The sequence below is a fragment of the Exiguobacterium sp. SH31 genome (assembly GCF_001816105.1).
GTDB classification, from domain to species: domain Bacteria; phylum Bacillota; class Bacilli; order Exiguobacteriales; family Exiguobacteriaceae; genus Exiguobacterium; species Exiguobacterium aurantiacum_A.
In genome coordinates this window covers 1-57,671 of the sequence record NZ_LYTG01000107.1, presented here as the reverse complement: position 1 = coordinate 57,671, position 57,671 = coordinate 1, and the positions used below count along the sequence as shown (strand labels likewise).

The following is a 57,671-nucleotide window of genomic DNA, read 5'->3' as shown; positions in this document are numbered from 1 at the left end:
CGCTGCCGCGAACATGGCCGCGAGAAGCGCAAGCGGCAAGTGAATGAACATCGGCAAGTCAAAATTGATCCCGACATAAACCGCTGCCACCCACCCGATCAAGACTTGACCTTCGACCCCGATGTTGAACAGTCCGGTCCGGAACGCGAACGCGACGGCCAAACCTGAGAAAATGAGCGGTGCTGCCGCACGGAGCGTCTCACCGATCGCATACGGGCTGCCGACCATGCCGCTGAAAAGTGATGAGAACCCTTGGATCGGGTTGTAACCACCGATGAGCATGACGATCGCACCGACAAGTAATCCCATCAAGATCGACAAAAGCGGGATGAGAAGTCGATTATATGCTAGCTTGTTCATACTGTTTCTTCCCCTCTCTTACCGCCGGCCATCAAGAAGCCAAGCTCTTGCTCGGTCGTTTCTTTCGGATCGCGAATTCCGACGATCTTTCCTTCGTATAAAACGGCGATCCGGTCGGAGACGTGAAGGATTTCTTCAAGCTCGAACGAGATGAGCAGGACGGCGCGTCCTTTCTCCCGTTCTTTAATGAGTTGCTCGTGAATGAATTCGATGGCTCCGACATCGAGCCCCCGCGTCGGTTGCGCGGCGATCAACAAGTCTGGTGATCGGTCGACTTCCCGGGCGATGATCGCTTTCTGTTGGTTACCGCCCGATAGAGCACGGGCTGGCACGTCGATCGACGGAGTTCGGACGTCAAACTTCTCAATTAACGATTTTGCTTTATCAGCGACGGCTTTATAGTTCATCAAACCACGCTTTGAGAACGGCTCTTTATAGTATGTTTGGAGCACCATATTGTCACGAATCGAATAGTCGAGGACAAGGCCGTGTTTGTGTCGGTCTTGCGGGATGTGCCCGACGCCGGACTCTGTCACTTTACGCGGCGTGAAACCGGTCACGTCTTTCCCGTTCAATAAGATTTTGCCTGCTTCAGGCTTTTTCAGACCTGAAAGCGCTTCAATTAATTCAGTCTGACCATTCCCGTCAATCCCGGCGATACCGAGAATCTCTCCAGAACGAATTTGTAAATCTAGGCCCTCGACGACTTTCAGTCCACGGCTGTCTTTGACGACGAGCTGTTGAACGTCGAGCACGACTTGCTGTGGATCTGCCTTGGAATATTCCGCATCAAAGTTTACTTCACGCCCGACCATCATCTCGGCTAGACTATCTTCATTCACGGTCTCGTCGACTTCGACGGTACCGATATAGCGTCCGCGACGAATGACTGTACAACGATCGGCGACTTGCATGATTTCTTTTAATTTATGCGTGATCAAGATGATCGATTTGCCTTCTTCAATGAGACGCTTCATGATTTGAATGAGTTCTTGGATTTCTTGCGGCGTCAAAACAGCGGTCGGCTCATCAAAAATCAAGATTTCAGCCCCACGGTAAAGCGTTTTTAAAATTTCGACGCGTTGTTGCATCCCAACCGAAATATCCTCGATTTTGGCATCAGGATCGATGCGAAGACCGTATTGCTCCGAGATATCCATTACTTTTTTACGAGCCGTCGCCCGGTCGACCGTCAATCCACTTCTCGGTTCAGACCCGAGAATGATGTTCTCGGTCACCGTAAACTTCTCGACGAGCATGAAGTGTTGGTGTACCATACCGATTCCGAGATCATTGGCGATGTTCGGATTTTCAATATTCACTTTCTCCCCGCGCACTCGAATCTCTCCACCTTCTGGCTGGTAGAGACCGAACAAGACGTTCATTAGCGTTGATTTCCCGGCACCGTTCTCGCCAAGCAGCGCATGAATCTCGCCTTTGCGAAGTTGGAGGGTGATATTGTCGTTGGCTACGAACGTTCCGAACTCTTTGCGAATATTGAGCATTTCAATTACATATTCCAAGAAAGTCCACCCCTAACTTTAAGTAAAGGGAGACCGCGTGGGTCCCCCCTAACTTAATGAATTATTTTACTGTTTTCATGAACTCTTCGAACTCAGCATCAGTCGCTGGAGCCGTGATGTCGCCGTCGATCAACTGCGTGCGGTATTCCTCAACTTTTGTGAGGACGTCAGCTGCAACGTTTTCGCTTGATGTTTCAGCGATACCAACACCATCATCTTTCAATGAGAACTCAACGATTTCGCCTGCTGGGAACTTATCTTCCATCGCAAGTTTCGATACTTCGTAAGTTGCCGTATCAACACGTTTGACCATTGAAGTAAGCGTTACGTTTTCAGGAAGTCCTTCTTCGTACTGGTCACGGTCGACGCCGATGACCCATACGTCTTCGCCGTTCTTCTTACGGTTTTTCGCTTCTGTGAAGACGCCGACACCCGTTCCGCCTGCTGCGTGATAGATGATGTCAGAGCCTGCTCCGTACATCCCTGAAGAGATCGCCGTTCCTTTTTCAGCCGAGTTGAAGTCTTCAGCATACTTGACGTCAATTGTTGCGTCTGGATTGACGGCCATGACGCCCGCTTTATATCCATTTTCGAACTTTTTGATCAAGTCTGACTCGACGCCGCCGATGAAACCGACTTTGTCCGTTGTCGTTGTGAGACCTGCGACGACACCGACGAGGAACGAACCTTCTTGTTCTTTAAACGTGATCGACGCGACGTTCGGTGCGTCCACGACCATGTCGACGAGCGCGAAGTTGTTGTCTGGGAACTGCTCGGCAACTTTCTGAATATCTTCACCCATCAAGAAACCGATACCGTAGATCAAGTTGAAGTTATCGCGCGCCAATTGCTGCAAGTTTGGCTGATAGTCCGCTTGTTTCGAAGATTGAAGATATTTGTAGCCTTCGTTTTCAGTCAAGTTGTTGTCTTCTCCGAACTTTTTAAGACCTTCCCAAGCTGATTGGTTGAACGATTTGTCGTCAACGCCGCCAGTATCGGTTACCATCGCGACTTTGAAGTCGCTGCCTTCTCCGCCTTCGCCGTTTGAAGAAGTATCCTCGTTGTCATCCCCACCGCATGCTGCGAGTACTGTTGAGAGCGTGAGACCTGCTGCTAAAGCTGAAAGAATTGTTTTTTTCTTGTTCATCATCGTCGTGTTTCCCCTTTCGGATCATAACAATTAAGGTTGTCATGTCATCAGTCGTCTTTACACCGGTATAAGAAAGCGCTTTCACGCAATTACCCAAAAATAACCATTTCCGCCTTACAAGAACTTGCTTAGACGCGTTTGCGAACGACGTGGAAGTCGAAGCGGTCCGCTCGGAAAAAGTTTGCCGAATCGAGCAACGGTAAATCGCTCTCATCGTAATGCAGTTGTTTTAAAGCGAGTAACGGTTGGTCCGTTTGAAGTTGGGTCGAGATCTCTGAACTCACACTCGGTTCGATGTGCGTGATCGCATACGCGACCCGACGTCCTACCTCTTTTTCGAGCGCATCGAATAACGACTTTCCTTCTGTCAACGCTTCAGGATTAGAGACGAGATGGGCTGGAATTTTATCCACACAGTAAACGACCGGTGTTTCATCTGCATAACGAATCCGGACAATCCGATAAATCGGTGAGTTCGGTTCAATTTTCAGACGCTCGGCTTCTCTCTCTGTCGCTAACACTTTTTCGGCCACCAATACTTTTGTTCCTGGTGTCATCTTGGCGCGCATGATCATGTCCGTGACACTGAACAGTTCCTCGATCCCAGAAGTGAATGGGGGTTTTGAACTGATGAATGTACCGACACCATGTTTCCGCACGACAAATTTCTCGTCTTCGAGAATGCGAAGCGCTTCTCGGAGCGTCGCTCGACTGACTCCTAGTTGCTTCGACAACTCGAATTCTGAAGGAAGTTTCTCTCCTTCACGATAGACACCATCGTCGATATCCTGCTTGATTTTCTCAATCACGCGAAGATAGAGCAAGCGATGATCGAGCTTGATCGACATGGGCCTCACCACCTTTACCTATTTCTTACCAGTGCTCAGACATCTGACGTATGAATGTCCTTGCCAATTCTAAGTATAGGGATTCCGTAAAAAGAACGCAATACTTTTTTGTTCGGAATCAAGGAAATGTTTTAAAGCCAAGGGATTATGTATACCACTTAGTCTATATTACCTGTTCTACGAGTGTTTGAAAAGAAATCGTAAAATGAAAACGGTATTAAAAAATGAAAGCGTTTCAACGTTTTCAGTAGTATGTCTCAATAGGTCATATAGTCCAGATGTGCTATATAACTTCTACTGTACATGTTTATCCGACGCGAGGTAACTGAATTGACGATACTTTTAAAAATAAACAAAAAACGAACTATTTCGAACGCATTCGTCCTTATAGTTCGTTTTTCACATTATGCATCTTGTTGGTTAATGAGTACTTTCCGTGGCTTCGATCCTTCCGAAGGACCGACATACCCTGCTTGTTCGAGCGAATCAATCAAGCGGGCCGCCCGGTTATAACCGATTCGGAATCTTCGTTGAATCATCGAAGTCGACGCCGTTTCTTGCGTCAAGATGAATTGGACGACTTCTTCGAATAACGAGTCGTCCGAGTCGATCGTCGTCACTTCTTCTTCTTTTGGCATCATCGCCTCGACGTACTGGGCCCGCTGCTGGGCGATGACATGGTTGACGACCGTCTCGACTTCCTGATCGGATACGAACGCCCCTTGGACGCGTACCGGCTTGTTCATTCCGTTCGCAAGCATGAGCATATCACCTCGACCGAGCAGCTTCTCAGCCCCCCCGCCGTCGAGGATCGTTCTTGAATCGGTCGCTGACGAGACCGCGAACGCGATCCGTGATGGGATGTTCGCTTTAATGACACCCGTGATGACGTCGACGGATGGACGTTGCGTGGCGAGCACCATATGGATACCGGCCGCTCGTGCCATCTGGGCGAGCCGCATAATCGCGTCCTCGACGTCGTTTGAGGCGACCATCATCAAGTCGGCCAACTCATCCACGATGACGACGATGAACGGGAGCCGTTTAGCGTCTTCGTCCTCTGACTTGTCGACGAGGTCGTTGTAGCCCTCGATGTTACGGACACCGTAGCGGCTAAACAGCTCGTAGCGGCGCTCCATCTCGGCAACGACTTGCTTGAGCGCTTGAGCCGCTTTTTTCGGATCCGTCACGACCGGCGTCAATAAATGCGGGACGCCGTTGTAGACGTTCAACTCGACCATCTTCGGGTCGATCATCATGAGGCGGACTTGATCTGGCCGCGTCCGCATCAAAATAGACACGATCATCCCATTGATACAGACCGACTTCCCAGAGCCGGTCGACCCTGCGACGAGTAGATGAGGCATCTTGTTCAACGCGATCGTGACCGTCTCACCGCTAATACTGCGACCGAGCGCGACGAGGAGCGGTGCCTCATCGCGTTTGACAGGCTCCGCTTCTAACACCTCACGCAGACAGACCGGCGCGACTTCTTGGTTCGGGACTTCGATGCCGATGGCCGCCTTCCCTGGGATCGGTGCTTCGATGCGAATGTCTTTGGCGGCAAGCGCGAGTGCGAGATCATCACTCAATGAGGTGATCCGGCTCACTTTGACGCCGATGTCCGGTTGCAGCTCGTACTTCGTGACAGTCGGACCGAGATGGATTTTGAGCACTTTCACCCCGACGCCGAACGACTTGAGCGTTTGGACGAGTTTCGTTGCGTTCGCCTTCAATCGTGCGTTCTCTCCTGACAAGTCGGTCACGACCGGTTCACTTAAAATCGTGAACTTCGGCAATTCGTATGTCGCAGACACGTCCTGAGCCGCTGTCATCATCATGTCCTCGGTCGGGATATCTGATACAACCTCGCTCTTCACTGTCTCGTCAGACACTTTCTGACGCTTCTCGGCGTCGATGGTCTCACTAAACCCGACAATCGGAATATCATGCATGACGACGGCGTCCGCCTCGGCCTCCACTTCTTGAGGCTTGGGTGTTGATTCGGACGCGCGTGCGTCGACCCGCTTCTTCTCAGTCGGTTTCGGTTTGGCGGGTGTACGTTCTCGGTCACGCCATTCTTGTTTAATCGCAACGAAACTTTCAAGCAACCGGTTCCCGATTGTCCGCCAAATCGCCGGAGACAGAAGCGAGACACCGACGACGAGGCTGATGATGCCAAGGAAGATAATCCCGAAGTCCGATAGCAAGTATTGGTTCAATCCGTAGAGCGCCCCGTTGACCACTCCCCGTTCCGCTCCCCACACCATATCCCCGAACAATAGGAAGGACACGAACAGCAGGAAGATGCCGGCTCGTTGGATCGGACGGAAATCGTTCAAGAATACAAGCAAGATGAATGTGACGATCAAATATGTGAGTGCACCCCAGCCCCCAAACAGCGTCGTCGCAAACGTCGCTGTCTGAGTCCCGACCCAGCCGAACTCGAACAGCGAAAAGATGAACGCGATCATCGACAAGATAAAGCCGGCCCAACCATATGTACGGAGTGGGATTGGCTGTTTCCGCTTACGATTCCTCGTCGTCGGTCGCGGCTTACGCTTCACCGGGGTCTTTCTCGTTTTTTGTGCCAACTTCTACTCCTCCTAAAAAAAGAGGCAAAAGTCAGATGACTTTTGCCTCGATCTCAATTCTTTAAATTTCCATGATGATCGGCAAGATCATCGGACGACGTTTCGTCTGTTCAAACAAGAAGACGCTGAGCCGCTCGCGGATATTTGATTTCAATTCGGTCCAATCACTTCCAGCTTCGAGACTCTTCTCAATCTGTTTCGTGACAATCCGGTTCGCTTCTGAGATCATCACTTCTGATTCGCGCATATAGACAAATCCACGCGAGATGAGTTCAGGGCCTGAAATCAACTTCTTCTGTTTACGGTTCAACGTGACGACACAGAGGACGACACCATCTTGCGACAAGAGGCGACGGTCGCGGAGAACGATATTCCCGACGTCCCCGACACCGATTCCATCGATCAAGACGTTGCCGGCAGGAACTTTACGGCTCATCCGGGCTTTACGGCCCGTGAACTCGACGACGTCACCTTTCTCGACGATAAAGATGTTGCTCGAATTGATCCCGACCTGTTGGGCGAGTTTCGAGTGGGCCATCTGCATCCGGTACTCCCCGTGAATCGGGAGGAAGTATTTCGGCTTGACGAGGTTGAGCATGAGCTTGAGCTCTTCAGCCGAACCGTGACCGGATACGTGCACTTTACGCTGGTTATAGATGACGTTCGCACCAGAACGGAATAAGAGATCGATCGTTTTCGAGACCGATTTTTCGTTACCCGGAATTGGCGTCGCCGCGATCACCACGGTATCATTCAAGCGAATATTCACTTGTTTGTGGGCGTTACGCGCCATGCGCGTCAAAGCCGCCATCGGCTCACCTTGTGAACCGGTCGTCAAGATGACGACTTTATCGTCCGGCAAACGGTTCACTTGCGAGAGCTCGACGAGCGTCTTCGGCTTGAAACGAAGGTAGTTCAGACGTTGTGCGACTTCGACGATGTTGACCATGCTGCGTCCGACGACTGCGACTTTACGGTCGTTCGCCTCGGCTGCAGCAAATACTTGTTGCAAACGATGGACGTTCGAAGCGAACGACGCGACGATCACACGACCCTCGGCTTGATAGATCACATCGTTTAATTCAGCACCGACTAAAGATTCAGACCCTGTTTGGCCTGGTCGTTCTGCGTTTGTTGAATCTGACAATAAACAGAGCACACCGCGCTGACCGATGGCTGCTAACTTGTTAAAGTCAGACTGCTTCCCATCGACCGGCGTGTAGTCGAATTTAAAGTCGCCGGTATGAACGATCGCGCCTTGTGACGTTTGAATGCAGACACCGACACAGTCAGGGATTGAATGGTTGACGCGGAAGAAAGTGATGAAATGATCAGCGATAGTCAATTTCGTTTTAGCGTCAATCAATCTAAGGTCGACTTCTTTCAGTAAGCCCGCCTCTTTTAACTTGAGCTCGATTAAACCGAGCGTCAATTTCGTCCCGTAGACCGGGACATGCTTCAAGTCACGGAGTACGTAGCTGAGTCCGCCGATATGGTCTTCGTGACCATGGGTGATGAAAATAGCGCGTACCCGATCTTTGTTTTCTTTTAAATACGTAATGTCCGGGATGACGATATCAATCCCGAGCATCTCATCGCCTGGAAACATAAGGCCGGCATCGATGACGAAGATGTCGTCGTCTAGTTCCACGACGTACATGTTCTTCCCGATTTCGCCTACGCCACCAAGCGCAAAGACGCTAACGTTCTCTGTCTTCTTCTTTGACACTAACAAAAACCTCCTAGATGATTCATATTCTGTTTCGTCCACTTATCGCTACTGAATATTGTATCGGAAAAAACGCTTATATGCCACCATTTCCGTTCAATCGACTAGAGGTTTCATCACATCCGCGAGCGGCATCGTCGCTTTAGTGTCCGGCCGCTTGCCAGCTGCGAGCTGTCGAACCGATAAGCCGAAGTCCATCTGCAAGTGAGGATAGTCCGGAAAACTTCTCCAGTCCCCACCCCATTCGAAGCCGAGCGCTTTTCCGAGTTCACCGAGTTCTTGCCAGTCGGGTTCCCCCGATTTATTGTGATCCGCGTTCAAATCGTAGTCGGCCCGGTTATCGTGGATGATGACAAAATCGACCGCGAGTCCATAGTTATGATAACTTTGTCCCGCCTTGGCGTTCGTCACGACTTGCCCTGGTTTTGAGCGTCCTTGCGCGTAGAGCGCATTCTGTTCATCGGCCGAACGATAGCCTGACGTCAAGCGGACTTCAAGCCCGAGACATGAATACGCCAGTCTTACGAACGATTCGCCACGATCACGCACATGAGGATGCAAGTTGGCAAACGCCTTGTCACTACGGTCGACAATCGTCTGTTCCGAGCGCGGGCTCCGTTCGCACATCCCGGCTTCGAACGTCGGTTCATCGACCCAAGGCATCGGCCCGGGCCGCGAGAACGTATACGCCAAGAAGATCCCAATCAAAAACGCCGTCATCGCAAACGTCAAAACGCCTGACCATTTCATCTTCTTAACCGTTTACGGAGTCCTTTGACGAGCGGTAATCCTGTCTCGAGGGCAAAGTAGAGCGGGCGGTTCAAGACGAGGTCGAACTCGCCGACTTTCTCGATTTGATCGCTGCCCCAGCCCGATTTAAACGCATACAGGCCCGCATATTCATCGTCCGGCTCCGTACTGCCCGATACACCACCGAAATCATAGCGCTCGGCACCACTTGCCTTGGCAGATTGCATCATCGTCCATTGCATCAGGTGGTTCGGCATGAACTCCCGAAACTCGTTCGAGGAAGCACCGTATAAGTAATACGAACGGCGGCCGGCGAGCGTCAACAAGCCGCCCGATAACACGAGACCATCCGGATAGCTGGCATGAAGCTGTTCGAGTTCCGGCAAGGCCGCTTCAGCTTTCACGAGTTGATCGCGCGTCTGTTTCTGACGATTCGACAAACTGATCCGTTTTTTCTCGACTGTTTCTTTTTCCAAAGACCGTTCGATCTTGTCAAGATCCCGTTTTGCTTTGTCGAGCGTCGCCATTTGTTGATCGAGCGCGAGTTTCGGTTCAAGTTTCGTCAAAAATAAACGAGCGTCATTCGGCTGCAGGCAATCGTATAAGTTCTCGAAGTAATCGAGCCCGCGAATGGCGAAGCCGTCACGCTCACCTGTGACTTTCATCAGTTCGGCGAACGTTTTCAAGCCGTCCCGACCGACTTCAGTACAGACAATCCCTTTACGCTCGGCAAGACGGACGTTATAGCGAAACTTATGATGGAACTTGGCGAAAATATCTTTCTCGCTCGGACGGAGGTCCGTCTCCATCGTGAAACGGGGTTGGGCATAGTCAAAGCCGCCGCCGTACCCTTTATGTGTAAAACCGAGGCTAGACATTTCCGTAAGTAAGCCCGGTACTTCGTCCCGGTCGATGTTCGGATCGATTTTGATGACGATCGCCTTTTTCAGTTTGGCGACGCGTTTCGCTTCCTCGGTCAAGGCACGCAATGATGCCACGTCATCGTAATCGACGACGAAACCGCGCGGTGCGTAACAAAGCGTGAACGGTAGCTTTGGCACTTGTTTGAATAAAAGAAGCGCCACTCCTGTCGTCTCACTATTTGTAGCGACGGCAATCCGCTCAGCGGACCAACCATTTTGTTTTTTGACGTCTGCCCAACTCGAAAGTTGGAGCAAGTCGCCGCGGTCGTGTGCTTTGACGAAATCGTCATGCTCTGTCTCTGTCAAGGTAATCGGTTGTACTGCCATAAATCAAGATTCCTCCGTATTTAAAATTGTCGCCCGGACGATCGCTTCCTCATCGAGCGGGATTTTCTCGTTACCGATGATTTGGTACTTCTCATGTCCTTTACCGGCCAACACGACGATATTATCCGCTTTGGCTAGACGTGCGGCGTAAGACACCGCTTCTTCACGGTCGCCGATTTCAACAAAGTTGTCATGGGTCATCCCGGCGGCAATGCCGCTCGTGATCGAATCATACGCCTCAAAACGTGGATCATCCGTCGTGATGATGACGGTACCGGCATATTTTGAGGCCATCTCGCCCATTGTCGGGCGTTTCGTCACATCGCGATTTCCGCCTGTTCCAATCAAGAAGACGATGTTCTCTTTAGGGACACCGACAAGCGACTTCAAACATTGCTCAATCCCGTCCGGTGTATGGGCATAGTCCGCATAGACGTTATACCCAGGCACGTCGAGTCGTTGCATCCGTCCCTTGGCCGGATGAATCGATTCGAGCGCTTGGATGATCTCAGGTAAACTGTACCCAGCCGCGAGCAGGCAACCCGTCGCAAGCAACAGGTTGTATACGTTGAAACGTCCGATGAACTGGACCGTCACCGGCAGACTGACTCCTTGATAGTTGAGACGGAAACTCGTGTCTGACAGTGTCTGAACGATGTCTGACGCTGTCACATCCGCCATTTCGTCGATGGCGTATGTGATGACACGAGCACCCGTCATCGTCTCGTAAAGCTTGCTGTACGGATCGTCCGCATTCAAGACGGCAACTTTGTCGCGCGACGCCATCTGTCCGAGTTGGGCGAACAGCAAACCTTTGGCCCGCGCATAGTTTTCAAACGTCCCGTGAAAATCGAGATGGTCGTGTGTCAAGTTCGTGAAACCGACGATGTCGAAGTCCGTTCCGATGACACGACCTAGTTCAAGTCCGTGTGATGACACTTCCATCATCACATCGGTCACCCCTTCACCGCGCATGCGAGCCAGCAGCTGCTGAAGCTCAGAACTTTGCGGCGTCGTGTTCTTGCTCGGGACGACCGTATCGTTAATCCGGACCTCGACCGTACCGATCAATCCGGTGCTATGTCCAAGCTTTGATAAAACGTCACGTAAAATCGTCGTCGTCGTCGTTTTTCCGTTCGTCCCCGTGATACCGAACAGACGCATCTGTTCAGACGGATAGTTATAAAATGCCGACGCTAATAAGCCGACCGTACGCGAACTATCGCGCACGAGCAGGTTTGGGACGCTGATGTCGAGCGGGCGCTCACTGACGACCGCGACCGCCCCTTTACTCACCGCTAAGTCCGCATAGTCGTGACCGTCGACGGTGTAGCCTTTAATCGCGACAAACAGCGTTCCTGGTACGACTTCCCGTGAATCGGTCGTGACATGGGTCACGTTGATGCCCTCTATAGTTGGTTGATTAATCAATTGTATATTGGTTGCTAAATCCGTTAAGTTCAAGTCTTTCCCTTCTTTCACCTGTATCCTGTCCAATGTAAAGAATACCTCTTAATCAGTGTAGAGAACTTACAATCTGGTTTCAAGTCAGTCTTCGGACGGAAGAACATATGATTTTGCCGGGACGTGCCCGAGCAGTTCCCGAATCAAGGCGTTGACTTCATCGGTTTCGATGCGGTCGATTTTATTGAGCACTTCGTCCAAATCCTCGACTTCGTCGAGTAAGACGAGGTTACGCCCGTTCCGGTTCATTCGGGCGCTCGTGCTTTCGTTGCCGAGGACGAGTGAACCTTTCAACTGGCGTTTGCCTTTAGCGACTTCTTCTTCGGTTAACCCCTGCGCCTTGAGCGCTTCAAGTTCACGCTCCATGATCGTCTCGACTTGAGTGAGTGTTTCCGGTGACGTCCCGATATAAATCGTGAACGTGCCATGGTCAACGAACGTCGTATAGTACGAATAGATCGAGTAAGCTAACCCTTGCTCTTCACGAATCGATTGAAACAGCCGCGACGACATCGTCGCACCGATCGCGTTGTTTGCCAGCGCCAGGTGCGGGAGCCGGTCGTTCGTTGCCGAAATCGCCTCGAAATTCCAACAAAGGTGCGCCTGCTCCGTCTCTTTATGCTTTTTCAACACATCACTGTATAGAACCGGAATCGTCGATTCTTTCGGTGATTCCCCTGATGGGAGTTCCGCAAACCTCGACGTGACCGCTTCGACCAGCTCGTCGGTCACATGACCGGCGATCGAGACGACGACACGGTTGCCTGTATACATTGATTCGACATAACGCAGCAATTGATCGCGAGAGAAACTGAGCACGCTCGCTTCCGTCCCGAGAATCGGCTTCGCTAATATATCGTCACGGTAGACGGCATAGGCGAGCAACTCATGCACGAGGTCTTCCGGCGTATCTTCGTACATTTTAATCTCTTCTAACACGACCCGTTTCTCTTTTTCAAGCTCAGTCTCATCAAAGACTGAATGGAACAACATATCGGCCAGTGCGTCGAAGGCGATGACAGCATGTTCATCGAGCGTCTTGACGTAGTAGCATGTATGGTCTTTTGAAGTGAAGGCGTTCACACTGCCGCCAAGCTCATCAAAAAATGAAGCGATTTCTTTCGCCGTTTTTGTTGTTGTTCCTTTGAACAACATATGTTCGATCAAGTGGCTGATCCCGATCTCATTGTCTTCCTCGGTCCGTGTCCCGGCTTTGATGAATACACCGGTCGATGTACTGCGGACGTCTGCCATCGGTTCGATCACGATGCGGACGCCATTCTTTAAGGTAATCCATTCCATTTTATCACTCCTATGAAAAAGGCCATCGCACCAGACGATGGCCAAAATAATTAGTTTGTTGGTCTTGACGGACGGCGGTCTCCGTCACGACGCGGAGGACGACTGTCACGTGGCGGACGGCTCTCGCGTTGTGCTTTACGTTTCGCTTCATACGCTTCTCGCTCTTCCGGAGAAAGCCCTTCGACAATCAACGTTTTATGCGAGGCGTTGACGCGGCCTTTATCGTCAATTTCTGTGACTTTGACTTTGATCGTGTCACCGAGCTTGACGACGTCTTCCACGTTGGCGACGCGGTCGAGGCTGAACTCAGAGACGTGGACGAGCGCGTCTTTGCCTTTGAACAACTCGACGAATGCGCCGAACTTCTCGATCCGACGGACTGTCGCGTCGAACACTTCGCCGACTTCGACTTCACGGATGATATCACCGATGAGTGTCATCGCCATGTCGATACCTTCTTGATCGGTCGAGGCGATGAACACCGTACCATCCTGTTCGATATCGATTTTGACACCAGTTTGATCGATGATGCTGTTGATCATCTTACCACCAGGTCCGATGACGTCGCGAATCTTGTCTGGATTGATTTTCATCGTGACAATCTTCGGAGCATACTTCGACAACTGTGGACGCGATGAGTCAAGCGTTTCGAGCATGTGGTTGAGAATGTGGAGGCGGCCTGAACGAGCTTGTTCGAGCGCTTCTTCCAAAATCTCACGCGTGATGCCGGCGATTTTAATGTCCATCTGCAACGCTGTGATCCCGTCTTTCGTTCCAGCGACTTTGAAGTCCATGTCGCCGAGATGATCTTCGAGACCTTGGATGTCAGTGAGTACTGTATAGTGTTCGCCTTCCATGATGAGACCCATCGCGATTCCCGCGACCGGTGCCTTGATCGGAACTCCGGCGTCCATGAGGGCGAGTGTCGAGCCACAGATTGAAGCCTGTGAACTCGAACCGTTCGACTCGAGCACTTCTGAGACGAGACGGATCGTATACGGGAAGTCTGCTTCTTTCGGGATGACCGGGAGAAGCGCACGTTCACCGAGCGCACCGTGGCCGATTTCGCGGCGGCCCGGCGCGCGAACCGGACGAGCTTCACCGACCGAGAACGGCGGGAAATTGTAATGGTGCATGAAACGTTTATTCTCTTCTAAGCCGATGCCGTCGATGATTTGAGCGTCACCGATGACGCCGAGTGTCGCAACCGACATGACTTGCGTCTGCCCTCGTGTGAACAAACCGACACCGTGCGCACGCGGCAACACGCCGACTTCTGAAGCGAGTGGACGGATGACTTCCGGACGACGGCCGTCTGGACGAACTTTATCGACCGTGATCAAGCGGCGGACCTCGTCTTTGACGAACTTGTTCAAAATACCAGATACTTCTTTCAACTTGGCCGGCTCGTCAGCGAGACGCGCTTCATACAACGTGACATACTTCGCGATGACTTCGTTGATCGCTTCGTCACGCGCGTGTTTCTCTTCAACTTGAACGGCAGCGTTAATTTCTGGGCGAGCCGCTTCAAGTTCTTGTGACAATACGTCGTCAAATTTAGAGACCGTGTATTCAAACTTCGGTTTCCCGACCGCTTCGACGATTTCCGTTTGGAACGCGACGAGCTTTTTGATCTCTTCGTGACCGAACAAAATCGACTCGAGCATGACGTCTTCCGGTACTTCGTTCGCGCCTGCTTCGACCATGTTGATCGCAGTTGCCGTTCCGGCGACTTGAAGTTCAAGATCTGTCTTCTCGAGTTGTGCGACCGTCGGGTTGACGACGAACTGTCCGTCCACACGTCCGACCGTCGCTCCAGCGATCGGTCCGTCAAACGGGATGTCCGAGATCGACAAGGCGATCGACGTTCCGAGCATACCAGCCATCTCAGCCGAGCAGTCCGGATCATTCGACATGACGTAAATCATGACTTGGATGTCGTGACGGAATCCGTCTGGGAATAATGGACGGATTGGACGGTCGATGAGACGTGACGTTAAAATCGCATTCTCACCAGGACGACCTTCCCGACGAAGGAAACCTCCTGGGATTTTACCGACCGAGTATAATTTTTCTTCATAGTTGACCGTAAGCGGGAAGAAATCTAAATCCTTTGGTCCTTTTGAAGCTGTGACCGCGGCGAGCACGACCGTGTCCCCGTACCGGACGAGTGCAGAACCGTTCGCCTGCTTCGCGAGTTGACCTACTTCTACAGACAGCGGACGACCGCCCCATTCTGTAGAAAAAACTTGTTTCGTACCTAACATGTACATTCTCCTCTCAAACCTTATCTAGTTTATTATGTAACTCATTCATATGTTTGTCTAATGATTTTCCTCCAAAAAAAGAAGAAACGGACTAGGAACGAATGTCCCAGTCCGTCATTTGGCCCGTTCGGATTAACGACGGAGACCAAGGCGTTGAATCAATTCACGGTAACGTGTTACGTCCTTGTTACGAAGGTACGTGAGCAAGTTACGGCGACGTCCAACCATTTTCAAAAGACCGCGACGTGAGTGGTGGTCTTTCTTATGTGTGCGAAGATGTTCGTTCAAAGTGTTGATTTGTTCAGTCAAAACAGCAACTTGAACTTCCGGTGAACCAGTGTCACCTTGTTTTGTCGCGTATTCCGCGATGATTTCGTTTTTACGTTCTTTTGAGAGTGCCATTGCCTCTCCACCTCCATTTAATAGAAAATTGCCGCGTTGCCGAGCCGTCGTTGGTGAATCGTCCAGCCAAGCGAAGCGGTGTACTTTGCGTACCAAACTAGAATACATGACCCCTACCTCAAAGTCAAGATAGGATTGTCCGAGCCGCCGTCTCATCTTGTTTCAACTGCGCGATCAGCGAATCGAGTCCATCGAACGCCCGTTCATCGCGCAAATAGTGAACCCATTCGATTTCGAGCAATTGTCCGTACAAGTCCTCCGAAAAATCAAATAAATGACTTTCAATCGAGACGTCTCCGGTGTCATAAAACGTCGGCCGACGACCGACGTTCGTCATCGCATCAAACGTCCGGCCGTCTTCTAGGCGGACGCGGGTCGCATAAACGCCGAGCCGTGGCATGACATAAGACGCATCCATCACCATGTTCGCGGTCGGATAGCCGATCGTCCGCCCTCTGGCGTCACCATGGATGACTTCGCCACAGATGACGTAAGGCGCCCCTAACAGCTCACTCGCCAGGTCGACACTGCCTGCGCCAAGAAGTTTGCGGATCCGGGTCGAAGAGACTTTGTCGCCGTCACTCGTCTGTTCGGCGACGACGGACGTCGTGAAGCGTCCTCGGGCGTGGTAGGGCATCGTCTCCATCGTCCCTTCCCCGAATTTCCCGTACGAATAGTCAAATCCGGCCGTCACGTGCACGGCGCCCGCGCCGATCAAATAATCGTCGACGAACTGTTGCGGTGACAGTGATGCCAATTGCTTTGTGAACGTCAAGACGAGACAACGTTCGACACCGAGCGCGGCGATCCGCTGTAATTTTCGTTTGAGCGGCGTGATATAACGGACAGCATCCGCATTGTTCGACAGCACTTGTTTCGGGTGCGGATCGAACGTGACGACGGTCACGGGCACGTCAAGCTGCTCCGCGCGCTGTTTGGCGTGCTCGATCACGGCTTGATGGCCGATGTGAACGCCGTCGAAGAATCCGAGTACCATGACCGAAGGGACAAACTCTGGCGTCTCGGGATGTGTGAGATGTATCGTTTCCATACTTCAAATTCCCCCTTAGTCGATTGTCAACATGACCTCGACTGTTGCGTCTGTCGTTCCGTCAAGCCGTCTATAGAGGGCGAGCGGAATTCCTTCTTCATTATAGACAGTAAACAGTTCAAATTCGAGCGAGACGTCGTTTAAGCGCCCACCGTTGCGAATATACCGTTCCCGGTTGGCCGGAATGTTGATGGAAGGCCAACGTTTGATCACGTCCTCGAGCGGGATGAGGCGTTCAGCGCGTGCCTCGACCGTCTCTAACGTCGCGAGCTCCGCGAGCGTCACGGCGTCCCTTTCATCGAACGTGCCTGACCGTGTGCGACGTAGGTCGCTCATATGGGCCGGGTAACCGAGACCTTCTCCGATTTGGACGGCAAGTGTCCGAATAAACGTGCCTTTTCCGCACTCGACATCGATGCGAAACCGACAGACGCCGTCCTCGAAGACAGGTTCGTTCGTCCGTTCTAACCGATGAATCTTGACGATGCGGCGCGGCCGCTCGACCGTCTGTCCTTTGCGGGCGTATTCGTATAGCTTCTTCCCGTTCACTTTGACGGCCGAAAAATAAGGAGGCACCTGCTCGATGCTTCCGATCAACGTGCCGAGAACGCGGTCGACGTCTTCACCCGTGAACGCATCCGGCGCGACATCTGTTTGCGCGACGACTTCGCCGTGTGCGTCTTCCGTCATCGTCGCCGTCCCGATCGTGACTTCGGCGACGTAGCGCTTGCCCTCATCGGTCAAAAAACGGGACAGTTTCGTCGCACGGCCGAAACAGATCGGCAACACGCCGGTCACTTCCGGGTCGAGCGTGCCGGTATGGCCAACTTTTTTCGTTTGAAACAGTTTACGCAGCTTGAAGACGCAATCGTGGCTCGTCATCCCGCTGTCTTTGTCTAGTATTAAAATCCCTGTCGGTTCCACGTTCATTCCTCCATATCAAAAAAGGGGAGACACAAGTCCCCCCTTCAATTTATTAGTCTTTATTCAAATCACGGATCAACGAATCGATATGGCTACCATATGCGACCGAAGAATCGTATTCGAACGACAATTCCGGCGTCTTACGGAGACGGATCCGGCTACCGATTTCACGGCGAATGAAGGCGCTCGCCTTATCAAGACCTGCCTGCGTCTCAGCCTTCACCTCGGCGACGTCTCCGAGCACCGTGTAATAGGCCGTCGCTTGTTGCAAATCTCCCGTCACGTCTACGCTCGTGATGGTCGCGTTCTTTGTACGTGGGTCGTTGACTTCGCGTAAAAGGATATCTGTGATCTCTTTACGCATCTGTTCAGCAACACGTTGGGCACGAATGTTCATACGTGTTCCCTCCTCACTTTATTTACGTTCGACTTCTTTCATGACGAACGCTTCGATGACGTCCTCCACTTTGATGTCGTCGAACTTCTCTACTTTGATCCCACACTCGTAGCCTGTCGCAACTTCTTTGACATCGTCTTTGAAGCGGCGGAGCGTATCGAGTTTACCTTCGTACACGACGATCCCGTTACGGATGACGCGTACGCCGGCATCACGTGAGATTTTACCTTCAGTGACGTAACAGCCGGCAATCGCACCGACTTTTGAAACTTTGAAGACGTCACGGACTTCGACTTGTCCGATCACTTCTTCAACGAACTCAGGGTCAAGCATCCCTTTCATCGCGCTTTCGATTTCATCGATTGCGTTATAGATGATCCGGTGCAAACGCATTTCAACATGTTCTTGTTCGGCCATTGATCGGGCGTTACCGTCTGGACGGACGTTGAATCCGATGATGATCGCGTTCGCTGCTGAAGCGAGGATGACGTCACCTTCTGTGATCGCACCGACACCTTGGTGCACGATGTTGATCTTGACGCCTGCGACGTCGATTTTGCGGAGTGATCCGGCGAGCGCTTCAGCCGATCCTTGAACGTCTGCTTTGATGATGACGTTCAAGTCTTTGACTTCGCCTTCTTGAATCCGGCTGAACAAGTCTTCAAGACTGACTTTAGCCGATTCACGGCGCTGCGACTCGAGGTAACGTTGGTAACGTTTCTCTCCGATTGCACGTGCTTTTTTCTCGTCTTCGAAGACGATGAACTGGTCACCAGCTTGTGGGACATCGTTCAATCCTGTAATTTCGATTGGCGTCGATGGGCCAACTTCTTTCACACGACGACCGATATCGTTGACCATGGCCCGGACACGTCCGAACGTGCTGCCGACGACGATCGAGTCACCGATACGAAGTGTCCCGTGTTGAACGAGAAGCGTGGCGACCGGACCGCGACCTTTATCGAGCTTCGCTTCGATGACCGAACCGCGAGCTGGCATTTCAGGCGTCGACTTGTACTCTTCGACTTCTGAAACGAGCAAGATCATCTCGAGCAACTCATCGATTCCCTCATCTTTCAAAGCAGAGATCGGCACGAAAATTGTTTCGCCGCCCCACTCTTCCGGTACGAGTCCGAATTCAGTCAACTCTTGTTTGACGCGGTCAGGGTTAGCCCCTTCTTTGTCCATTTTGTTGACGGCAACGATGATTGGGACGTTTGCCGCCTTCGCGTGAGAAATCGCTTCTTCTGTCTGTGGCATGACACCATCATCTGCTGCGACAACGATAATCGCGATATCCGTCACTTCAGCTCCACGGGCACGCATCGTCGTAAAGGCGGCGTGACCTGGTGTGTCGAGGAATGTGATCTTTTTACCGTTGATATCAACTTGGTACGCACCGATATGCTGCGTGATCCCACCCGCTTCGCCAGCGACGACTTTCGTGTTCCGAATCGAGTCGAGCAACGTCGTTTTACCGTGGTCGACGTGACCCATGATTGTGACGACGGCAGGACGCTCAATGAGGTCGTACTCAGAGAAGTCGATTTCTACTTCTTCGAAGTCCGTCTCATCGATGATGACTTCTTTTTCGACTTCGAAACCGAATTCAGTTGCGAGCAATTCGATCGTCTCGTCATCGAGTGTTTGGTTGATCGTCGCCATGACGCCAAGACCCATCAATTTCATGATGATTTCGTTTGGCTTTTTATCCATCTTCGCCGCGAGATCCGATACGCTGAGGACATCCTCGTACTTGATGACGTTGCCCATTTCAGACTCTTGCGCTAAACGAGATGCTTTACGCTGGCTCGTTTTTGAATTTGGATCTGCTTCTAACGGGATTGCCGCTTTTGCAGGCTTCCCTTTAAATTTACCGCCGCGCTTTTTGTTGCGGTTATCGTTACGGTTGTTGCCGAAACGGTTGCCACCACGGTTGCCCGCTTGATTGCTCGGGGCGCTAGAAGTTTGTGGACGGGCTTTCGGTGCTTCTTTTTTCTCAGCTTCTTGTTTCGCAGCAGGCTTCGCTTCAGCCGGCTTCGACTCAGCAGGTTTTTCTTGCTTCTCAGCCGAACGATATTTCTCAGGGTTGAAGACACGGTCGAGTTGCTTGACCGACTCATCATCCAATACAGCCATGTGATTTTTCACTGACTTGTTCATCTTCTCGAGCTGAGTAATGACTTGTTTACTTGTTACATTCTGTTCTTTTGCAAATTCATAGACGCGTTTTCCCAAAGCATCCACCTCCGTTAATAGTTAAGAGAGAAGTTGCTTAAGCTTGTTCGCAAATCCGGATTCTGTCACAGACACGACGACTCGCATGTCTTTACCTAAAGCGGCTCCGATTGTATGTCGGTCGCTCACTTCAATTAATGGAACACCATACGATGTACATTTGTCGGTAATCCGTTTTCTCGTCGACGCTCCCGCGTCTCCGGCAAGAATGACGAGCTTGGCTCGGCCAGCCCGTACATCCTTCAAGACAAACTCTTCTCCCATCGTTACCTTCCTCGCACGTGAGGCGAGGCCTAACAATGATTCCCACTGACTCATGATTCGGCACCTGTGACAGCTTGTTCTAGCTGTTCATAAAGTGTCTCGCTCGTCTTTACTTTCAGATGATGATCAAGCGTTCGTTTTTTCTCTGCTAAACGAATCACATCGACATCTCTTGACAAATACGCGCCACGACCGTTCAGTTTGCCGGTCGTGTCAATGACGACGTCGCCTTCTGGCGTCCGTACGACACGAATCAAATCGTTCTTTGGTAACATCTCTTGAGTGATCACACATTTACGCAAAGGAAGTTTCTTTTGCTTCATGGTCATTCCTCTTCTTTTACCGCGGTTGGTTCGAGCGTCACATCAACCGAGTCAGTCTGTTCAACTTCATTGTGAACAATTTCTGGCGTTGATTCAACTTTTTCGGCATACGTATCGAACAAGTTCATGCTCTCTGCATCCGTCTCACTCTTAATATCAATTTTCCAACCTGTCAACTTGGCGGCGAGGCGCGCGTTTTGACCGCGCTTCCCGATCGCGAGCGACAATTGATAGTCCGGCACGACGACTGTCGTCGACTTGTTCGGTTCATTGACATATACGTCAACGACTTGAGCCGGGCTGAGTGCGTTTTTAACGAACTCTTTTGGATCGTTCGACCAACGGACGATGTCGATCTTCTCACCGTTCAATTCATCGACGATCGTCTGAACACGTTGCCCTTTTGGACCGACACATGCACCGACCGGATCGACGATATCTGAGTGGACCGCGATTTTCGAACGGTCTCCCGCTTCACGCGACACCGACATGACGTCGACCGTCCCGCTCGCGATTTCTGGAACTTCGAGTTCGAACAAACGACGAAGTAGGCCAGGATGTGTCCGCGACACTTGAATCGCCGCGCCAGAACCTTTCGTCGTCGAGTCAACTTTCGTCACGTATACTTTGATGCGTTCATGGATCTTATACGACTCGTTCGGCATCTGTTCGTTCGGCGTCAACACCGCCTCGATGTTGTTCTCTAAACCGATGTACAAGTTGCGCGGGTCAAACCGCTCGACGATCCCTGTCATGATCTCGTCTTCTTTATCGACGAAGTGGTTGTAGATGCGTTCGCGCTCGGCTTCACGCATCTTTTGCGTGACGACTTGTTTGGCCGTCATCGCTGCGACACGACCGAAGTCGCTCGGTGTCACTTCTTCTTTATGGAAGTCCCCTAACTCAAAGTTCGGGTCGATCTCGTGCGCTTCTTCAAGCGAAAGCTGTTGGTCCGGATGCGTCAGGCGTTCAACGACTTCGAGAAGCGCGAACACGCGAATATCACCTGTCACTTGGTCAAACTCAACTTTGACGTGCTCGTTCGGGTTGGCGACGTTTCGGCGATATGCCGAAATGAGCGCCTGTTCAAGCGCATCGATGATGATTTCTTTCTCGATTCCTTTTTCTTGTGCAATCTGTTCGATTGTTGTGAGTAATTGTGGCCCCATCTTTACCTCTCCTTAACTAAACGTGACCGCTAGGCGGGCTTGTGCAATTTTATCAACCGGTAGCGATATCGCTTTTTTTCTAGTCTTGATGCGCGTTTCGACAACTGCGGTCTCGCCGTCGTACTCCGTCAAAATGCCCTCGAACTCTTTGGCACCTTCAATCGGGGCAAACGTTTTAATGTAGACGTTTTTCCCGATCGCCCGCTCAAAGTCAGTCGGCTTTTTAAGTGGTCGTTCGGCACCGGGACTCGAGACGTCAAGATAATAGGCTTGTTCGATTGGATCGGTAGCGTTTAATTTCTCCGAGAGTTGCTCGTTGATGTTGACGCAATCATCTAAATCGACGCCCCCCGGTTTATCGATATAGACGCGCAAGAACCAGTCTGGCCCTTCTTTTACGAATTCAACATCGACCAATTCCATGTTCGCTTGCTCGACAATCGGCAACGCGATTGTTTCGACGACTTCTGTTATTTTGGACACTCTCATCCCTCCTTCTGGCTTTTACATACAAGAAAGGAGTAGGGTTCCCTACTCCTTTCCGTCGTAGTATCCAACATTGTTCGATACCAATATATCATATTTTCCCGCTTTTTCGCAACTTACACCCCAAAATCAAAGAACGAAAGTTGGTTCTCGTCAGGCAGGCCTTCGAGACATTTCATCGTATCGAGCGTCTCGATAATCGTCTTCGACAATTTCGCCCGTTTCCGGAGATCCTCTTTTGACAAGAACTGACCTTCGGCACGCGCCTCAACAATCGCTTTCGCCGCGTTCGTCCCGAGTCCATCAACAGCGTTGAACGGTGGAATGAGCGTGTTGCCTTCAATCAAGAACTCGGTCGCATTCGAACGGTAAAGATCGATGTTTTGGAATTTCATGCCGCGTTCGAGCATCTCAAGTGCGAGTTCGAGCACGGTGTGAAGCCCTTTATCTTTCGCCGTGGCGTCGAAGCCTTTCTCCCGGATATCAGACATCGCCTTGCGGACGGCCTGAGACCCTTTGATCATCGCCGACAAATCAAAATCACCGGCGCGGACCGTAAAGTATGTCGCGTAATACAGAATCGGATGGTGCACTTTGAAGTAAGCGATCCGGACGGCCATGAGCACGTACGCGGTCGCGTGTGCTTTCGGGAACATGTATTTGATCTTCTTACAAGAAGAGATGTACCATTCCGGGACGCTGTTCTCCCGCATCTCAGACTCCATATCGTCAGACAAACCTTTCCCTTTACGGACCGACTCCATGATTTTAAAGGCGAACGATGGCTCAAGTCCGGCGTAAATCAAGTAGACCATAATGTCGTCACGACACCCGATGACGTCTTTCAGTTCACACGTCCCGTTATAGATCAACTCGTTTGCATTCCCGATCCAAACGTCCGTCCCGTGAGACAGACCGGAAATTTGGACGAGCTCTGAGAACGTGGACGGTTTCGTCTCTTCAAGCATTTGGCGGACGAACTTTGTCCCAAACTCAGGAATACCGAGCGTCCCTGTTTTTGACTCGATTTGCTCCGGTGTGACACCGAGCACTTCCGGTGACGAAAAGATTTTCATGACGGTCGGATCATCCGTCGGGATTGTCAACGGGTCGATGCCTGATAAGTCTTGGAGCATCCGGATGACGGTCGGGTCATCGTGTCCGAGAATGTCGAGCTTGAGCAAGTTGTCGTGAATCGAATGGAAGTCGAAGTGTGTCGTCTTCCATTCAGACGTTCGGTCGTCGGCCGGATACTGGATCGGCGAGATTTCGGCGATGTCCATATAGTCCGGGACGACGATAATCCCGCCTGGATGCTGCCCGGTCGTCCGTTTGACACCGGTGACACCCGAGACGAGACGATCGACTTCGGCGTTCCGGTAAATCTTGTCGTTTTCGGTCGCATAGCCTTTCACATATCCGTACGCCGTCTTGTCGGCAATCGTCCCGATCGTCCCGGCACGATAGACGTACTCTTCTCCGAACAACACTTTCGTGTACGCGTGAGCGTGAGGCTGGTACTCACCTGAGAAGTTCAAATCGATATCTGGTACTTTGTCCCCTTTAAAGCCAAGGAACGTCTCGAACGGGATATCGTGTCCGTCTTTCGTATACCACGTCCCACACTCCGGACATTGCTTGTCCGGAAGATCGTACCCGGACCCAACCGATCCGTCATTAAAGAAGTGAGAGTGTTGACACTTCGGACAGACATAATGCGGTGGTAGTGGATTGACCTCGGTGATCTCGGTCATCGTCGCGACGAGACTCGACCCGACCGATCCCCGTGAACCGACGAGGTAACCGTCGTCGAGTGACTTCTTGACGAGTTTATGTGAGATCAAATAAATGACGGCGAAACCGTGGCCGATGATTGATTTCAGTTCCTTCTCGAGCCGGGCCTCGACAATCTCCGGAAGCTCGTCCCCGTAAATCGAGCGGGCCATGTCATAACTCATATTGCGGACCTCGTCATCCGCCCCTTCGATTTTCGGCGTATACAGTTCATCCGGGATAATTTGAATCGCTTCGATCTGATCGGCGATCGCGTTCGGATTCGTGATGACGATCTCCCGTGCGAGCTCGTCACCTAAAAATTTAAACTCTTCCATCATTTCTTTCGTCGTCCGGAAATGGGCATGAGGCAACTCTTTTCTCGTGTTAATGAAGTTGGCCCCACCTTGCGTCCGGATCAGGATTTCGCGATACGACCGATCCGTCCGGTCCAAGTAATGGACGTTCCCGGTCGCACAGACCGGAAGTCCGGCTTGACCTGCCACGCGAATGATCCGTTTGATGATATCACGAAGTTCAAGCTCGTTCGCGACGATCTCTTTATCGATCAGATGCATGTAAAGTGCCGGCGGATGAATCTCGATGAAGTCATAAAATGCCATCATCTTCTCGAGCTCTTCGTCCGACTTGTTCAAGGCGGCGTCAAAGATCTCGCCGTTGTCGCACGCCGAGCCGATGAGCAGCCCTTCTCGGCGCTTCTCGATCTCAGAACGCGGCATCCGAGCCATCCGGAACAAGTAGTCGATGTGCGACAACGAAATCAACTCATACAAGTGACGCAATCCTGGTTTTTTCGTCTTCGCGTAAACCGTCGCATGAAACGGACGGATCTTCGAGACGTCACTGCCGACTTTCGCGTTCAGTGACCGATGCGTCTGCATCTCGAACATCTGTTTAGCCAAATCGAGCAACTTCATGAGCAGGTACGCCGTCGCCTCGGCGTCATAGATGGCCCGGTGATGCTGCGTCAATTCGATATCAAACCGCTTGGCGAGCGTGTTGAGACGGTGGTTTTTGAGCGTCGGTAAAATCGTCCGGGCCAGTTCAAGCGTATCGATGACCGGATAATCGTCCGGCTCATGTCCTCCGCTTCGGAGCGTCGCCTCGAGAAAGCCCATATCGAATGAGGCGTTATGAGCGACGAGAATCCCGTCGCCGCACCAGTCGACGAACTGTTTCGCGATCACTTCCGGGTCGGGCTGCCCGTGGACCATGTCATCGGTGATCCCAGTCAGTTCGATCGTCGTCGCCGAGAGTTGATGTTTCGGGTCGGCGAACGCTTCGAACCGGTCGATGATCTCACCGTCTTTAATCTTGACGCCGGCGAGTTCGATGATTTTGTTGTAGACGGCCGACAGACCGGTCGTCTCGACGTCGAACACGACGTACGTCGCCTCGTCGAGCGCGACGTCGGTCGGATGATATGCGACAGGCACGCCGTCATTGACGACGTTCGCCTCGACACCGTACAAGATTTTAATGTCATTCTTTTTCCCGGCATAATATGCTTCCGGGAACGACTGCACACCGGCATGATCGGTGATGGCGATGGCGCGATGGCCCCACTTGGCGGCCCGGGCGACGAGCGCCGACACATTCGTGACCGCATCCATTTGGCTCATCTGCGTATGGGCGTGGAGTTCGACGCGTTTTTCTCCGGCCCATTCGTCACGCGTCGGTTCGACTTTCACTTCTTGGAGTTGCGACGCCATCATGCACAGTTCGCGCATGAAGCTATCGTCTTCGACCCGTCCGGCCGCTTGGATCCACATGCCTTTTTTGACGGCACTGAGCATACGGTCGTCATCATCGTCACGTGCGAACACTTTGACGATGAGCGAATCGGTATAATCGGTCATCTTGATCGTGAATAGCTTCTTCCCGCTCTTCAACTCTTTCCGTTCGGCTGAAAACACGAGTCCACGGATGGCGACACGGCGTTCTTCTTCGATGATCGTCTTGATCGGGACGATCTCGTCTTTGATCAAGGCGCCCATCCGCACTTCCGTGATCGGCTCATCGTTCGTCTCGGTCGCTTTGGCGAACTGGGCCGCGAGTGCGAGTTTCGCCTGTTCGATATCTTCTTGGACGACTTGTTCACGCAACGCCTGATTCGCTTCCGCGTCTTCTGAGAAACTCGCTTGGCACGGCTTTTTCGTAAAGCCGTAAGCACTGTAGAGCGCTTGAACTTCTTGGCACAGCTCTTTATCGACGTAGCTCGCCTCAGGTGCGGAGCGGACGGGAATGAGCAACTTGTTTTGCTCGAAGCGCGGTTTGACAGTTGCGAAATAGCTTCGCATCGCTCCCGACACTTGACTGAGCTCACTAACGATGCGCGGCCAGTAGTCGATATAATCCTGCTCGCTTCCACCCGTCTCTGTCGTAAAACGAGCGTACACTTCATCAGCAAACGTCGCATACCGATTCTCGACCCGACTCATGAACAATTGATAAACCTCATATGGTAACACTTGGCGGATCTTGAAATAAAACGTCCACGTCCGTCGTTGCTTATTGACGACAAGACGCGATAGTTCCGCTCCGTCGAACTGATCACTCTCTGTCGTGATTCCGAGATCCGTCAACAGTAATTGCATCTTTTGATTTGCTTCCACGGGTAAGTCGTCCCCCCTTTTATATGACAATGTCGAAAAATGAAGGTGACGGCAAGAAACCGTCACCTTCATCGATCAATGCGTCTCGTTAAGCTGCGCGACAATCACTTGCGGCAACTCTTCTACCGTCGTTTCAATCACTTCGCCCGTAGCACGGACTTTCACTTCGACGATGCCTTCGCCGGCTTTCTTACCGACGTTGATACGAATCGGCAAGCCGATCAAGTCAGCGTCGGCAAATTTAACGCCGGCCCGTTCTTTGCGGTCGTCGTACAATACATCATACTTCGATGACAGTTCATCGTAAAGTCGGTTCGAAAGTTCGAGTTGCGTCTCGTCTTTCGCGTTGATCGCGATCAAGTGCAGATCAAACGGTGCGACACTCTTCGGCCAAACGATACCGCGGTCGTCGTGATGCTGTTCGACGATCGCCGAAAGTGTCCGCGAGACACCGATGCCGTAACAACCCATGATGAGTGGTTCCGCCCGGCCTTCTTCGTTCAAGAACGTCGCGCCCATCGCTTCTGAGTAACGCGTGCCGAGCTTGAACACTTGACCGACCTCGATCCCACGTGCGAACCGGACTGGACCAGATTCGTCTGGTGCCAAGTCGCCTTCGACGACGAAGCGGAGGTCATGATACGTCAAGTGCGACAAGTCGCGTTCTGCATTGACGTGCATGAAGTGCGTGTTCGCAACGTTGGCGCCACATACCGCATCGACTAAATATTTAACGGCGTAATCCGCGACGACTTTGACCGGCGAGTTGATTGGTCCGAGCGTCCCTGGTTCACAGCCGAACAATTCAATGATCTTCGACTCGTCTTCCATTTGGATATCGAGTCCGCCAAGGGCGTTCTTCACTTTGACATCGTTCGCTTCGTGATCGCCGCGAACGATCGCCATGACCGTCTCGCCGTCGACGTTGAACAACACCGACTTGATCGTCGTGTTCGTCTCCACGTCCAAGAAACGCGCCACGTCTTCGATTGTTTTATGATCTTTCGTATCGACTTGCTCGAGCTCGAGCGCAACACCAGCTTGCATGTCGTAACGGTCAAGCGTTTCCGCCATCTCGATGTTCGCCGCGTATGACGACGAATCCGTATAGACGATCGTATCCTCACCGATTTCGGCGAGCGCCTGGAATTCGTGCGTGTCTTTCCCACCAATCGCACCTGAATCAGCCACGACCGGACGATACTTCAAACCGGCGCGGTCAAAGATACGCGAATATGCGTTATACATGTTGTCGTACTCTTCGTCTAAATCAGCCTGTGTGGCGTGGAACGAGTAGGCATCTTTCATCAAAAACTCACGTCCGCGTAATAATCCGAACCGCGGGCGACGCTCATCGCGATACTTCGTCTGAATCTGGTACAAGTTGACCGGTAACTTCTTATACGAGTTCAACTCGTCACGGACAATCGACGTGATCAACTCTTCGTGGGTCGCTCCAAGTGCGAAACGGCGGTCATGACGGTCCGTCAAGCGCATCAGTTCAGGTCCGTAGATGTCCCAACGTCCCGTCTCTTCCCATAGCTCTGCTGGTTGGATCGCCGGCATGAGCAGTTCTTGCGCCCCGGCCCGGTTCATCTCTTCACGAATGATCGTTTGAATATTTTGTAACACACGATGACCGAGTGGTAAGTAAGAGTAGATCCCCGATGCATTTTGTCGAATAAATCCACCGCGCACGAGAAGTTGATGGCTGACAGCTTCAGCGTCGGCAGGAACCTCTCTTAAAGTAGGCATAAGCAATCTCGATTGTTTCATAAATATCAACGTTTCCCTTCTCTAACACAGTCTATTTGAAAAATGATTGGATATCGTTCCAAGTGACGATGAGCATGAGCAGCATAAGCAGGGCAAATCCGATAAAGTGGACAAACCCTTCTTTTTTTGGATCGATCGGTCGACCACGCACAGCTTCGAACAACAAGAAGATGAGTCGTCCCCCGTCAAGCGCCGGAAGTGGCAACAAGTTGAAAATCGCCAAGTTGACGGATAAAAGTGCCGTCCAGTTGAGCAACATGATGAAACCACTCGCTGCCACTTCGTCGGTCATGCGGACAATCCCGACTGGACCTGCGAGTTGATCGACTCCGACTTGGCCGGTCACTAAATCACCGACCGCAGAGAAAATCAATGTCGACATCGTCCACGTCGTCTCAGCTCCTGTGGTGAACGCTTTTGTCGGTGATCGCTCGAGCGCATTTGTCACGCCAAGGATACCAACCGTCTCGCCATTTTGTTCGACTGCTTGAGGTGTGAGCGTTACCGTTTGTTCCTCACCCGCACGAATATAGGTCACCTCGGTCGGTGTATCGGCACGATCGGCCAAAACCGTTCGAAGATCGAGCCAGTTATCAATCGTCTCACCCTCGATCGAGACGATTTCGTCTCCGGTGACGAGCCCGGCTTGATCAGCCGCCGAATCCGGTTGTACCGTCCCGATTTGACCGTCGTCTCGTCGGTGTGCCTTGCACGAGACCGACAATGACGAGCAAGACGAAAGCAAGGACGAAGTTCATGGCCGGGCCGGCTGCGATCGCGAGCACTCGCTTCCAAACTGATTGCGCTCCGAATGTGCGGTCGTACGGTGCGATTTGAATCTCCATACCTTGATCGACGAGGAGTGTGTCGCGCTCGAGTGTGTACACCCGCACTTCTTCATCGACAAGCAATTGAATCTTCAATTCACGGATCGAATCGAACTTGTCGACCGTGCCGACGACGTGTACATCCGTCGCTTGGTCCGGTTGGAAATAGACGCGGTCGACTGTGCCCGCGCTCGTTAACCGGAGCCCGACTTGTTGACCGGCCTTCACTTCGATCGGCTCGAAATCCTCACCCGCCATCTTGACGTAACCACCGATCGGCAATAAGCGAATCGTATAGAGCGTCTCATTCTTTCTGAATGAAAAGATTTTCGGTCCAAACCCGATTGCAAATTCATGACAGAGAATCCCTGCCCGTTTCGCCATGACGAGGTGTCCCCATTCATGAACTGAAATGAGCACCCCAAACATCAAAACGATGGCGATAAAAGTTTGCATGATCTATTTCCCACCTTCACTTTCGTTGCTGAATTTGTTCACGAACCGATTGATCGACTTGAAGGATCTGCTCAAGCGTCGGTTCTACAATGACTGTATGTGCATCCATCGCTTGCGCGACGATCGATTCAATCTCGACGAACGAAATTTTTCCGTTCAAGAACAAATCGACAGCCGTTTCGTTAGCCGCATTCAACACGGTCGGCATTGAACCACCTTGACGACCTGCTTCATACGCTAGTCGAAGAGCCGGATAGCGATCTAAATCGGCTTCCGCAAAATGGAGCGTTCCGATTTCTCTCAAGTTTAACCGCTTGTTCCCTTCGATTTCAAGCCGTTTCGGGGTAGAGAGCGCATAGAGGATCGGTCCCCGCATATCGGGGTTTCCGAGTTGCGCCATGACTGCTGCGTCTTTAAACTCGACCATCGAGTGAATGATCGACTCCCGATGGAGCACCACTTCAATATCATTATAATCGATATCGAACAACCAGTGCGCTTCGATGACTTCGAGCCCTTTGTTGAACATCGTCGCCGAATCGATTGTGATTTTTGCACCCATCGACCAGTTCGGATGATTGAGCGCTTCTTCGACGGTCACGCTCGCTAATTCAGCGCGTGTCTGATCACGGAAACTTCCGCCAGAGGCCGTCAAAATGATTTTTGAAACGTCCTCACGACGTTCTCCGTTCAGGCATTGGTAGATGGCCGAGTGTTCACTGTCGACCGGAAGCAAACTGACGCCGTGCTCTTTGACGGCGGCCATGACGAGATGTCCGGCTGTGACGAGCGTTTCTTTGTTCGCCAAGGCGATATCTTTACCGGCTTTAATGGCGGCAAGCGTCGGCTCTAAGCCGACTGCCCCGACGACGGCCGTGACGACCACATCGGCCCGCTCAGCGGTCGCACATTCGATCAACCCTTCGAGTCCGATAAAAAAGAGTGGTTCGTATGTAAGGCGTGGCTTGAGCTGTTCGAGTACCTCGATCGTTTTGGCTGATACGTATTTCGGGCGAAGGCGGTTGATCCATTCCTCGGCCACCTCGACGTTCGTTCCGAACGCGTACGCCTCAAGTTCAAACAAGTCGGGGTGCTGCTCGATCACGTCGCACGTCTGTACGCCGATCGAACCAGTCGCCCCGATTAAGCTGATTCGCTTCATCTTGACACTCCTTTTATAACAAATTGAAAATCCAAATGACGGTGAATACCGCGATCATACTATCAAACCGATCTAAAATACCACCATGTCCCGGCAATAGATGGCCAGAATCTTTTACGCCTAACTGACGTTTGTACGCTGATTGTACCAAATCACCGAGCTGGCCGACGACAGAAACGACAACCGCTAAGACGAGCACTTCGACGAGCGGCAGGACCGGTTCGATCAAGACATAGACGATACCGACGACTGCAGCTGAAACAATACCGCCGACAGCTCCTTCAATCGTCTTGTTCGGACTGATCGAGGGCCACAGTTTCGTCTTGCCGATGGCTTTACCCGTGAAATACGCACCCGAGTCAGTCGCCCAAATGATAAATAAGACGAGCAATACTTTCGCCAGCCCGTCTTCAGACAGACGGACGAGGGCAAAGCTTGAAAACCCGATGACGAGATAAACAGCCGATACGAAATAAAAACTCGCATCTTCATATGTGAAACGGTTTTTCGTGACGACCGTCCAAAAGAGAAGCAACATTAATCCGAGCACCATCCATTGACTCGTCGAGATCGGAAGTTCACCCGTCAACCACTGCCGTTCTAAAAGCATCATGACGAACGGGAACGCTACGAGCAACGATGTAACTAAAAACGGAAACGCTGTCAGCTTATGCTTACGCATCATCGTAAACTCGCTCAAGCCGATCAAAGCGAGCACGCCCATCAAGATGACGAACGGGCTGCCGCCAAGGGCGATCAAACTGACAAAAATAGCGCCGGCCCAAAGTCCGGTAATAATTCGTGTTTTCATCTCACACCCCACCAAACCGGCGTGTACGTGTATTGTACGCTTCGATTGCTTCGACGAAGTGCTCACGTTTGAACTCGGGCCACAATACGTCTGTGAAGTGGAGTTCGGCATACGCCCCTTGCCAGAGCAGGAAGTTCGATAACCGTTGTTCACCGCTCGTCCGAATGATCAAATCGACATCTTGCATATTCGTCATGAGCCGCTCTCCGATCATCGACTCGTCAATTTCATCTGGATTGATGTGTCCGGCCGATACGTCGCGCGCAATGTCACGCATCGCTTGGATGAGTTCGTCACGGCCGCCATAGTTCAACGCGAAGACGAGGTCTAGCCCTGTGTTCGTCGCGGTGCGCGTCCGCGCTTCATCGACTGCCTCGCGCGTTCCACGTGGTAGTTTCGACACGTCACCGGCGACGAGCACTCTGACGTTTTGTTCGTCGAGTTCTTTTAAGTCGGTCTCTAAAAATTGCTTCGGCAACTTCATCAAAAAATTGACTTCTTCTTCTGGACGCGTCCAGTTTTCAGTCGAGAACGCGTAAAGCGTCAGCGACTTGATCCCGAGTTCTTGAGCCGTCCGGACTGATTCACGAACCGATTTCATTCCTTCCCGGTGACCCATGATGCGCGGGAGCCCACGTTTCTTCGCCCAACGGCCGTTTCCGTCCATGATGATGGCGACGTGTTCGGGGATGCTCAATTCCGCCTCAGTCTTCGTTTTAGGATTCACCCATTTAAACATAGTCTATCCTCCTGATTGTATGAAAGAGGGACCCTTTCAGTAAAAGGGTCCCCACACAGCTTTTTGGTATACCACTTCCGTGATTATACTTCCATGATCTCTTTTTCTTTGACCGCTGCAGACTCATCAATCTTTTTGATGTAAGAATCCGTTAACGTTTGAACGTCGTCCGCGTAACCACGGAGGTCGTCTTCTGTCAAATCTCCATCTTTTTCAAGCTTCTTCAAGTTCTCGTTCGCGTCACGACGAACGTTACGAACCGCAACTTTCGCTTCTTCCGCATACTTCTTCGTGATTTTAACGAGTTCTTTCCGGCGCTCTTCCGTCAAGGCAGGGATCGCTAAACGGATGACCGTCCCGTCAGAAGACGGCGACAGACCGAGATCCGCTCTTTGAATCGCTTTTTCAACTTCTGTCACGAGCGACTTGTCCCATGGTTGGATTAACAAAAGACGAGCTTCCGGCGTGTTGATGTTCGCTACTTGGTTAAGCGGCGTTGGCACACCGTAGTAGTCGACTTGGACCGGGTCCAAAATCGATGCACTGGCGCGTCCCGTGCGGAGCGTCCCAAAATCACGTTTTAGTGATGTATGGGCTTTAACCATCTTCTCTTCAGCCGTTTTCATAACTTCGTTTGCACTCATGAATTGATTCCTCCCACTACCGTCCCGATATGTTCACCGAGAACGACACGTTTGATATTTCCTTCTTCAAGCAATGAGAATACAATCAGCGGAATATGGTTGTCCATGCATAGTGACGTCGCTGTCGAGTCCATGACTTGGAGACCGTCTTTTAAGACGTCCAAGTATGTGAGTGACTCGTATTTGACCGCATCCGGGACAAGTTTCGGGTCTGCCGAGTAGACGCCGTCGACGTTGTTTTTCCCCATTAAGATGACGTCAGCTTCAATCTCGGCTGCCCGGAGCGCTGCTGTCGTATCTGTCGAGAAGTACGGGTTACCCGTCCCTGCTGCAAAGATGACGACCCGGCCTTTTTCAAGGTGGCGCATGGCCCGGCGGCGGATATACGGCTCAGCAACTTGACGCATTTCGATTGATGTTTGGACGCGGGTTTGGACACCGTGTGTTTCGAGGCTGTCTTGAAGTGCAAGCGAGTTAAGTACAGTTGCGAGCATGCCCATGTAATCGGCATTGGCACGGTCCATACCGAGTTCGCTTCCCGTCTTTCCGCGCCAGATATTCCCGGCACCTACGACGACCGCTACTTCGACGCCCATGGCGACTAACTCTTTAATCTGTCCAGAAATCGAGTTGACGATTGCCGGATCGATTCCGTATCCTTGATCTCCTGCGAGCGCTTCTCCACTCAATTTTAACACAATTCTCTTATATTTCGGTTCCATACTTTGCCTCCTCATGCTTGAAAAAAGGGAACACGCTCCCTTAACGAACTAACTCAAGGTTATACAGACGTGTTCCCAATTTTAATTGCATCATCATACATGACGCAGATTATTTTTTAAGTTGGTTCATTACTTCTTCAGCAAAGTTTTCTTCGCGTTTTTCCATACCTTCTCCAACTTCGAAACGTACGAACGAGTTGATACGGCCGCCTTTAGACTCTACGTATTTTCCAACTTTGAAGTCAGCGTCTTTGACGAACGTTTGGTCGACGAGGCAGATTTCTTCGAAGTACTTGTTCATGCGTCCCGCGATCATCTTCTCGACGATGTTAGCAGGTTTGCCTTCGTTGATTGCTTGTTCAGTCAAGACTTTCTTCTCGCGCTCTGCTTCTTCAGCCGAGACTTGGTCACGTGTCGCATAAAGTGGGTTAGCTGCTGCTACGTGCATAGCTACATCTTTCGCTACTGACTCATCTGTCGTGCCGTCGATGACGACGACCGAACCGATGCGTCCGCCCATGTGAAGGTAAGTGCCGAATACAGCGTCGTCCGCTTTTTCAAGAACAGCGATGCGGCGGAGCGAGATTTTCTCTCCGATTGTCGATGCTTCTTCTTGAATGTGAATCTCAAGCGTTTTACCAGCCACGAATTCAGCAGCAAGTGCTGCTTCAACTGTTGTCGCTCCTGAAGCGAGAACCGCTTTCGCCACGTCGCTGACGAGTGTTTGGAACTTCTCGTTTTTCGCAACGAAGTCCGTCTCTGAGTTGACTTCGACGAGAGCAGCTTTGTTGCCTTCAACCGCTACTGCTGTCAAGCCTTCAGCTGCGATACGATCGCCTTTAGCTGCTGCTTTAGCAATCCCTTTTTCACGAAGGAAGTCGATTGCCGCTTGCATGTCACCGTCTGTTTCAGTGAGTGCTTTCTTGCAATCGAGCATACCTGCTCCTGTTTTTTCACGAAGTTCTTTTACCATTGCTGCTGTAACTGCCATCGGAAATTCCTCCTTGTAAAACTTACATTTTTTTAAAATAAAAGCACTAGGCTTCGAATAGACTATGTCCTAAAAAAAGGTGATAAAAGGCTTTCCCTTTATCACCTGTTGTCTAACTGATTACTCAGCTTCTGTAGCTTCAGCTTCTGGAGCTACAGCTTCTTCAGCAACTTCTTCTTCGCCTTGCTTCGCTTCGATGATCGCATCAGCCATCTTAGAAGTGAGCAATTTAACCGCACGAATTGCATCGTCGTTCGCTGGGATAACGTAGTCGATTTCATCTGGGTCACAGTTTGTATCGACAATCGCAACGATTGGGATGTTTAATTTGTGAGCTTCTGCAATCGCGATCCGCTCTTTGCGTGGGTCAACGATGAAGAGAGCGTCAGGAACGCCTGGCATATCTTTGATTCCGCCGAGGAACTTCTCAAGACGTGTCATTTCTTTTTTCAAGATGATGACTTCTTTTTTAGGAAGTACTTCGAACGTGCCGTCAGCTTCCATTTTCTCAAGTTGCTTCAAGCGGTTAATACGCTTTTTGATTGTTGAGAAGTTTGTGAGTGTTCCACCCAACCAACGCTCATTGATGAAGTACATACCTGAACGGAGTGCTTCTTCTTTGATTGTATCTTGAGCTTGTTTTTTCGTACCTACGAAGAGGACGTTTCCGCCTTCTGCCGCGAGTTCACGAACGAAGTTGTAAGCTTCGTCTACTTTTTTAACCGTCTTTTGAAGGTCGATGATGTAGATTCCGTTACGCTCCGTGAAGATGTATTTCGCCATTTTTGGGTTCCAACGACGTGTCTGGTGACCGAAATGTACACCAGCTTCGAGCAATTGCTTCATTGAGATTACTGCCATGATAAGTTTCCTCCTTGTGGTTTAAAAAAGTCCTCCGCCTCGTTCATCGTTGTACTCCGACCTTTCGGCACCGAGGAATACCATCCCGAGACGTGTGTGATGTGTTTTAACACCGAAAATTAATATAGCACATGTCGCCGAATCCGGCAACTCTCACTTTTGTCGAAGTTTCGCATAAAGCGCCACTTCGCCCTCTCCTTTTCCGAGGAGACGTGCCGTGTCACGGACTGAATGACGGAGCAAAACCTCTTCGACGCTCGGGTTACCCGTGCCGTCTTCAGACGTTTCAGTTTCTGTCTCGACGATTTCAGCCGAGGTCGGTTTTGACGATTCAGGCGCGTCGTTTTTCACAACATCGCTCATCGATTCCATGAATGACAAGAGCAACGCCTCTGTCTCGCGTTTCTCGCTTTCGAGCCGATTGACGCGTTCGTTCAATGTTTGGATCTGCCGGAACCCGATCAATAGACCATAGGCAATCACGATCCCCGCGATCATCAACACAAAAGTCATCCCTTCACCTCCTCACGATGTCTTCTCTTCTAGATACGAGCGGCCTAGCGCCTGTTTGAGTGTCTTTAACGCCTTCGAATGAATCTGTGAGATGCGGGAAGTCGATAATTCTAACACTTCCCCAATCTCCGTCAATGTCAACTCGTCAAAATAAAATAGCGAGACGACAAGACGTTCTTTTTCAGACAGATGATCAATCTCGGTCGTCAGCACGTCGACTAACTCGCGTTGCAACAACGTGTCTTCCGGTTTTTCCGAATCGGGGTCAAAATACGTGACCGACATGACTTTCCCTTCTTCTTGGAGCGTCACCGCCTCGTCAATCGACAACATGTTCGCGAAATACCCTTCCGCCATCGCCTTTTCGATATCAGCGATCGGAAGCGCGCACGCGTCGGCCAATTCTTCTTTCGTCGGGGCACGGTGCAGCTTTTGCTCGAGTTGTTCGGCGACATGGTCTATCTTCTTCACGCGCTCTCGTACCGAGCGCGGCAGCCAATCGATTTTTCGAAGTCCGTCGATAATGGCACCCCGAATCCGAAAAGCTGCATACGTATCGAATTTATTATTATGTTCCGGATCATATTTCATGAGGGCATCGTACAATCCCATGTAACCCAAACTTTTCAATTCGTCGCGTTCGACGCTCTTTGGGAGCGTCACGATCATTCGTTGCACGTGATAATGGATCAGAAATTCATAATGTGATAATAATTCATTTGCCGTATCCATATCGCGGTCAGTATTCCAACGATCCCACAACTGGGTAAGCTGAGTCGTCATGTCGATCCCCCCTTATAGTTCTTTTGTTCCGATACTCACTGTCCGAATCGATAAGACGCATGTTGCGACGTCAAATTCAATCGTTCGTCCGTTATGCCCACCACAATCCTCGGCGATTAGCGGGATGTGGTGTGCTTTTAAAGCGACGCGGATTGCTTCGGCATTTCGTTCCCCGATGCGCATCGCCGCGTTCTCATATTTGAATTGAAACATTTGAGCCCCACCGGCCATCTTGGCTTGCAGACGTCCTGCCCCGACCCGTTTGAGTGACTCGACGAGAGCATCGATAGCTGTATCCGCATATTTCCCGACTTCGATCGTCTGGTGTTTCCTTGCGATCGCCGAATCTGGAAGCATGACGTGCGCCATCGCTGCCACTTGCATCCGGGCATCATACAAGATGACACCGACGCATGAACCGAGTCCCGCCGTGCGGAGCCGGTTCGGTGCTGTCGTCTGCTTCCACTCGGCAATCCCGATTTTAAGAACTTCAGCCATGGCCAAGCAACCTTCGTTGAATCCGATCTAGCGAGCCGTGCGTCGGTAAGAAGAGCACATGCCCGGCACTCACCTTCTCGTCAATCATGAACGTCGTGTCGATATAGAGCGCGGCATCTTCTTCCGGTTGAACGGACGTGACGACAAACTCGACGATTGATCCGGCCATATCAATCGCGGTCGCCGGCACTTGAATCATGATCGGCGTATTGAGCCAGTCGCCTAACGCTCGCGCGTAAGCCCCGCTCATAATATTACCGATCTCTTCCCACGCCGATTGACCGAGCTCGTTGTTCGATTGGAACGTGAACGGTGAACCGATCAGCGAAGCCACCATACTCTCCGCATCATCCACCGGGAACATGATCAAGATCATGCCACTGATCTCGCCTCCAAGCTCTAACAGGACAGAGGCCACATGGCGCTCGGGGCCGCCGACGCGGTCCGGTAAATACGTGATCGGTTCCATTTCGGCAGACGACACCGTGATGTTGACCGGCTTGGCGAGCAGTGTCGAGAGCGCGGTCGCCGCATGACCAGAACCGATATTCCCAAGTTCTTTTAACAAATCTTGTTCAAATTCACTCAGCATGTTGGTCCTCGAACAACGCGTTCGCATCGAGAAGCGAGAACAGCTTGTCCTCGCCTTTGGCGATCGCCGTCAAGTGTGCCGAGTGCATCTCGTGGCTCGAATCCGGAATCGGTTCGATCCGGACTTCATCGCTCTCGACGACTTCATTGGCACGATCGACGATAAAACCAGCATCGCCTTGATTCAAAGAAGCGATCAAAATCCGTGTCTCATCTGTCGGTGCGATTTCTTCATAACCGAGGCGAAGCCTGAGGTCGATGACCGGTGTGACCACACCACGGAGGTTGATGACACCCTTCACGTGTGTTGGTGCGTTCGGCACCCGGGTGACAGGTTGTAACCGTTCAATCGAACGGACTGATTGGACATCGATTCCGTACGTGTTCGATGCGAGTGAAAACACTACCCATTTTTGTTCCATCTTTCTTCCTCCTTAAAAGAGATCGTTGCTGTCTACGATGAGAGCGACCCGTCCATCTCCGAGAATCGTTGCCCCCGAAATAGCCGGAATGCCTTCGAGATACGTCCCGAGTGGCTTCATGACAATCTCTTGTTGACCAATCAAGTCGTTCACGACGACTCCGACGAGTTTATTACCTTTACGCACGACGACGACCGGGAACTGTGATTTTGTTTCCGAATCGATCCCGAAAATTTCTTTTAAATAAACGAGCGGGACGAGTTGTCCGCGGAAATCGAAGACACGTTCGCGATGGGCCGTCAGGATGTTGGCTTCATCGAGCAATGTCGTCTCGAGAATCGATGACAACGGGATGGCATACGTCTCATCACCCGCTTGGACGAGCATCGCCGAGATGATTGATAACGTGAGCGGTAGACTGACTTGGAACTTGGTTCCTTGTCCGACCACGGTCTCGAGGGTGACGACACCACCGAGCGATTCGATTTTATTTTTGACGACGTCGAGTCCGACGCCACGACCTGACAAGTCTGTGACAACATCTGCCGTTGAGAAGCCCGGTGCAAAGATGAGCATCGCGAGCTCGTTGTCTGTCATCGACGCCGCTTCTTCGGTCGTGATGACACCACGTTCGAGCGCTTTCGACCGGACTTTATCGACATTGATTCCCGCTCCATCATCTTCGATCTCGATGAAGACACGGTTACCGCCATGGTAAGCACGGAGGGCGAGTCGCCCTTGTTGCGGTTTGCCGGCTTGGACGCGTTTGTCAGGAAGCTCGATGCCATGATCGATCGCGTTGCGGATCAAGTGGACGAGCGGATCACCGATCTCATCGATTACGGTCCGGTCGAGTTCCGTGTCAGCTCCTGAGATATCGAGTTGAACTTTTTTATGAATGTCTTTTGCGACCGAGCGGACCATCCGTGGGAACCGGTTGAACACTTGCTCGATTGGCATCATCCGTAACGTCAACACGAGTGATTGCAGTTCGTTCGTGCCGCGTTTGATTTTCTCGACCGTCTCGTTTAGTTCGGGTTGTCCGACCTCGTCGGCAAGGCGTTCGAGTCGGCCGCGGTCGATGATGAATTCTTCAAACAAGTTCATGAGACGATCGATCCGTTCTAAATTGACACGAATCGTCTTCGCTTGAGCGACAGCTTGTTCTTTCGGTTCTTCTGCTTCTTGCGCTTTCGGTTTCATTTCTTGCACCGCTACCGCTTCTGCACTCACAGCAATTTCCGGCTCGCTCTCGCTCACGCTCGTAAATACCGAGACGTGGACTGTTTCAACTTCCGACACTTGCGAGACGGCGTGTTCGATGACTGCAGCCGTCTCTTGTGACAAGAACAAGACATCAAACGACAAGTCGAACTGTTCTTGCTCAATCGCTTCCGTCTCAGGGTGGGTCCGGACGACTTCACCGAGCTCTTGGAGCCGATCAAACACCATGTAAGCCCGGGCTGCTTTTAAGACGACGGCATCCGATAACTTAACATGAAGTTGGAACGCCTCAAAACCGGTCTGTTTCGCTTGTTCAATGACCGAATCCGCATACAAGTCGACAGTAAACACCGACGACTCTTCCGCCGTAGCGATTTTTTGTTCCTTACCTCCGATAAACGACTGGAATGCCGAAACCGTCGCTTTGACGTCGACGTTCGTACCGGTTCCACCCGTCTCGATGTCGGCAATCATCGCTTCAATCTGTTCCATCGCGATAAACATCGTATCAAGCAACAATTGGTTGCTCTCTTTTTTGCCTGACCGGACAAGGTCAAGGGCGCTCTCCATTTCGTGTGTCAAATTGGCCACGCTTTCGTAACCCATCGTCGCCGACATCCCTTTGAGCGTATGGGCCGAACGGAAAATCTCTTGAACCGCTTCAGCGCTAGCCGTTTGCTCAAATTTCATCAACTGTGTGTTGACCGATTGGATATGCTCTTGTGACTCATCCAAAAACAACCCTAAGTATTCGTTCACGTCCATCTATATTGCCTCCCTGTCGTTAGACTCGCTTCCACTGTTGCCGCAAATTCCCAATCAACCGATCCATGAAGTGCCGTGGCTTCGGTGGTGTACCGGTAAGCGTTGTCAAAATACGCTCAAGCCGCCAGCTAATATCACTCTTTCGGTCAAATTGGTAAAACGGGACTTGAGCGATGACCGCTTTCCTTACAGAAGCGTCATCTGGTAAAAATCCAAGGAACCGAATCGGTTTATTCAAAAACTGTCGGCATGCGACTTCCATCCGTTCGTAACACTGGAGTGCTTCTTCCCCCGACTGCGCCCGATTGACGATGACCCCGATCGGTAAATCCGGACTTTGACGATGCACGAGTTTCGTGTACGCGTAACCATCCATCAGCGATGTCGGTTCTGGGGTCAGGATGAGAAACATCTCGTCACATCCTTCAATGAATCGTAACGATGCGTCCGTTGCTCCTGCTCCCATGTCAAACAGTACGTAATCATAAGTCGTCAGCACTTCAAGTTCACGCATTAAAAACTGCATGTCTGCTTCTGAGAATTGAACTAATGTGTCAAGTCCACTTCCCCCATGTAATATATCGACACCGTGCACGTCTTTCTGAACCGAAGACGCAAGCGGAGTCCGTGTTTTCACAGAATCGACCATCGTTTTAGACTGCGCCGCATTCAAAAGAATGTGCACGTTCGCCATCCCGATGTCGAGATCGACGATCAAGACACGTTTTCCGAGTTCGACGAGCCCGATTGCGGTATTCACGCAGACGTTCGTCTTGCCGACGCCGCCTTTTCCGCTCGCGAACGCGATTGTCGTTGGCGCGACATCCGTCTTCGCTCTTAAACGCCTTGCTTGGTCCATCGTGTCCACCCTTCCTTCTCAAGCATCTTTTGCGTCAAGATGTCTGAGTCGCCGGCGACCATATCGTCCGGCACTTCCTGGCCGTCTGTCAGCCAAGCGACGGGGAGTCCGCTCTCGCGCACCATCCGATACATCGCGTGTATATCACTCGTCTCATCCGCTTTCGTGAAGATGAGCGACCGGAGCGGCAATTTTTCAAACTGTCGGTAAATCAAATCCATGTCTTTCATTTTCGACGTCAGACTGAGCACGAGTGACAGGCTCGTCTCCGAGAAGTCGTGATGGTTATGAAACTGTTCGACGTACGCCTCGTCGCGGAAATTGCGTCCGGCCGTATCGATCAAGACGATATCTTTTCTGGCAAACAGTTGTTTCGCCCGTTTAAAGTCGTCAAAGTCATAGGCTACCTCGACGGGGATATTTAAAATCTCAGCGTATGTCTTCAGCTGTTCAATCGCTGCGATCCGGTACGTGTCGGTCGTAATCAAACCGACCGACATCCCTTGGTCGAGCTTATAGTGGGCGGCAAGCTTCGCGAGCGTCGTCGTCTTGCCGACACCGGTCGGACCGACGAGCATGACGTAGCGCAACGCATCCGGGACCGGTAAAAAGGAACTGCGGATCTGGTCATAGACGTATTGCTCGACGACCTCTAGCGATTTAGTCGTATAGTACAGTTCGTTGATTCGCTCTTCCCACGATTCATCCGTGAACGACTCAGATGATAAGAGCGACTCGATATGGTTCAGCCCCGCCGGCAAACGCCTCTTTTCAGGAACAGGCATCACCGGTTGTGGAGTGGGTGTAGGTGTAGGAATCGATTTCGCCTTTGCTTGCTTCGGCTGTAGGTTCGGCTCGGTTCGAGGCTTGACCGTTAGCGGCGCTTTCTCGAGTGCGGCAATCACTTCAACTTCTTGTGAAGCGAACAACCCGAACCACCCTTTCTTGACTTGGCGAGAATTTAAGATGACAGCCTCGTCGCCAAAATCTTGTTTCACTTTCGCCATCGCTTCGGACATCGTCTTGCCTGTATATTTTTTAATTTGCATATTAAATCACCCCAATACTTTTCACTTCGAGCGAGCTGAGCAATTCGTTATACGCAAGTACCGGAACGTCAGGATAGTACCGTTCGAGCAACTGTCTCACGAATATCCGAATCGTCGGCGAGCAAAGAATGACCGCCGAAGCCCCGTAGCGTTCAAACATCGACAGCTGTTCACCAGAGCGCTCGATGATTTCGCGCGCTTGTTCCGGATCGAGCGCCAAATAGTTGCCGAACTCGGTTTTTTGGACAGCGTCTTGAATAAGTTGCTCGGTCTGTCCTCCGAGTGTGACGACATAGAGTGGACCGTCCGGCGGGCTGACTTGGTCAGTCAACTGACGGGCGAGTCCTTGACGACAGTATTCGCCTAATATATCAGCGTCTTTCGTCACTTTCCCATAATCGGCCATCGTCTCAAACAAGAGCGGCAAGTTGCGAATCGAGACGTGCTCTTTCAATAGATGACGAAGTACTTTTTGGATATCTCCGATTGAGAGCACGGATGGGGTCACATCTTCGACGAGCACCGGGTGTGTCTCTTTCAAGTGCTCGACGAGTTGTTTCGTCTCTTCCCGTCCGAGTAGTTCGGACGCATGTTTTTTAAGCGTCTCCGTTAAATGCGTGGCGACGACAGAAGGTGGATCGACGACGGTATAACCGCTCATCTCGGCCCGCGTCCGCGTCTCTTCATCGATCCAAAGGGCGGGCAATCCGAAAGCCGGTTCCGTCGTTTCAATCCCGTACACTTCAGGGTCTTCAATTCCAGGGCTCATCGCCAAGTAGTGATCGAGCAATAACTCACCTTCTGCGACGACATTGCCTTTCACTTTGATCCGGTAAGCGTTCGGTGACAGTTGCAAGTGGTCACGGATTCGAACCGTCGGTAAGATGAACCCGAGTTCGAGTGCGAGTTGACGGCGGATCATAACGACACGGTCGAGCAGATCGCCGCCTTGCGACTCATCCGCGAGTGGAATCAGCCCGTAGCCGAACTCGAACTCGATCGCATCGATTTGCAGGAGCGAGACGACGGTCTCGGTCGGTGCCGACGGTTCCTCATCCGGTAGCGGTTCAGCAATCGCTTGCTTCAGGCTGCGGCGCATCGAGTACGCCCCATAGAATGTCGCACCCGCGATCAGCGTCGTCACCGGTAGTAGGCTCGGTGACACGAATCCGAGCAAGAAGATGACCGTGCCGGCGATATAGAGCAACGTCGGATTTTGACCGAGCTGGTCGATCACGTCTTCCCCGAGATTCCCGTCCGAGACGGCACGGGTGACGATGATCCCGGTCGCCGTCGAAATGAGGAGGGCCGGAATCTGACTGACGAGCCCATCCCCGATTGTCATAAGCGAGAACGTCGTAAACGACTCACCGACAGGTAATCCCATTTGAACAACGCCGATGATGATACCGAAAATCAAGTTGATGACGACGATAATGATCCCGGCAATCGCGTCACCTTTTACGAATTTCGAGGCCCCGTCCATCGAACCATAAAAATCAGCCTCGCTTTGAATCTTTTTACGGCGGATTTGGGCGTCTTTGTCATCGATCAATCCAGAGTTCAAATCGGCATCGATCGCCATTTGTTTCCCCGGCATCGCGTCGAGTGTGAATCGAGCCGAGACTTCAGATACCCGCTCGGCACCTTTCGTGATGACGACGAATTGGATGATGACGAGAATGAGGAATACGACGAATCCGACGAGAACGTTTCCGCCGATGACGAAGTTCCCGAACGTTTCAATGACTTCCCCACCATATCCGGTCGAAAGGATCGAACGGGTCGTTGACACGTTCAGCCCGAGACGGAACAGCGTGACGATCAGCAAGAGGGACGGGAAGACAGAGAAATCAAGCGCTTCCCGGGCGTTCATCGCCACGAGTAAAATCATGAGGGCGATCAATATATTCACTATGATAAGAAAATCTAGTAAGAACCCCGGTAACGGGATGACCAGCATGACGACGATCATAAGAACGCCAATCAATACTGCGAAATCTTTAGCTTTTACAGCCAACGCATACTCCTCCTCAAGACGGTTGTTTCAGTTGATAGACGAACGCCAACACTTCGGCGATCGCCTGATAAAACGACTCGTCGACGACTTCTCCGATGTCTAGCTGTGCGTAGAGCGCACGGGCCAACGGTTTATTTTCCACGATCGGGATATCGTGCTCTTTTGCGACGTCACGAATATTGAAAGCGACTTGGTCGACCCCTTTGGCGACGACGAGCGGCGCAAAGTCTTTCGTATCGTCATAACGGATGACGACAGCGAAATGGGTCGGGTTGGTGATGACGACGTCCGCGTTAGGAATCTCTTGCATCATGCGCCGCATCGCCATCTCCCGTTGTTGTTGTTTGATTTTCGACTTGATGAGCGGGTCGCCTTCACTGTTCTTATACTCGTCTTTAATGTCTTGTTTCGACATGCGGATCGATTTTTCAAAATCGAACCGTTGATAAAAGAAGTCGAGCAATGCGAGCGCGAGCAATGCGACACTGACCCACAGCCCGAGTTCGATCGTGATCGCAGCGAGTGCGACGACCGATTCACGAACATGTTCGACGGCCATGCGTGACAATTCTTTTTGATTTTGCCAAAGTATAGCGACCGCAGTTGTCAGGATAATCAATAATTTGAATAAGGACTTTAAAAATTCGACGACTGCTTTCATGCTGATGATGCGCTTGACCCCTTTGAGCGGGTCAATCCGCTCTAACTTTGGTTGAATCGCCTCTGTTGAGAACAGTGAACCGATTTGGAAATAGTTGATTAAAATACCGAACACGACCGCAACAATCAAGAACGGTGCTAAAATGATCCCGGCGCGAATGACCAAATCGATCATCATCCCGGACATGCCTTCTGATAAGTCGTACAACAAATACGTTGGACCGAGCAGCTCTTTCGTCAGGCCAAACAGTTGCTGACCGACATAAGGTCCGAGAAAAGATAACATGAGGAACATCGCGAACAAGGCGAACGCTCCGGTCAGATCGGCTGATTTCGCAACTTGTCCTTTTTTACGCGAGTCTTCTCGTTTTCGAGGTGTTGCTTTTTCCGTTTTTTCTCCTGCAAAAAACTGAAGATCGACCGATAAAGAGTATAGAGGCTTCATTGAGCGTCTCCTAACAACGTCATAAAATCACGTAATATCTCTTGCAACACCGGGATGAATTGGCTGATCCCATTCAGCGTCAATCCCATCATCATGACCATCACGGAAAACCCGGCGATCAATTTGAACGAGAACCCGATGGCAAAAATGTTGAACTGCGGGGCCGATTTTGCTAAGAAGCCAAGCGCCAAGTCGACGAGAAGCAGCGATGCCATGAGCGGGAACGCGAGTTGCAATGCGACCATCATCGTCATCGTGACGACCTTCACGGCCATCATGAGCGATCCTTCGCTAAAGTTGATCATCGGTTGACCAGGCGGATAAATTTGAAAGCTGTAATAGATACCGTCGATCAACAGTAAGTGCAGATTACTTGATAGCATGATGAACAGCGTAAAGATGTAATAAAATCGCCCGATCAACGGTGACTGTCCGCCAAACATTGGGTCATACGCTGACGCCATCGCCAGACCGAGCTGCAAATCGATGATTCCCCCGGCAATCTGTGGGGCAAAAAATAAGATGTTGATCAAAATGCCGAGCAGAAGTCCAATCAGCACTTCGTACAGCACTTGAACGATGAAGGCCTGCCCGAGTTCAAGCGGCTCTGTTACCGTGAACATCGCATAATAAGCTAAAAAAGCACTAAACGCAACACGGTGCATGACCGGGAGTTGCCTTGAAGAAAATAAAGGCACACTTACGAAAAATCCGGATAGACGCGCAAACGTCAATCCATATAAACTAATGAAATCGACCGCATTCATTTCGAGGCGACCTCGACCATCAGTTCAAAGATCATCCGCGTAAATCCTTCCATCTGTTGCAGCATCCACGGCGCGAAAACGACGAGCCCGATAAAGACTGCGACCAGCTTTGGAACGAACGATAGCGTCTGTTCTTGAATTTGAGTCGTCGCCTGTAAAATCGAGATGACGAGTCCGACGACGAGGGCGATCAAAAGAAGTGGCATCGAAATCTTTAATAACGTCCATACACTCTCTGTCGCCAAATAGATGACCATTTCATGCGTCATAATCGTTCCTCCTACATACTTCTAAGCAATGATTCCACGATTAAGTGCCATCCATCCACTAATACAAACAACAACAATTTGAACGGCAGAGCGATCATGACCGGTGGAAGCATCATCATCCCCATCGACATGAGCACACTCGCCACGACCATATCAATGATCAAAAAAGGCAAGAAAATCATAAAGCCGATTTGAAACGCCGTCTTGAGCTCACTGATGGCGTAAGCTGGTACCATCGCGAGCAAAGGAACGTCTTCGACCGACTCCGGTTGCTCATAATTCCCGTATTTGATAAACAGTTGCAAATCTTCCTGTCGCGTATACTTTGCCATGAATCGTTTCATCGTGTTACCGGCTTCCTCGAACGCCTCATCTTGACTGATTTCGTCGTCCATATACGGAGACAACGCCTTGTCGTTTAAATCAGATAAGACCGGAGACATGACGAACAGCGTGATGAACAAGGCGAGCCCGATGATCAATTGGTTCGGCGGTGTCTGTTGCGTTCCTAAGGCTGGCCGAATGAACGAAAGGACGACGACGACACGTGTAAAACAAGTCATCAAAATCAAGAATGACGGCGCCAGCGTGAGCAGTGTCAATACGACTAATAATTTAATCGAAGTCGACGTGCTGTCCGGCGTTTCTAAATTGATCAGTTGTTCAATCGTCGTCATTGCTTCTTCCTCACTTCTTCAATCTGTGACAGTTGTTGTTTGAACGTATCTAAGAACGTTGATGTGTTCGAAGTGTTCAGTGAAGGCGCGTCGTGCGCTGCTTCATCGATCGATTCCGCGTCGATTCGATCAATCAATTGAATCGATTCACCGACACCGAGCACGTATACTTGCTCACCTAACTTGACGAGCTGCACCGAGCGGTCCTTCCCAAGCGGTACCCCACCGAGATGTTTCATATGTTGCGCCGTCTTCACACCTTGCGTCCGTGCGTTTAACCAACGCATCAAGACGAGGAATCCTCCAATTACGACAACTAAACTCAAGACGACCTTGACCAACGTCCCGACCGTCGAGACGGTCGTAGGGACAGATTGATCTTTGGCTTCAGGCTGCTGTTGTTCGAACTGTTTATCCACGGTGGCGGCCTCGACCGTGGCCGGCACAGACAGCCCGACCACGAGCAGGAAAATCAACCACCACTTGTTCATTGTGCGACCGTTTTCGAAACTGCCTCGACGACACGTTCCGCGTTGAACGGTTTTACGATGAAGTCTTTTGCTCCCGCTTGGATCGCATCGATGACCATCGCTTGTTGCCCCATCGCCGAACACATGATGACTTTGGCGTTCGAATCGAACCCGCGAATTTCTTTCAATGCCGCCAGGCCGTCCATTTCTGGCATCGTGATGTCGAGGGTGACGAGATCTGGCGTGAGTTCACGGTATTTTGCGACCGCGTCAATACCGTTCTCTGCCTCACCGACCACTTCAAACCCGTTCTTCGTTAAAATATCTTTAATCATCATGCGCATGAACGCCGCATCATCTACCACCAAAATTTTTGCACTCATTGTTCTTCCTCCTTAAACGATTCCAATCCGCTCATGCGGTTGGATGATTTCTGTCACACGTACCCCGAAGTTCTCTTCGATGACGACGACTTCGCCGCGGGCAATGCGTTGTTGGTTCACATAAATATCGACGGGCTCCCCTGCCAATTTATCAAGTTCGATGATCGACCCTTGCGACAGTTCGAGCACTTCTCGCACTGACCGTTTCGTCCGGCCGAGTTCGACCGTCACGTTGAGCGGCACATCATACAGCAAACCTAGGTTTGCCGGCACCGAATCGTTTGACGTCGGGGCGTGGAGCGGCATGAACTCAGCCTGGCTGACCGCCACTTCTGGGGCTGACGTTTTTTCAGCGCGTGCCGGAGCAGGTGCCGGAGCTTTCGCTGGTGTGACCGCCGCTTGAACTTTCGGCTGCTCTTGTTTAGGCGCGGCCGGGGCTGAAGTCGTAGCTGCAATCAGTTCGTTCACCAGTTGTTTCCCGAATTGAATAGGGGCAATTTGGACAATTTTTGAATCAATCAACGTGCCGACTTTCAAATCGAACTCGATCAGCACCATCGTCTCCCAAAGTTCGAGCCGGTCAATGATCGTCTGATTTTTCGTCGCATCGAATACTTCGACGAGCGGCGGCGAAATATCAATTTTTTTAGAGAACACGGTCGAGAGCGACGTGGCCGCAGCCCCCATCATTTGGTTCATCGCTTCTTGAACAGCCGACAATCGAATCTCATCGAGTCCTTCCGGATCGACACCGATACCGGTCCCGCCGAGCATCAAATCAGAAATGATGGCCGCGTCTTCACGGGTCAAGACGAGGACGTTCTCCCCTTTCAACCCTTCGGTATAACCGACCCGAAGCGCCACGTGAGGTGTCGGATAACGATCTCTGAGCTCATCGATCGTCACTTCACTGACGACCGGGGTCGTGATTTCTACTTTTTGTTGCAGTAACGTCGACAGCGCCGTCGCGGAATTTCCGAACGAGATATTCCCAATCTCTCCTAGGGCGTCGCTTTCCATCGAGTCGAGATGTTCTCCGCTCTCGTCTACCGGTTTTGGCGAACTGTCGCTCGTTCCTCGTAATAACGCGTCAATTTCATCTTGTGACAACATCTCACTCATTGCTCTTCCTCCTTCACCCGGTGAAGTACTTGGACCGCCATCCGCTTCCCACTCACACCGACTTGCCCTCTGAATACTTTATTTTCCCCAACTAAGACAGATAGCGGGTCTTTCACTAATTGGTCGAGCGTCAAACAGTCACCGATCTCTAAATGCAACAAGTCACCGAACGTGATTGTCGTCTCCCCGAGCAGGGACACGACTTCTACCGTCGAGTTCATCAATTGGGCTTTGAGCGGTTCTTGACTGTTCCCGCTCGCATTGCGGCGGTTCGCCTCTTGCATCCAATAATGACTCGATAGTTTCGATAGCACCGGCTCGATCGTCACGAACGGCAAACAGACGTTAATCGTCCCGCTCACTTCTCCGATCGTGACCCCGATCGAAATGAGCACGACCGTCTCGTTTGGTGACACGAGTTGAAGGAACTGTGGATTCACTTCAACAGCCGTCATTTCGGACTTGATCTCGGCAATCGACTCCCACGCTTCCCCGTAACCGGCAAAAGCTCGTTTATATAGCTGAGTCAAGATTCGCATCTCGATCTCAGTGAAGCTCTCGACTTTTTCAATCTCGACGCCAGGTCCCCCGAGCAGTCGGTCCAACATCGCGTAAGAGATGTTCGGATTGACTTCGATGATGAACCGGCCGTTAAGCGGGGGCGCCTCAATCAAGTTGATCATCGTCATACTCGGAATCGAATGAATGAACTCATCATATGGAAGCTGTTCGACTGAATTGACCGTGAACTGGACATACGTCCGAAGTTGGGCCGAGAAAAAAGTCGTCAGCATCCGTGTGAAATGTTCATGGATCCGGGTCAAGCTACGAATTTGATCTTTAGAGAAACGGACGGCCCGTTTGAAGTCATACTGCCGTACTTTTCGTTCTTCTTCTTGATTCAAAAAGGAATCGGCTTCGACATCTCCACTGCTTAGCGCTGATAACAGGGCATCAATTTCTTGTTGAGACAGTACTTCTCCCATGATGCCACCTCACTGTATAATTTTCTTCGTCATATAGACGCGCTGGACCTCACCTTTTTCCAGCAGTCCGTTTAATTGCTCGCGCAAGGATTGCTCGAACTTCTGCATATCTTCCTTCGTCGTGAGCTGTGCCTTCGTCATACCGGCCAAATCACCAAGGATGACGTTATGGACTTGGAATTTACGAAGTTCAAGATCTTCTTTCGTCTCTGCCGCATCGGTCACAATCGTGAATTGGACGTTGATGAACCGTTCGTCTTGAATGTTCGTCGTCATATCCTCGGTCGTGAAGCTGCGCTCGGCGAGTTCTTCTGCCGTCACAGGTTTCGTTTTAGCCGTCACGTTGTCGCCGAATACATATTTATAAGTCATAAACCCAGCGCCCCCCATGACGAGTAGGACGACGAGCAGGATGAGCACCATTTTCATGGCGCCTCCTTTTTGTTTTTCTTCACTCATCTTCTTCACCTCTTGTGACTGTCGTTCCCATCAACCCAATCGAGCCGTAAAATGCTGTCGTCCGATCTATGATTTGATCTTTCGTCTCTTTGACGATATAAGTTTTACCGTTATACAAATGAATGATCGTGTCAGGTTCGGCCTTGACCGTCTCGATGAACAAGGCGTTCAAGACAAATTCCTCATCCCGCAATGTCGTGACGCGTATCATCAGCGTTTCAAGTTGACGAGTTCTTGTAAAATCTCGTCTGACGTTGTGATGATTCGTGTGTTCGCCTGGAACCCACGTTGCGCGATAATCATTTCTGTGAACTCTTCTGATAAGTCGACGTTCGACATTTCGAGTGCGCCCGAGACGAGTTCACCGCGTCCGTTTTGACCTGGAATGCCAGGGTTTGGAGCCCCTGAGTTTTGCGATTGAATATAGTTGTTCGCTCCGACTTTTGATAGACCGGCGTTATTGGCAAACGTGACGACTTGAATTTGACCGACGTTTGTTGAAGCACCCGCAGCATTGACGTAACTGACTTGTCCGTCTTTTCCAATCGATAGTGATTTCGCTCCAGCAGGTACAGTGATTTTAGCGCCCGCTGTGCTAAGTACATATGCTCCATCACCATTGACGATATCCCCGGCATTATCTGTATAGAAGTTACCGGCCCGTGTGTATTGGGTTTGCCCGTTCACGTTGACTGCGAAGAAGCCTTCACCTGAGATCCCGACATCGAGCGCTCTCCCTGAGTTTTGCATCGCGCCTTGGTTGTAGACGTTGTCGACCGTCGCCATCGTGCCTCCGAGACCGACTTCTTTCGGGTTGATCCCGCCGGCTGTTAGCCCGTTCCCGCCTGACGCACTACCGACTTGCTGGCTGACGAGGTCTTTGAACGTGACGCGGCCTTTTTTATACCCGAACGTGTTGACGTTGGCGATGTTGTTACCGACGACATCAAGCTTTGACTGGAAGTTCTTTAATCCGCTGATTCCTGAGTACATTGCTCTTAACATGATGAATCCCCCTTATGCTTGTTTGATGGACGTAATATTGTAGACGCTTACCGAGCTGCCGTCTTCGAGATCGGCCATGTATCCTGACTCATCCGTTCTTGAAATCGAGACGACACGTCCCGATCCTTTGATCGTCTCCGTCTCAGTCTCCGTTTTATGGTCGACCGTCTTGCCGATCATATTGCTGAACTCGGAGATCGAGGCCATGTGGCGGTCGACGAGTACTGAATCAAGTTGTTTCGAAATCGTCTGCATTTGTTCGAGTGATGAAAATTGAGCCATTTGTGAGATGAACTCTCGGTCTTCCATCGGTGACATCGGATCTTGGTTGCCAAGTTGGGCCATCAATAGCTTTAAGAACATGTCCTTATCGTATTGGTTCGTCGCTTTAGGCAGCGATTGATCAGGTAACGTATAATCATTCGTCTTCGGTTGGATGGTCGTCATCGTCGGGTTCCCCTTTCGGTTGTTCCTGTTGTTCTGGTTCAGGTTGGTCTGACCCGCTAAACGTCGATGATTTCGCTTCGAGCGCTTGTTGCGTCAAACTCACTTCGACCCGGATGTGCTGCGACAGCGGTTGGAGCGTCTGTTGCAGTTGTTGCATTTGCGACTGGAGCAGCTGTTTTGCTTCTTGGTTGCTCGCGAACAGCTTGACGACGAGTTCGCCGTTATGGCGCTCGAGTTTGACGACGAGTTCACCTAGCTGTTCCGGATAGAGTCGAACGGTAAACACTTTCGACCCATCGGCCCCGCTTCGGAACGGTGCTCTTTGAAGAGCAGCCTCAATCCGGGCTTGGAGGTTCTCTGGAAGCGATCCCTTTGACGCGTACATGACCGTTTCCGAGTCAATTTGTGGTCGTGACCATGTCATGCCTTTCGGTAACCAGTCGACGTTTTCTTTTCCGGCTTGCGGTAATACATTTATCGGCGTTTCATTTTGATAAGGGAGGGGAATATGTTTTGTGGTCTGGGTTAAACTCCCTTTAAATTGCGAAACGATTTGCTGGATGACTTGGACGTTCTCGTTTACGGTTGGCTGGCCTTGTTTTCCACCCAACGCATCACGTTCCGCCTTTCCTAACATCATCGCGCCCGGTAATATCGTTTGGGCGGTAGCCATTGTGGTCATAACGTCTGAAGAGACCGTTTCTGCTGTCGTTCCTGTAGCTGTAGCTGTTTGGGCGATGATGCCGATATAGGCGTCCATGAACTTACGATAGGCGTCTTGTGGCAAAGACTTTAACCACTCTAAACTATCGGGTTGTTGTAACCACTGTTCAAGTTGGCTCGACAAGTTCTCGAGCGGAAGGGCGCTATCTGTCACAATTGGCGCATTCGGTGCGAGTGTCGTCGGCGCAGCTTCCAACTCAGCTAACGTTTCCGTCGAGGTGCCGAGCATCGATGACAGCAGGTCTAAAAACTGTCCGGTCGGGGTAGATCCTGTCTCCCCGCCTTTCGCTGTCGTTCCTTGGACCGCTTGAGCAAGTAAGGCGATATTCATCATCTCTTCCTCCTTTCACGTTTCATTGGAGCAATTGCGTGACGACGGCCGCCTGTTGTGCGTCCATCCGTCCTAATATGTCAGCCTGTTGTTTCGGCGACAGTTCTTTTAAGATTGTCACCACTTGCGGGCTGTCGAGTTCGTTCATGATTGCGGCCGCTTGTTTGGCGGACATTTCTTCATAGACGCGAGACACGTTCGACGTCTCTTCCTCCACTTCTGCTTCCGTAGTGGCTCCGAGTTCAGACACGAGGCGATCCCGCTCTTTAATCAAGTCCGATACTTCTTTTTGTCTCGCTTTTACTTCATTCGTCAATTCGACGTTTTCCGTGCGAAGTTTTTCAATCTCAGCGTTCGCGACTTTTAAACGATTCGTCGTGTCCGCGTCAATGCCGGTGACATTGACTTTTGTTTCAACCGTCTCATCTTTGTCTGCCTGTTCGCTTGTTTCTATGAACGGCACCGATAATAGCGGCCGGTCCATCGCATAGTTCATGACGACGATTCCGCCGACGAGTAAAAAGATTGCCGGGACGAGGACAAGAGCGACCAAGAGCTGTATGCCTCGCTTATTGTTCTCTTTTTCCATCCGCTTACTTCCCTTTCCCGTGATGAATCACTGCCAACTCATCGATAAAATGTTGTTCGGTGAGTTTCGAGACGGCCACTTCATTTTGGCTGACCTTCTCATGCAACGTTACATATTTTTTCTCTTCGACAACTTTTCCGAGCAAACGCTCTTGAGCCAGATTGTAACGGTTCCGCGACTGTTGCACGACGAGTTGTTGCGTCTCAATTTGACGCTTTAACTGTTCCCTCGCCTTTTCACGATATTGGAACATGAGCAGATCAATCACACCAGATTGTTCATCTTGACTCTTCATGAGCGTCTCATACGTCACTACTAATCGATACAGCGTCTCCATCTCGGCTTCGAATCGCGCCTTATGACCTCTCATCTCTGTCGCCGATTCTTCTTTTGCATGCTCGGCAATCGGCATGATGCGTTCTAACAACAGCTTGTTCATGATTCACCTCTCGCAATTCCGACAAGACGATCGAGCGTCTGCTCGATCGATGCCTCTTCTTCAATCGACTGTTTTAAAAATGTGAGCAGTCCCGGATATTCATCGATTGCTGTATCGATCGCAGGATTCGTGCCCTTTTTATAGGCTCCGATGTTAATCAAGTCTTCCGCATCCAGATAAGTGGCGAGCCAACTCCGAAACGTCTGCGCGGCATCGCGATGTACAGGTGAAGCAATCTGGTTCATGACCCGACTGATCGACTTTAAGACATGGATCGCCGGAAACTGCCCTCGGTTGGCGAGCGAACGGTCCATCACGAAGTGACCGTCTAAAATCCCACGGACGGCATCCGCGATTGGTTCGTTCATATCGTCCCCGTCAACGAGGACGGTATAAAACGCCGTGATTGAACCGGTGACGGACGTCCCGCTCCGCTCTAGCAGTTGCGGAAGCATCGCGAACACGGAAGGCGTATATCCTTTCGATGTCGGTGGTTCTCCGGTCGCTAGCCCGATCTCTCGTTGGGCCATCGCGAATCGGGTCACTGAGTCCATCATAAGGACGACCTCTTTGCCTTGGTCCCGGAAGTACTCGGCGATCGCCGTCGCCGTGTAAGCGCCCTTCAAACGCACGAGCGGGGGTTGATCGCTCGTCGCTACGATGACGACCGATCGAGCCATGCCTTCAGGACCAAGTTCTTTTTCGATGAACTCTTTCACTTCTCGTCCCCGTTCGCCGATCAATGCGATCACGTTTATATCTGCCGATGAGCGTTTAGCGATCATGCCAAGCAATGTCGATTTCCCGACGCCTGATCCCGCAAACAAACCGACACGTTGACCTTTTCCGACCGTCAACAGACCGTCGATGATCCGGACCCCGGTCGACAAAACGTCTAAAATGCGTGGACGTTCTAACGGGTTCGGCGGTTTTCGAAGCACATCGTAGCGTTTGCCCGTCGTCATCGCCGCACCCGATAAAGGACGCCCAAGCCCGTCAAGGACTTGACCGATCAGTTCGAACCCGACCGGTACTTGGAGCATGTGCCCCGTCCCTTTGACGATACAACCTGGGGCGATCTGTGTCGTTTCTCCGTAAGGCATGAGCAAGACGCGCTCTTCATTGAAGCCGACGACCTCGGTTTCAACCGTTTGGCCGGACGGTAACTCGATCAGGCAGCGCTCACCGATAAACGCGCTCGGACCGTTCGATTCGATCATCAGCCCGATGACGCGACAGACACGACCGACTTTACGCACATACTCATCTTCGGGAGCAGCGGTGATTGTGTCGAATACGCGGTCAATAAGCGCCATCGGATAGAACCTCCTCGATCTTGGAACGAATTCGTTCAAAACTGTACGATACGTCGAGCTCGTTGCCATGATGTGGCGTCTCGATCCGCACGCTCGTCTCTGTCAACGAGACATCGGCCCGATATTTCAACGGCGGCATCTGTTCGGATTGCCACATCGACTCGAAACGTTGGATCGATGCAAGTCGCGTCGGGTGGACGAAGACGGTCAACGCTTCGGCATCGATTTGGCGTAGCAGTTGTTCGCGGATCATGTCGGCGAACAACGCCTCCTCGTTTCGGACGAGATCGGTCGTGACACGTGCACTGATCTCGACAGCCAAATCAACTAACTTCGTCTCGGCATCTCGCCATTTCTGTTCGAACAAGTTCTCAAGTTCGGTGCCGACCGTGTTCAATCGGGCTGTCAACTCATCGAACTCTGACTTTCCTTCTTGACGTCCTAAGTCAAAACCTGACCCGTACCCTTCCTGATAAGCAGCTTCAAGCGTTTGCTCTCGTAACAGTTCAAGCTCATGTTCCACTGCTTCACGGTGCAACTTGATCGCTTCTTCCTCTTGGCGGAGTGAAGCATATCTCATTTCTAACTCTTGTTCATGACTACGTTCGACCACAACCTCTGAAAACGGTTCAAGGAATGGACGCGAATCGATTCGCTGTGGTTCGAGCGGCATCGCTCGTTGACGTTTGATTACGTTAGACAACGATGTCATCTCCTCCACCACGGCTAATCACGATCTCTCCGACATCTTCTAGGCGGCGGATGATTCCGACGATGCGGCTTTGTGCTTCTTCGACGTCACGCAGTCTGACCGGTCCCATGAACTCCATATCTTCTTTGAACGTATCGACCATTCGTTGCGACATGTTTTTGAAGATGATTTGTTTGACCTCTTCGGAAGATACTTTGAGCGCGAGCAGAAGGTCGTCGTTGGAGACTTCGCGAATAATCCGTTGAATCGCACGTGAGTCGAGCGTGACGATATCTTCGAAGACGAACATCCGTTTTTTGATCTCTTCCGCGAGTTCCGGGTCTTCGATCTCGAGCGCGTCAAGAATCGTCCGCTCCGTCGTCCGGTCGACACCGTTAAGCACTTCGACGACTGCCTCGATTCCGCCGGATTGGGCGTAATCTTGCATATCGGTTTGCGATAAGTTCTTTTCAAGAATCTGTTCGATCTCATGAATGACGTCCGGGTTGAGGCGATCCATCGTCGCGATTCGTTTCGCGACCTCCGACTGAATCTCTGGCGGAAGTTCCGACAAGATTTGCCCGGACTTGACCGGTTCAAGATGAGCCAAGATTAAGGCGATCGTCTGCGGGTGCTCGTTTTGAATAAAGTTGAGCAACTGCTTCGGATCGGCTTTTCGGGCAAATTCAAACGGTCGGACTTGCAGCGTCGAAGTGAGACGATGAATCAACGCCATCGCCTTCTCTTCTCCGACCGCTTTCTCTAAAACCGTTTTCGCAAACCCGATGCCACCTTGGGTGATATAACTCTGTGCCATCGCCAGGTCATGAAATTCTCCTAAAATGGCTTCCTTTTGTTCAGACGACACTTTTCGAAGTGCCGATATTTGTAGCGTCAACTGCTCCATCTCTTCTTCGGACAGGTGTTTATACACACTTGCCGCCACTTCAGGTCCAAGCGAGATCATGAGCATGGCCGCTTTTTCTCGGTTCGGTTGTTTTGCGTAGTTCACAGTACTCACTCCTCAGACATCCAAGTACGAAGAAGCTTGGCGAACTCTTCTGGATTACTCTCTGCCAATTTCTCCAACTGTTTCTTCTTGACGGCACCTTCGCCTCGCTCTTCCAAGTCGAGATCAGGTACTTCGTCTTCATACGGTACTTCCCATTCATTCGTTTCCGGAACCGGTTGCTTATTCCGTCTTCGCATGGCGAAGAATAGAAGTGCGAGCAAGACGACAGCACCTGCTGCGGCTGCGTACATCCACCACGCTGTCGGC

General features: G+C 51.3%; 58 protein-coding genes and 1 pseudogene (1 of these 59 running past the window's edge). All 59 read right to left on the bottom strand.

Going from position 1 to position 57,671, the window contains the following annotated elements:
* Window positions 1-360: the 5' portion of an ABC transporter permease gene (locus tag A6395_RS14945; RefSeq protein ID WP_071399633.1), read on the bottom strand. It extends 705 nt beyond the left edge of the window; 360 of the gene's 1,065 nt are visible here — the first part of the coding sequence; its start codon is at window positions 358-360; its stop codon lies beyond the left edge, outside the window.
* The gene (locus tag A6395_RS14940; RefSeq protein WP_071399632.1) at window positions 357-1,883 is read right to left on the bottom strand and encodes an ABC transporter ATP-binding protein; all 1,527 of its coding nucleotides are present in this window, start codon (window positions 1,881-1,883) and stop codon (window positions 357-359) included. The genes A6395_RS14945 and A6395_RS14940 overlap by 4 nt, the downstream gene beginning before the upstream one ends.
* A 61-nt stretch (window positions 1,884-1,944) precedes the next feature.
* A complete protein-coding gene (locus A6395_RS14935) occupies window positions 1,945-3,030 on the bottom strand; it encodes a BMP family lipoprotein (RefSeq protein ID WP_071399641.1) in 1,086 nt (361 codons plus the stop codon).
* A 131-nt stretch (window positions 3,031-3,161) separates the two neighbouring features.
* Window positions 3,162-3,881 carry a GntR family transcriptional regulator gene (locus A6395_RS14930; protein WP_016510124.1) on the bottom strand — a complete coding sequence of 240 codons (720 nt, stop codon included), beginning with the start codon at window positions 3,879-3,881 and terminating at the stop codon, window positions 3,162-3,164.
* Between the two features lie 404 nt (window positions 3,882-4,285).
* Window positions 4,286-6,475, bottom strand: a complete 2,190-nt coding sequence (locus A6395_RS14925) for an FtsK/SpoIIIE family DNA translocase (RefSeq protein ID WP_071399631.1) — start codon at window positions 6,473-6,475, stop codon at window positions 4,286-4,288.
* A gap of 61 nt (window positions 6,476-6,536) precedes the next feature.
* Window positions 6,537-8,204, bottom strand: a complete 1,668-nt coding sequence (locus A6395_RS14920) for a ribonuclease J (protein WP_070327456.1) — start codon at window positions 8,202-8,204, stop codon at window positions 6,537-6,539.
* A 96-nt stretch (window positions 8,205-8,300) separates the two neighbouring features.
* Window positions 8,301-8,954 (bottom strand): M15 family metallopeptidase, encoded by a 654-nt coding sequence (locus A6395_RS14915; RefSeq protein WP_071399630.1) that lies wholly within the window; start codon window positions 8,952-8,954, stop codon window positions 8,301-8,303.
* Window positions 8,951-10,204 (bottom strand): lipid II:glycine glycyltransferase FemX, encoded by a 1,254-nt coding sequence (locus tag A6395_RS14910; protein WP_070327458.1) that lies wholly within the window; start codon window positions 10,202-10,204, stop codon window positions 8,951-8,953. The genes A6395_RS14915 and A6395_RS14910 overlap by 4 nt, the downstream gene beginning before the upstream one ends.
* 3 nt (window positions 10,205-10,207) lie before the next feature.
* The gene (locus tag A6395_RS14905) at window positions 10,208-11,686 is read right to left on the bottom strand and encodes a UDP-N-acetylmuramoyl-L-alanyl-D-glutamate--2,6-diaminopimelate ligase (RefSeq protein WP_084813105.1); all 1,479 of its coding nucleotides are present in this window, start codon (window positions 11,684-11,686) and stop codon (window positions 10,208-10,210) included.
* 66 nt (window positions 11,687-11,752) lie between these two features.
* On the bottom strand, window positions 11,753-12,970 hold the full coding sequence (locus A6395_RS14900) for a M16 family metallopeptidase (RefSeq protein ID WP_071399629.1): 1,218 nt from the start codon (window positions 12,968-12,970) through the stop codon (window positions 11,753-11,755).
* Between the two features lie 50 nt (window positions 12,971-13,020).
* Complete coding sequence (pnp, locus tag A6395_RS14895) at window positions 13,021-15,237, bottom strand: polyribonucleotide nucleotidyltransferase (protein ID WP_071399628.1); 2,217 nt, start codon at window positions 15,235-15,237, stop codon at window positions 13,021-13,023.
* 132 nt (window positions 15,238-15,369) lie between these two features.
* Window positions 15,370-15,639 carry a 30S ribosomal protein S15 gene (gene rpsO, locus A6395_RS14890; RefSeq protein ID WP_016508254.1) on the bottom strand — a complete coding sequence of 90 codons (270 nt, stop codon included), beginning with the start codon at window positions 15,637-15,639 and terminating at the stop codon, window positions 15,370-15,372.
* 124 nt (window positions 15,640-15,763) lie between these two features.
* Complete coding sequence (locus A6395_RS14885) at window positions 15,764-16,690, bottom strand: bifunctional riboflavin kinase/FAD synthetase (RefSeq protein ID WP_071399627.1); 927 nt, start codon at window positions 16,688-16,690, stop codon at window positions 15,764-15,766.
* A gap of 15 nt (window positions 16,691-16,705) precedes the next feature.
* Window positions 16,706-17,620 (bottom strand): tRNA pseudouridine(55) synthase TruB, encoded by a 915-nt coding sequence (truB, locus tag A6395_RS14880; protein ID WP_173647406.1) that lies wholly within the window; start codon window positions 17,618-17,620, stop codon window positions 16,706-16,708.
* A 46-nt stretch (window positions 17,621-17,666) separates the two neighbouring features.
* Window positions 17,667-18,011, bottom strand: coding sequence for a 30S ribosome-binding factor RbfA (gene rbfA / locus A6395_RS14875; RefSeq protein ID WP_071399626.1), 345 nt, complete (start codon window positions 18,009-18,011; stop codon window positions 17,667-17,669).
* 18 nt (window positions 18,012-18,029) lie between these two features.
* On the bottom strand, window positions 18,030-20,249 hold the full coding sequence (infB, locus tag A6395_RS14870; RefSeq protein WP_071399625.1) for a translation initiation factor IF-2: 2,220 nt from the start codon (window positions 20,247-20,249) through the stop codon (window positions 18,030-18,032).
* Window positions 20,250-20,270: 21 nt separating this feature from the next.
* Window positions 20,271-20,567: a YlxQ family RNA-binding protein gene (locus tag A6395_RS14865; protein WP_070327464.1), complete on the bottom strand. Its 297-nt coding sequence runs from the start codon at window positions 20,565-20,567 to the stop codon at window positions 20,271-20,273.
* A complete protein-coding gene (gene rnpM / locus A6395_RS14860) occupies window positions 20,564-20,842 on the bottom strand; it encodes an RNase P modulator RnpM (RefSeq protein ID WP_233589595.1) in 279 nt (92 codons plus the stop codon). The genes A6395_RS14865 and rnpM overlap by 4 nt, the downstream gene beginning before the upstream one ends.
* Window positions 20,839-22,005: a transcription termination factor NusA gene (gene nusA / locus A6395_RS14855; protein ID WP_070327466.1), complete on the bottom strand. Its 1,167-nt coding sequence runs from the start codon at window positions 22,003-22,005 to the stop codon at window positions 20,839-20,841. The genes rnpM and nusA overlap by 4 nt, the downstream gene beginning before the upstream one ends.
* A 12-nt stretch (window positions 22,006-22,017) precedes the next feature.
* The gene (gene rimP / locus A6395_RS14850; protein ID WP_070327467.1) at window positions 22,018-22,488 is read right to left on the bottom strand and encodes a ribosome maturation factor RimP; all 471 of its coding nucleotides are present in this window, start codon (window positions 22,486-22,488) and stop codon (window positions 22,018-22,020) included.
* 119 nt (window positions 22,489-22,607) lie between these two features.
* Window positions 22,608-26,900, bottom strand: coding sequence for a PolC-type DNA polymerase III (locus tag A6395_RS14845; RefSeq protein WP_071399624.1), 4,293 nt, complete (start codon window positions 26,898-26,900; stop codon window positions 22,608-22,610).
* 75 nt (window positions 26,901-26,975) lie between these two features.
* On the bottom strand, window positions 26,976-28,676 hold the full coding sequence (locus tag A6395_RS14840) for a proline--tRNA ligase (RefSeq protein ID WP_071399623.1): 1,701 nt from the start codon (window positions 28,674-28,676) through the stop codon (window positions 26,976-26,978).
* 31 nt (window positions 28,677-28,707) lie between these two features.
* Window positions 28,708-29,400, bottom strand: a complete 693-nt coding sequence (rseP, locus tag A6395_RS16280) for an RIP metalloprotease RseP (RefSeq protein WP_353647118.1) — start codon at window positions 29,398-29,400, stop codon at window positions 28,708-28,710.
* The gene (locus A6395_RS16275; protein WP_353647117.1) at window positions 29,327-29,959 is read right to left on the bottom strand and encodes a site-2 protease family protein; all 633 of its coding nucleotides are present in this window, start codon (window positions 29,957-29,959) and stop codon (window positions 29,327-29,329) included. The genes rseP and A6395_RS16275 overlap by 74 nt, the downstream gene beginning before the upstream one ends.
* Before the next feature lie 16 nt (window positions 29,960-29,975).
* Window positions 29,976-31,121: a 1-deoxy-D-xylulose-5-phosphate reductoisomerase gene (gene dxr, locus A6395_RS14830; RefSeq protein ID WP_071399622.1), complete on the bottom strand. Its 1,146-nt coding sequence runs from the start codon at window positions 31,119-31,121 to the stop codon at window positions 29,976-29,978.
* A gap of 13 nt (window positions 31,122-31,134) precedes the next feature.
* The gene (locus A6395_RS14825) at window positions 31,135-31,932 is read right to left on the bottom strand and encodes a phosphatidate cytidylyltransferase (protein ID WP_071399621.1); all 798 of its coding nucleotides are present in this window, start codon (window positions 31,930-31,932) and stop codon (window positions 31,135-31,137) included.
* Window position 31,933: 1 nt separating this feature from the next.
* Entirely contained in the window at window positions 31,934-32,671 is a 738-nt protein-coding gene (locus A6395_RS14820) for an undecaprenyl pyrophosphate synthase (protein WP_071399620.1), read from the bottom strand.
* An 83-nt stretch (window positions 32,672-32,754) separates the two neighbouring features.
* The gene (gene frr / locus A6395_RS14815; RefSeq protein WP_035385902.1) at window positions 32,755-33,315 is read right to left on the bottom strand and encodes a ribosome recycling factor; all 561 of its coding nucleotides are present in this window, start codon (window positions 33,313-33,315) and stop codon (window positions 32,755-32,757) included.
* Window positions 33,312-34,037 (bottom strand): UMP kinase, encoded by a 726-nt coding sequence (gene pyrH / locus A6395_RS14810; protein ID WP_071399619.1) that lies wholly within the window; start codon window positions 34,035-34,037, stop codon window positions 33,312-33,314. The genes frr and pyrH overlap by 4 nt, the downstream gene beginning before the upstream one ends.
* Window positions 34,038-34,146: 109 nt before the next feature.
* Window positions 34,147-35,028 carry a translation elongation factor Ts gene (tsf, locus tag A6395_RS14805; RefSeq protein ID WP_071399618.1) on the bottom strand — a complete coding sequence of 294 codons (882 nt, stop codon included), beginning with the start codon at window positions 35,026-35,028 and terminating at the stop codon, window positions 34,147-34,149.
* A 120-nt stretch (window positions 35,029-35,148) separates the two neighbouring features.
* Window positions 35,149-35,889, bottom strand: a complete 741-nt coding sequence (rpsB, locus tag A6395_RS14800) for a 30S ribosomal protein S2 (RefSeq protein ID WP_021067146.1) — start codon at window positions 35,887-35,889, stop codon at window positions 35,149-35,151.
* Window positions 35,890-36,042: 153 nt separating this feature from the next.
* Window positions 36,043-36,402, bottom strand: a complete 360-nt coding sequence (locus tag A6395_RS14795) for a hypothetical protein (RefSeq protein ID WP_071399617.1) — start codon at window positions 36,400-36,402, stop codon at window positions 36,043-36,045.
* Window positions 36,403-36,414: 12 nt separating this feature from the next.
* On the bottom strand, window positions 36,415-37,185 hold the full coding sequence (locus A6395_RS14790; RefSeq protein WP_035385905.1) for a FliA/WhiG family RNA polymerase sigma factor: 771 nt from the start codon (window positions 37,183-37,185) through the stop codon (window positions 36,415-36,417).
* 12 nt (window positions 37,186-37,197) lie between these two features.
* Complete coding sequence (locus tag A6395_RS14785; protein ID WP_071399616.1) at window positions 37,198-37,683, bottom strand: chemotaxis protein CheD; 486 nt, start codon at window positions 37,681-37,683, stop codon at window positions 37,198-37,200.
* A complete protein-coding gene (locus A6395_RS14780; RefSeq protein ID WP_070327478.1) occupies window positions 37,676-38,275 on the bottom strand; it encodes a chemotaxis protein CheC in 600 nt (199 codons plus the stop codon). The genes A6395_RS14785 and A6395_RS14780 overlap by 8 nt, the downstream gene beginning before the upstream one ends.
* Window positions 38,265-38,696: a chemotaxis protein CheW gene (locus tag A6395_RS14775; RefSeq protein ID WP_016508282.1), complete on the bottom strand. Its 432-nt coding sequence runs from the start codon at window positions 38,694-38,696 to the stop codon at window positions 38,265-38,267. The genes A6395_RS14780 and A6395_RS14775 overlap by 11 nt, the downstream gene beginning before the upstream one ends.
* A 12-nt stretch (window positions 38,697-38,708) precedes the next feature.
* A complete protein-coding gene (locus tag A6395_RS14770) occupies window positions 38,709-40,685 on the bottom strand; it encodes a chemotaxis protein CheA (RefSeq protein WP_071399615.1) in 1,977 nt (658 codons plus the stop codon).
* Between the two features lie 19 nt (window positions 40,686-40,704).
* Window positions 40,705-41,544 carry a MinD/ParA family protein gene (locus A6395_RS14765; RefSeq protein WP_071399614.1) on the bottom strand — a complete coding sequence of 280 codons (840 nt, stop codon included), beginning with the start codon at window positions 41,542-41,544 and terminating at the stop codon, window positions 40,705-40,707.
* Window positions 41,523-42,593, bottom strand: coding sequence for a flagellar biosynthesis protein FlhF (locus A6395_RS14760; RefSeq protein ID WP_071399613.1), 1,071 nt, complete (start codon window positions 42,591-42,593; stop codon window positions 41,523-41,525). The genes A6395_RS14765 and A6395_RS14760 overlap by 22 nt, the downstream gene beginning before the upstream one ends.
* 1 nt (window position 42,594) lies before the next feature.
* On the bottom strand, window positions 42,595-44,568 hold the full coding sequence (gene flhA, locus A6395_RS14755) for a flagellar biosynthesis protein FlhA (protein ID WP_131443538.1): 1,974 nt from the start codon (window positions 44,566-44,568) through the stop codon (window positions 42,595-42,597).
* 58 nt (window positions 44,569-44,626) lie between these two features.
* On the bottom strand, window positions 44,627-45,718 hold the full coding sequence (flhB, locus tag A6395_RS14750; protein WP_071399611.1) for a flagellar biosynthesis protein FlhB: 1,092 nt from the start codon (window positions 45,716-45,718) through the stop codon (window positions 44,627-44,629).
* On the bottom strand, window positions 45,715-46,485 hold the full coding sequence (gene fliR, locus A6395_RS14745; RefSeq protein WP_071399610.1) for a flagellar biosynthetic protein FliR: 771 nt from the start codon (window positions 46,483-46,485) through the stop codon (window positions 45,715-45,717). Before fliR ends, flhB begins: the two co-directional genes overlap by 4 nt.
* Entirely contained in the window at window positions 46,482-46,754 is a 273-nt protein-coding gene (gene fliQ / locus A6395_RS14740) for a flagellar biosynthesis protein FliQ (RefSeq protein WP_070327486.1), read from the bottom strand. Before fliQ ends, fliR begins: the two co-directional genes overlap by 4 nt.
* A gap of 11 nt (window positions 46,755-46,765) precedes the next feature.
* The gene (fliP, locus tag A6395_RS14735; protein WP_016508219.1) at window positions 46,766-47,431 is read right to left on the bottom strand and encodes a flagellar type III secretion system pore protein FliP; all 666 of its coding nucleotides are present in this window, start codon (window positions 47,429-47,431) and stop codon (window positions 46,766-46,768) included.
* Window positions 47,428-47,922 (bottom strand): flagellar biosynthetic protein FliO, encoded by a 495-nt coding sequence (locus tag A6395_RS14730; protein WP_071399609.1) that lies wholly within the window; start codon window positions 47,920-47,922, stop codon window positions 47,428-47,430. The genes fliP and A6395_RS14730 overlap by 4 nt, the downstream gene beginning before the upstream one ends.
* Window positions 47,919-48,284 carry a response regulator gene (locus A6395_RS14725; protein ID WP_035385909.1) on the bottom strand — a complete coding sequence of 122 codons (366 nt, stop codon included), beginning with the start codon at window positions 48,282-48,284 and terminating at the stop codon, window positions 47,919-47,921. The genes A6395_RS14730 and A6395_RS14725 overlap by 4 nt, the downstream gene beginning before the upstream one ends.
* Before the next feature lie 12 nt (window positions 48,285-48,296).
* The gene (fliY, locus tag A6395_RS14720) at window positions 48,297-49,406 is read right to left on the bottom strand and encodes a flagellar motor switch phosphatase FliY (RefSeq protein WP_071399608.1); all 1,110 of its coding nucleotides are present in this window, start codon (window positions 49,404-49,406) and stop codon (window positions 48,297-48,299) included.
* Window positions 49,403-50,392, bottom strand: a complete 990-nt coding sequence (gene fliM, locus A6395_RS14715) for a flagellar motor switch protein FliM (protein ID WP_070327489.1) — start codon at window positions 50,390-50,392, stop codon at window positions 49,403-49,405. The genes fliY and fliM overlap by 4 nt, the downstream gene beginning before the upstream one ends.
* 9 nt (window positions 50,393-50,401) lie before the next feature.
* Complete coding sequence (locus tag A6395_RS14710; protein WP_071399607.1) at window positions 50,402-50,851, bottom strand: flagellar basal body-associated FliL family protein; 450 nt, start codon at window positions 50,849-50,851, stop codon at window positions 50,402-50,404.
* Complete coding sequence (locus A6395_RS14705) at window positions 50,844-51,062, bottom strand: flagellar FlbD family protein (RefSeq protein WP_071399606.1); 219 nt, start codon at window positions 51,060-51,062, stop codon at window positions 50,844-50,846. The genes A6395_RS14710 and A6395_RS14705 overlap by 8 nt, the downstream gene beginning before the upstream one ends.
* On the bottom strand, window positions 51,062-51,856 hold the full coding sequence (gene flgG / locus A6395_RS14700; RefSeq protein ID WP_071399605.1) for a flagellar basal body rod protein FlgG: 795 nt from the start codon (window positions 51,854-51,856) through the stop codon (window positions 51,062-51,064). Before flgG ends, A6395_RS14705 begins: the two co-directional genes overlap by 1 nt.
* A 12-nt stretch (window positions 51,857-51,868) precedes the next feature.
* Window positions 51,869-52,303 carry a flagellar hook capping FlgD N-terminal domain-containing protein gene (locus A6395_RS14695; RefSeq protein WP_071399604.1) on the bottom strand — a complete coding sequence of 145 codons (435 nt, stop codon included), beginning with the start codon at window positions 52,301-52,303 and terminating at the stop codon, window positions 51,869-51,871.
* The gene (locus tag A6395_RS14690) at window positions 52,275-53,357 is read right to left on the bottom strand and encodes a flagellar hook-length control protein FliK (RefSeq protein ID WP_236637568.1); all 1,083 of its coding nucleotides are present in this window, start codon (window positions 53,355-53,357) and stop codon (window positions 52,275-52,277) included. Before A6395_RS14690 ends, A6395_RS14695 begins: the two co-directional genes overlap by 29 nt.
* A 22-nt stretch (window positions 53,358-53,379) precedes the next feature.
* Window positions 53,380-53,946, bottom strand: a complete 567-nt coding sequence (locus A6395_RS14685; RefSeq protein WP_071399602.1) for a MotE family protein — start codon at window positions 53,944-53,946, stop codon at window positions 53,380-53,382.
* A 4-nt stretch (window positions 53,947-53,950) separates the two neighbouring features.
* Complete coding sequence (locus A6395_RS14680) at window positions 53,951-54,385, bottom strand: flagellar FliJ family protein (protein WP_016508248.1); 435 nt, start codon at window positions 54,383-54,385, stop codon at window positions 53,951-53,953.
* Window positions 54,382-55,701 carry a flagellar protein export ATPase FliI gene (fliI, locus tag A6395_RS14675; RefSeq protein ID WP_071399601.1) on the bottom strand — a complete coding sequence of 440 codons (1,320 nt, stop codon included), beginning with the start codon at window positions 55,699-55,701 and terminating at the stop codon, window positions 54,382-54,384. Before fliI ends, A6395_RS14680 begins: the two co-directional genes overlap by 4 nt.
* Window positions 55,688-56,413 (bottom strand): FliH/SctL family protein, encoded by a 726-nt coding sequence (locus A6395_RS14670; RefSeq protein WP_233589597.1) that lies wholly within the window; start codon window positions 56,411-56,413, stop codon window positions 55,688-55,690. The genes fliI and A6395_RS14670 overlap by 14 nt, the downstream gene beginning before the upstream one ends.
* Window positions 56,397-57,404: a flagellar motor switch protein FliG gene (gene fliG, locus A6395_RS14665; RefSeq protein ID WP_084813104.1), complete on the bottom strand. Its 1,008-nt coding sequence runs from the start codon at window positions 57,402-57,404 to the stop codon at window positions 56,397-56,399. Before fliG ends, A6395_RS14670 begins: the two co-directional genes overlap by 17 nt.
* Window positions 57,405-57,409: 5 nt before the next feature.
* A pseudogene (locus A6395_RS14660) lies at window positions 57,410-57,671 on the bottom strand (flagellar basal-body MS-ring/collar protein FliF); the annotation flags it as partial.

Bases quoted from the DNA above. Each gene is read 5' to 3' on its own strand.
- nusA (WP_070327466.1), bottom strand. From the start codon at position 22,005: ATGGGGCCACAATTACTCACAACAATCGAACAGATTGCACAAGAAAAA.
- pnp (WP_071399628.1), bottom strand. From the start codon at position 15,237: ATGTTAGGTACGAAACAAGTTTTTTCTACAGAATGGGGCGGTCGTCCG.
- rnpM (WP_233589595.1), bottom strand. From the start codon at position 20,842: ATGACCATGAAGCAAAAGAAACTTCCTTTGCGTAAATGTGTGATCACT.
- A6395_RS16275 (WP_353647117.1), bottom strand. From the start codon at position 29,959: ATGCAAACTTTTATCGCCATCGTTTTGATGTTTGGGGTGCTCATTTCA.
- A6395_RS14690 (WP_236637568.1), bottom strand. From the start codon at position 53,357: ATGAATATCGCCTTACTTGCTCAAGCGGTCCAAGGAACGACAGCGAAA.
- A6395_RS14785 (WP_071399616.1), bottom strand. From the start codon at position 37,683: ATGGCTGAAGTTCTTAAAATCGGGATTGCCGAGTGGAAGCAGACGACA.
- fliY (WP_071399608.1), bottom strand. From the start codon at position 49,406: ATGAGTGAGATGTTGTCACAAGATGAAATTGACGCGTTATTACGAGGA.
- A6395_RS14760 (WP_071399613.1), bottom strand. From the start codon at position 42,593: ATGCAAATTAAAAAATATACAGGCAAGACGATGTCCGAAGCGATGGCG.
- A6395_RS14825 (WP_071399621.1), bottom strand. From the start codon at position 31,932: ATGAAAACACGAATTATTACCGGACTTTGGGCCGGCGCTATTTTTGTC.
- rpsO (WP_016508254.1), bottom strand. From the start codon at position 15,639: ATGGCACTCTCAAAAGAACGTAAAAACGAAATCATCGCGGAATACGCG.
- A6395_RS14780 (WP_070327478.1), bottom strand. From the start codon at position 38,275: ATGCTGAGTGAATTTGAACAAGATTTGTTAAAAGAACTTGGGAATATC.
- A6395_RS14930 (WP_016510124.1), bottom strand. From the start codon at position 3,881: ATGTCGATCAAGCTCGATCATCGCTTGCTCTATCTTCGCGTGATTGAG.
- flgG (WP_071399605.1), bottom strand. From the start codon at position 51,856: ATGTTAAGAGCAATGTACTCAGGAATCAGCGGATTAAAGAACTTCCAG.
- flhB (WP_071399611.1), bottom strand. From the start codon at position 45,718: ATGAAGCCTCTATACTCTTTATCGGTCGATCTTCAGTTTTTTGCAGGA.
- A6395_RS14820 (WP_071399620.1), bottom strand. From the start codon at position 32,671: ATGTTTAAATGGGTGAATCCTAAAACGAAGACTGAGGCGGAATTGAGC.
- truB (WP_173647406.1), bottom strand. From the start codon at position 17,620: ATGAACGTGGAACCGACAGGGATTTTAATACTAGACAAAGACAGCGGG.
- A6395_RS14910 (WP_070327458.1), bottom strand. From the start codon at position 10,204: ATGGCAGTACAACCGATTACCTTGACAGAGACAGAGCATGACGATTTC.
- flhA (WP_131443538.1), bottom strand. From the start codon at position 44,568: ATGATCGTCGTCATGCTGGTCATCCCGTTACCGGGGTTCTTACTAGAT.
- A6395_RS14765 (WP_071399614.1), bottom strand. From the start codon at position 41,544: ATGGACCAAGCAAGGCGTTTAAGAGCGAAGACGGATGTCGCGCCAACG.
- fliP (WP_016508219.1), bottom strand. From the start codon at position 47,431: ATGACGACGATTGAACAACTGATCAATTTAGAAACGCCGGACAGCACG.
- A6395_RS14725 (WP_035385909.1), bottom strand. From the start codon at position 48,284: ATGAGTGCAAAAATTTTGGTGGTAGATGATGCGGCGTTCATGCGCATG.
- fliI (WP_071399601.1), bottom strand. From the start codon at position 55,701: ATGGCGCTTATTGACCGCGTATTCGACACAATCACCGCTGCTCCCGAA.
- A6395_RS14885 (WP_071399627.1), bottom strand. From the start codon at position 16,690: ATGGAAACGATACATCTCACACATCCCGAGACGCCAGAGTTTGTCCCT.
- fliR (WP_071399610.1), bottom strand. From the start codon at position 46,485: ATGAATGCGGTCGATTTCATTAGTTTATATGGATTGACGTTTGCGCGT.
- rpsB (WP_021067146.1), bottom strand. From the start codon at position 35,889: ATGGCAGTAATCTCAATGAAGCAATTGCTCGAAGCTGGTGTACATTTC.
- A6395_RS14775 (WP_016508282.1), bottom strand. From the start codon at position 38,696: ATGGAACAAAAATGGGTAGTGTTTTCACTCGCATCGAACACGTACGGA.
- A6395_RS14795 (WP_071399617.1), bottom strand. From the start codon at position 36,402: ATGACTTTTGTGTTGATGATCGCGGGGATCGTGATTGCCTATGGTCTA.
- A6395_RS14770 (WP_071399615.1), bottom strand. From the start codon at position 40,685: ATGGACGTGAACGAATACTTAGGGTTGTTTTTGGATGAGTCACAAGAG.
- A6395_RS14730 (WP_071399609.1), bottom strand. From the start codon at position 47,922: ATGAACAAGTGGTGGTTGATTTTCCTGCTCGTGGTCGGGCTGTCTGTG.
- fliQ (WP_070327486.1), bottom strand. From the start codon at position 46,754: ATGACGCATGAAATGGTCATCTATTTGGCGACAGAGAGTGTATGGACG.
- A6395_RS14670 (WP_233589597.1), bottom strand. From the start codon at position 56,413: ATGACATCGTTGTCTAACGTAATCAAACGTCAACGAGCGATGCCGCTC.
- A6395_RS14685 (WP_071399602.1), bottom strand. From the start codon at position 53,946: ATGGAAAAAGAGAACAATAAGCGAGGCATACAGCTCTTGGTCGCTCTT.
- A6395_RS14790 (WP_035385905.1), bottom strand. From the start codon at position 37,185: ATGACGACTCAGCTTACCCAGTTGTGGGATCGTTGGAATACTGACCGC.
- A6395_RS14680 (WP_016508248.1), bottom strand. From the start codon at position 54,385: ATGAACAAGCTGTTGTTAGAACGCATCATGCCGATTGCCGAGCATGCA.
- A6395_RS14915 (WP_071399630.1), bottom strand. From the start codon at position 8,954: ATGAAATGGTCAGGCGTTTTGACGTTTGCGATGACGGCGTTTTTGATT.
- A6395_RS14695 (WP_071399604.1), bottom strand. From the start codon at position 52,303: ATGACGACCATCCAACCGAAGACGAATGATTATACGTTACCTGATCAA.
- A6395_RS14935 (WP_071399641.1), bottom strand. From the start codon at position 3,030: ATGAACAAGAAAAAAACAATTCTTTCAGCTTTAGCAGCAGGTCTCACG.
- frr (WP_035385902.1), bottom strand. From the start codon at position 33,315: ATGAGTGCAAACGAAGTTATGAAAACGGCTGAAGAGAAGATGGTTAAA.
- dxr (WP_071399622.1), bottom strand. From the start codon at position 31,121: ATGAAGCGAATCAGCTTAATCGGGGCGACTGGTTCGATCGGCGTACAG.
- A6395_RS14840 (WP_071399623.1), bottom strand. From the start codon at position 28,676: ATGAAACAATCGAGATTGCTTATGCCTACTTTAAGAGAGGTTCCTGCC.
- A6395_RS14900 (WP_071399629.1), bottom strand. From the start codon at position 12,970: ATGGAATGGATTACCTTAAAGAATGGCGTCCGCATCGTGATCGAACCG.
- A6395_RS14710 (WP_071399607.1), bottom strand. From the start codon at position 50,851: ATGAGTGAAGAAAAACAAAAAGGAGGCGCCATGAAAATGGTGCTCATC.
- fliM (WP_070327489.1), bottom strand. From the start codon at position 50,392: ATGGGAGAAGTACTGTCTCAACAAGAAATTGATGCCCTGTTATCAGCG.
- pyrH (WP_071399619.1), bottom strand. From the start codon at position 34,037: ATGGAACCGAAATATAAGAGAATTGTGTTAAAATTGAGTGGAGAAGCG.
- tsf (WP_071399618.1), bottom strand. From the start codon at position 35,028: ATGGCAGTTACAGCAGCAATGGTAAAAGAACTTCGTGAAAAAACAGGA.
- rbfA (WP_071399626.1), bottom strand. From the start codon at position 18,011: ATGAACATTCGTGCCCAACGTGTTGCTGAACAGATGCGTAAAGAGATC.
- A6395_RS14705 (WP_071399606.1), bottom strand. From the start codon at position 51,062: ATGATACGCGTCACGACATTGCGGGATGAGGAATTTGTCTTGAACGCC.
- A6395_RS14865 (WP_070327464.1), bottom strand. From the start codon at position 20,567: ATGAGTCAGTGGGAATCATTGTTAGGCCTCGCCTCACGTGCGAGGAAG.